The following is a 56,672-nucleotide window of genomic DNA, read 5'->3' on the forward strand; positions in this document are numbered from 1 at the left end:
AAATCGAAAGAGACTATGAGATCACAAATAACGAATCTAAAAAAATACTTCTACAGTTAGATAAATTAAACCTGCTTGAACTTCATCCCAGAGATAGAGTGAAGCTCAAAAATAAGACCGGCACACTTCGTTTTAGAAGAGACGGGGCGGTAGGGAAAATTCTTTTTGCTCAAACGAAGAGTAATTATTTAAATCATGATTTTGAATCCGAGCTGGATTACATCCGCTTCGTTACCAATGGCTTTCCTTTGGAGTCTATCGCGAAGTTTAAAAAGAAGCTTGATAAGATGGTGTCTGAGCTTCAAGAAGAGACTAGAATGGTTGCAGGTGGCGATAAAAAAGGATTGCACGATATGGGGGTACTACTTGCTTATCGTCCGTGGACGAATTCATCATTGGATGCGATCAAGAAAAAATAATGAAAAAAATGAAAGGTCGTCTCTACAAAATCGTTTTTGCAATTGCGCCAATTCTACTTACGATGGCCATATTCTTGGGTATAAGACAATATTTGGGACATCTCGAAAGTGATTATTCTTTTCTCATGAGCAAAGTCATAAAGAATAAAGAATATTTTCAACAAACAAGTTTTCATGGAGAAGCAGAGCCAGACACTCCTGATCAGAAGGTTAATGATCAGACAATCTTAGGCATAGACTCGCTCACAAATGGGATCAGAGACGACATCGATATATGGATAAATCGCTCGGCCTTAAATAAAGAAGAAACTTTATTAATGAGAAGTTATGCAAGAGAGCTTCAAGTTGTATTAAAAAATTGTGCTTTAAAGAAAACGACCTTACCAACTGAGCAGGTAGAATTAAAAAATGCAGAAAAAAAATTGTTAGAGATTGGATCAGTGGTGAGGGAGCCAACAGATTTTACGGTGACCCGACTTAAACTCTTAACTTGTAATACTGAAGCTAGAACGAAATGCTTCGACTCTTTGTAAGGATTATATATGGCGAATGTAAAAATTGTTGCGGGAACAGAAGCTGATATTCCTGAAATCTTAAAATTTATCAAAGCACTTGCTGTCTATGAAAAACTTGAGCATGAAGCAGTGGCCACGCATGACCTGTTAAAGAAAAATCTTTTTGGTGAAGAGCGCTTTGCTGAAGTCATTTTTATTCAAGAAGATGATGTGAAAGTTGGTTTTGCTTTATTCTTTAAAAACTTCTCAACCTTTTTAGGATTGCCTGGAATTTATCTTGAAGATCTTTTTGTCCTTCCTGAATGTCGTGGGAAAGGTTATGGAAAAAAACTTATTGTTCATATTGCAAAAATTGCAGTCGATAGAGGATACGGACGATTTGAATGGTCTGTGCTTGATTGGAACACGCCTGCGATTGAGTTCTATCACTCGATTGGTGCGATTCCTATGGATGAATGGACAGTTCAGAGAATGACAGGGGATACGTTAAAGAAGCTTGCAAGTCTTTAATTCCATTTGAATTTAACATTTTTGAAACTCTCTGTTTATCTAGAGGATTGATAAACATGCCATTAATTAGATTACAATCATCAGTATTTTAAAATATACACGCATTTAGCTTCAGGGTATTTTTTTGCTCATAAAAATACTTATTCATGGAGTTCATATGAAAAAAATTCTTTTTGCTGTTTTCTCTCTTGCAATTGCTACAAGCTCATTTGCTTCAGTTGAATGCAACAAAAAAGCTTTCGCAGCAGCTAAAGCAGTAGACGCTATTTCAAATAACTCTAAAAAAAGTACTTACACTTTAGTTTCAACTGAAACTATCAACAGTGTTGAAGCTGGTGGTGAAGCTCTAGATACCATTGAAGTTCGCATGACTGTTGGTGAAGACTCATCTGCTGTGTGGCATGTTGATCTATTCAACACTGCTTGTGTTATTAAAAATGTTAGATACGTAACTGGTGACTAATTAGGTTCTAATTAGGTTCCAGCAGACTTGTGGTAGAGCAACAGCATAACCATAAGTCTACTGGCACCGAATTTTTCTGGAACTAAAACTACAGTTAAATTACTCAATTACACAAGGCCAAATTTTCGTCTCATTATTCGAGAATGACTTAATAGACGCTGTGAAGTGAGGATTCTGATCAATAAAACTTAGTTCAATAAGTTGTGAAGAAATACCGTTCGCATACCCAGCACATTTCATTTTCATAAATAGCGTATTACCAGCACAAATAAAACCAGTTCTTGTAAAAGCACCAGTGATTTTAGCGTTTTTAAGTTGGAAGTAACCAGGAGTATCGTGATCTTCAATAAGACCTGCTGTAAATGCCTCCGGGCCTCCATCGCAATAGACATTTCGATTTGCTGCTTGAGAGACAGTTGCAGTGGTCAAGATAATTAGAAATACTAAAGTCTTCATCGTAAACTCCTTTCGAATATGTTTTTGTAGTCTGCTAAGGCAGAAAGAAAGCTAAGGTATGTCTCCATGGCAAGTAACAATTGTCGACCCTAGAGTGCCGCCTAAATTTAGTTCGTATCCGTGAGCGACTGTTAACCAATGTCCAGATGTACTATGGCAATAGCCAGTCTCTGGTTCTTGTGAGCAATCTAAAACAGAAATAGCATAATTATCTGGCTCTCCAACATAGTTAAAAAACTTTCCAGAGATCTCACCATTTTGAATATCTTTAGATCTCAAAAAAAAACGACCTGAGACAGTTCTCTTTTGAACATTTGTATAATTGTAGTTAACTGAGAATGTTGTCTGACCAGAATAGTCCGAGCATACAAAGTTTTCTGCAAAAGCTGAAGAGGTTAAGAACAAAATTGCCCATAACGTAAATCCAAAAGTTTTCATAATTATTTCCCTTGTTTTATATAAAAATAGCTTTGGTCTCTTACTTACATTTGAAAGTGTAGTTTCCATACGAAAAGCCAGTAACAACACCTTTCTTATCGCGAAATAATTTTGCTTCATCAGCTGGGATAATGTCTTTTTGATTATTAAGGCCCGTACAATTTCCTTGGTAACTGCAAAGAAGATCGACCCCGTCGTAAAACATTTGAGCAGAGATCGCAACGGAAGACCCAACAGCGTACATAGTTGCTCTGACTTCATCTGATGATGATCCTGGCGTTTCTATTGCAGAAGTACATTGCATTTGCCAGCGAGGTGCGGGCCCACTTGCAAAAGTGTTTACTGAAAATAAAGTGCAAAGAGTAATAAGTAATAACTTCATAAAAATATCCTTTTAAATTGTAAGCGATTTTGTTTTCACTGTGGAAGTTGTACTGAGTGACTTGTATTAAATCAATTTGGTTATACCTACTTTATGGTTAGGTATTAGCCTATGGAGCCTCGAGGTTGTCTGTAGTTTTCTATATATCAAGCTAGATAGAGACTGGAATGAGGCGAGGATCTTGTTGTAAAAACTGAATGCCCAACGGTAATTCGGTGCCAGCAGACTTGCGGTATAGCAGTGTAGCTACCACAAGTCTGCTGGCACCTTTTACAAGGGATTTATTCATATATTAAAGTCATTTTTTCAAGATTAGAGGGCTCGATTATTTAGGTTACACTTACTTATGGAAGAGCAGCAAAAGATAAGATTAAATTTTAGTTTATTTAGTCCGATACTGAACTCAAGTGACTTTAAACGGGGATCAGTTAATGAAGGTTTTTTTAATTATTGCAGGCACCATCTTTTTTGCAGGATGTTCAGCCTTACCAACTAGAGAGATTGCAAGTTGTGAAAAAAAGTCATGTCGAAAAATTCTAGACTCTTTGAAAGATACCGACCTTCCATTTAATAAGGCCATGCTGGATAAACTGGTTGCAATGATCAGAGATAAGAATAGTCCTTTAACAGATGAACAAATTGATAGTTATATTTTTTCTCTTTATTTTCCTAATGGAAAGGTTGAATGGAAGATAGCTGATACTTATGGAGTTGTTTACTCTAGAGCTCACTCAGGTGTTTTTAACCCGGCCACTGGAGAAGTTGAGTGGAAAGTAGCTGCCACTTACGGGACTGTTTATTCTAGACCATACGCTGGTGTTTTTAATCCGGCGACAGAAGAAGTCGAGTGGAAAGTCGCTGAGACTTATGGGGCCGCTTACTCAAGACCCTACGCTGGCGTTTTTAATCCAGTGACTGGGGAAGTTGAGTGGAAAGTTGCTGAGACTTATGGGACTGTTTACTCAAGACCCTACGCTGGCGTTTTTAATCCAGTGACAGGCGAAGTTGAGTGGAAAGTAGCTGCCACTTACGGGACTGTTTACTCAAGACCTTACGCTGGTGTTTTTAACCCTGTCACTGGTAAAGTTGAATGGAAAATAGCTGACACTTACGGGACTGTTTATTCTAGACCTTACGCTGGTGTTTTTAATCCAGTCAGTGGAAAAGTTGAATGGAAACTAGCTGATACTTATGGGACTGTTTACTCTAGACCTTACTCTGGTGTTTTCGTTCCTGTTACCAAATAAAGAATTTATGTTAAGGGTTCTAAGGGTTCCAGCAGACTTGTGGTAGCTACACCGCTATACCACAAGTCTGCTGGCACTTTTTGGTTAGTCTGCTGGCACTTTTTGGTTTTTTAGGCACTTAGGAGATGAGTGTTGTATTTATCAAATTATTAACAGATAAAATTTATTGCTTTGGAATTTAGAATAAAAATTTGTGTTATGAAAAGCTTCTGGCACCAGGCCAACCTTTATAGAGTGGAGCTTTATTATGAAACTTTTTTTATTATCGTTCACATTAATAACAAATCTTGCAAATGCCGGAACTATGACGAGTGGTCATTTTCACTGGCCAACAGATAACACAATTGAAGCGTCTGCTTATGGAATGGATAAGTCTGTTGCTATGGCAGAATTGGATGCGAGAGGAGCTATCTTTAGTGGATTTAAAGTTGCAAAAGATAAAGCTGTCGTGAGCTATTGTTTGGAAGTTCTAGAAGACGGTTCTTGCAGACCAAATAGTCCTGTCATTGTAGTACTTCCACTAGTAAAAAATTAAATAATAAAGGTATCTTTTAAAATTACATTACCAATCGATTGGTTTGTAATCTTTTAAGAATTGCCCACACCAGTGTTTCCCAGAATTAATCCCGTCGATAAACGGATCACAAATTCTCGCAGCACCATCGACGATGTCTAGTGGTGGTTGAAAGTCGTGAACAGCTTGTTTATTTTGTGAGATTTCTGCTGGATCTTCATCAGTCACCCAACCAGTATCAACGGCATTCATGAAAATTCCATCTTTAGCAAAGTCAGAAGCTGACGTGTGAGTCATCATGTTAAGAGCGGCCTTCGCCATGTTAGTGTGCGGGTGGCGGTCTTCTTTTTTGAAACGATAGAACTTTCCTTCCATCGCAGTCACGTTAACAATATGTTTTTTACCAGTGTAATCACGTCTCATCATGTGAACCAGACGGTTACATAGAATGAAAGGTGCTACAGCGTTTACTAACTGAACTTCTAACATTTCCGGAGTCTGAATTTCTCCAAGACGAAGTCTCCAGCTATTTGTCTTACGTAGATCTACTTGTTGAAGATCCACATCAAGTTGTCCTTCAGGGAATACTTCTTCTGCCACAAGAGAATTATCGTAGCTGTATGGGATTTGAGAAAGCTCTGCAGAAGCTCTAATACCAACTCCTGGACCTTCTCCGTGCCATGCTACTGGCAACGCAGTCTCAGTAGAAATATCTTTCCCGTGAGTAATCTGGTTCAGTTCAGTTTTAAAGTCCTGGTGGTTCTTTAAAATGATTTGCGCCTGAGGATCAATATCATGGAAGTTTAATAATTCATTTTCCATTAAATGCTTATAGAACCCTGGTGGGCGTCTAACAGTCTGAGCAGCGTTGTTGATTAAAATATCAAGACGGTCAAACTTGTGTTCAATGAAGCTTGCAAAAATTTCTACAGAAGGTGAGTGGCGAAGATCAAGACCATGGATGTGAAGACGAGAGCTCCACTCACTGAAATCTTTTTCTTTCGCAAAACGAATAGCAGAGTCTACTGGAAAGCGAGTTGTCGCAATAACAGTTGCACCTGATCTAAGCATTAATAGAGTGGCGTGGTATCCGATTTTTAAACGTGATCCTGTGATCAATGCAACCTGACCTGTTAGGTCTGTCAGTTGAAAACGTTTATGGTAGTTGAAGTCCCCACATTCCTTGCACATTGTATCGTAGAAGAAATGAAGTTTTGTGAACTCGGCCTTACACACGTAACAGTTACGTGCTTTATCTAATTCAGGAGCTTCAGCATAAGCTTTATCGCTGTCTAAAAGTAATTGTTCAGGAGCAATGAATACAGAACTCTCGCGTGCACTTCTGATTCCAGTGTAAGCGCGCTTAAGTCTGTTTTGTTCGACCATTTGTTTTTGACGAGTGATCTTTACATCTTTATCGCGTTTCTTAATTTCTTTTTTATCCGGACGCGAGATTGTTCCCGCAGCTTTAAAAAGTGCGATTCTTTGTTCGTGTGTTAACTCTGTTAGTAGCTCAGAGTTTGAGACGATGTGTTCTAGGATTGAAATGCTCTCAATGACGTCTTTTAAAGAAATGTTTTTCATAGGGGGGAGATATCACGAGGAGCGCAAATAATCAATCGGTGATCAGGAAATCTTCCCAATGAAATCGGCGACTTCACTAATGACTTTTTGATCCTTTAGGATGCGTCTGTGGCCCAAACCTTCGGTTTTGATAAGCCTTGTTCCAGGCCAGGCCGAGACAATGGCCTCTGCGGACATAAAGTTTACGGCATTATCATCAACGTCATGGACAACTAAAGCGGGGATTTTTAGGGTGGCGCCAATTTTTCCGATGTTTAATTCCTGCGGTTGCATGCCGGCAGCTTTAGTAATCAGCTCTTCAAAAGCGGCCTGCGAGTTTTTATTTAGACCAAAGTTTTTTCCAAAGAATCCTACAACTCTGTCGTAGAAAGCAGGACTCGCAACCAGAACCAGACCTTTAACCTGCAGACCACGAGTGGCCGCAAGAACAGTGCACCCACCACCAAAAGAGTGTGCAATAACGGCGTGAGCACCTTCAGGAGCTAATTCTTTTTGAGCGTCGATAATAAATTGAGCGTAGTGAGTTGGTGTTGTAATTTTCCCTGCAGAACTTCCGTGTCCTGGTCCATCAAGAGCGACCACTCGGAATTTTTTTTCAACTAATGATTTTGCAAAAGCACTAATCTGAGTTCCGCGACCATTCCATCCGTGAACAAGAAGAACAAGGGGAGAAGAAACTTCTCCCCATTCGAATGCGGCAATGCCGTTTTTTAAAAAGTATTGTTTTGAAAGATGAAACATCTGCATTTCCGATTCTGGACGAGGAATTCGTACCGGAGTCGCAAACATTTTAAACGCGATTCTTGCCGCAAGCTTCGGGGCAAACATTGAGAGAAACGCTAAAAAATTTGGCAGATATTTTTTCATAATTATGGTCTCTCAATAATCGCAGCTACACCCATACCACCAGCAGTACAGATAGAAATCAATCCACGTCCTGATCCTTTTTTAGCTAGCATCTTAGCAAGACTGGCAATAATTCTTCCACCAGTTGCAGCGAATGGATGTCCAAGAGCAAGTGAAGATCCATGAACGTTTAACTTCGCTCTATCAATTGATCCCATCGCTCCAGTTCTTCCTAGTTTTTCCACGCAGTATTTTTCTGACTCCCAAGCTTTAAGTGTACATAAAACTTGTCCAGCAAACGCTTCGTGAATTTCAATGAAGTCGAAATCCTGAAGTGTTAATCCATTTCTATCTAAGAGGCGAGACACTGCATATGTTGGCGCCATTAAAAGACCTTCACCTTTAACAAAGTCGACAGCTGAGTATTCAGCATCAACAAAGTAAGCCAGGATGGGAAGTTTATGTTTATCAGCGAAGTCTTCACTTCCTAATAGTACAGCAGAAGCACCATCTGTTAGTGCAGTTGAGTTCCCAGCTGTTAGTGTTCCTTTACCTGTGAAATCAAAAGCAGGTTTTAGTTTTGCTAGTTTTTCAATTGTTGTATCAGGTCTCAGGATTGTATCTTTTTTGACTCCTTTAAATTCGAAAACTAAATCATCAAAAAATCCATCAGCGTAAGCTTTCGCTGCTTTTTGGTGAGATTCAAAAGCAAGTTGATCCTGATCTTTTTGCGTGATTCCCCATTCCTGAACCATAAGCTCAGTATGTTGTCCCATTGATAAACCAGTTTGTGGCTCCATCACAGCAGGGAAGATTGGTTTTAAATATTGCGGTTTCATCTTCGTTAAAACTTTAAATTTATCACCTAATGTTTTTGCTTTTTGTAATTCCATCATCAACCATGAAAACTCATGGCTAAAAACTCCCGTTACATCTGAGTTTGTATCTGTTCCACCTGCGATACCACTTTCAATCTGGCCGCTAGCAATTTTTAAAGCAATGTGAGCTGCTGTTTCTAATCCTGTTCCACATGCACGTTGAACATCGTAACCAGGAGTGTGAGGATGAAGACCTGATTTTAAAACTGACTCTCTCGTCATGTTCCAGTCTTCAGCGTTTTTCATAACAGCACCGGTAGCAACGTCACCAAGGCGAACATTGTTAAGCTTCGTTTTGTTAACCAGGTTTTGAAGAGTCGCAATCATTAAATCTTTATTAGAAGTCTTTTGATAATTCGTGAAAGATCTCGTAAATGGAGTTCTTGATCCAGCGATGATCGCTACAGGTCTCATGGTCGTTGTTTTCATGGTTTCTTCCTTATTTGTTGAGCTATATGCTTAAAATTATGACTCGAATTGACTTCTTACCTACCAGTAGGTAGAATAGTCTATATGGCCACTAAAAGCAATACCGACACTAAAACAAAAGCACTCGATCTCGGTCGAGAATACCTCCAGACTCTGGGGTTTTCGGGCTTTAGTTTTCAGACGATCGCCGACACATTAGGCATTAAAAAAGCGAGTCTCCATTATTACTTTGCTTCTAAAGAAGAGATGGGATTAGCGCTCTTGAATGGCTACGAAGAAAGTCACAAGGCCTGGGCCTTAAAAGTCCAAGAGCTTCCTTCAAAGACTAAATTAGAAAAGATGGTAAAGGGATTCAAGGCCCTTAGTTCCAAAAATCATATGATCTGTCCGGTTGGATCGTTTACTTCTGATTTCCATTCCACAACACCTAAAATGAAAAAGAAAATACGACAGTTTCATTTCCTGGTGCGCGACTGGCTGATGGAAACTATTGATCAAGGGAAAAAAGAAGGGACAATTAGAGACAGTCTTGATACTGAAGTAGCAGCAGATTTATTCCTGGCAACACTTCAAGGTGGAGTGCAGCTGGCAAGAATCCGCGGTGAACAAAAGAGCTTGGAAAAAATGCTCGATACAATGATGGATAATCTTCATGGCAAATAATACGAATCCGTTACACGGAAAAACATTAGAAAACATTCTCACGGAACTGGTAGAGTTTTATGGTTTCCCAGAACTCTCACTAGCAATTGATATCAATTGTTTTAAAACTGATCCGAGTATTAAATCAAGCCTGACATTCCTTAGAAAAACACCTTGGGCCAGAACTAAGGTTGAAAATCTTTATATCGCTCACTTACGTGACAAGGCTTCGCAGCAGGATACTTAAGATTTTCTTAATTACACTCCGAAGACTATCCTTACTGTTCTAGATAATTGCATACTTAATTTCCTTAGATATAAATAAAGCGCTTAAGCTTTTTTAATGATCTTTAAAGGAAGTTTGAATGTTGCAGTTAACGAAGTTTTACGAAGAGTGCTATCAGGATTTCGAACAATCCAATTTATTATCTAATGTACCGGCTGAAATTCTTTCCAAGAATTTTTTAGCTTTCATTGATCAAAAAAAATCAATGATGTCTAAAAAAAATTTAGGCCACTATATCGATCAATTGATCTGGACTCAAAAGAGCGAGCATATTGATGACCCCTCATTTGATATTGAGTTAAAAAAAGAGATTGTATATGGGCTTCATCTAAAAAATAAAATCTTTGGCACATACTGTATTTCTATCAAGATTTTGAGACCTATCATTGAGCACATTAACCTGATAGAAAATCGTCCTGCACGCATTTTAGAGATTGGAAGCGGCTCTGGGCAATTGAGTATGGCAATGTATGAACAATTACAACATACTTCTTTAAAAGTTGAGATGACAGGATCAGATATTGTTCCAGAGTATGTTGAGGCCGCAAACCTTCTGGCCCGTGAAAAAAAATATGATATGAATTATAAAGTGATTGATGCTCTTCATTTGGATCAACTGCCTCCCAATTCATACGATATCGTCTTTACTCTTCATAGCATGCACCATTTTTTACCAGAGCAGTTAATTAAAATTATGGCCGGAGCACGAAGTGTTGCTTCTCAGGGATTTATTGGTGTGGATGCTTATCGAGGACTTTTTAATCTTTTCTTCATGGCGATGTTAGGTGGTGGGAAAAGTCTCGTGAGCTTAAATCCAGTTTTTTATCATGACTCTGTTATCTCAGGAAGACGAATGTACTCAGCTAAACAACTGGAGATCATGGCGAGAGTCGGTTGTCCTGGCTCAACCATTATCGCTGAAAATTTAAAACCAGGACTGACTGTCGTTAAGATTTTTTCATAACATTTTATTTGTGGGTGAAGAGTGCTTCAAATTCACCATAACCTGCTTTCTTCAAATCTTCTTTGGGAATAAACTTCATTGAAGCAGAGTTCATACAATAGCGAAGTCCTGTTGGTGCAGGACCATCATCAAAGACGTGGCCTAAGTGAGAGTTGGCATAACGGCTTCTTACTTCTGTACGCGAACCTAATAATAAATTCTTATCCACTTTTTCTACGATATTTGTTTTCACTAATGGGCGAGTGAAGCTTGGCCATCCTGTTCCAGAATCAAATTTATCAAGGGAGCTAAATAAAGGCTCACCTGAGACGATATCAACGTAGATACCTTCTTTTTTACTGTCGTGATAAGGATTTCTAAAAGGAGCTTCAGTTCCTTCTTCCTGAGTGACCTCATAAGAAAGTGGACTCAATGATTTTTTAAGTTCAGCAGAAGACGGCTTTTTAAACTTGGTAGCATCCCAAGAAAAAGCGGGGAGTGATGAAAAGAGAACTGCTAGAATAATTAGTGTTTTCATAACACTATCATCTGCCTTTGAAGCGGCTAAATCAAGTCTGTCTGAGTATTGTCTGAGTTAGAAATTAGTTTTCCAGTCATCAAAGCTTGAGAGTTTAATTTTTTCAACAGTAGTTTTGATAAGTTCGTTATCTGCAATAGTCTGTCCCATGAACACACACTGATGGTAGACATAACTATCGAGCTTTTTATTGATAAAACTTCTAAAGTATTGCATGCGATTCAAGCTCATATGAGTAAAGCCTTGAGAAGTGATTTCAAAGGCGCAGTAGGAAGTCATGGCAAACGGAAGTTGAATCCCGATACCAGTAATCGCAAGCTCAGTCATTTTACAATGAGAGTGTAAACTCATGCGGCTATAAGGAGAGTATTTGTTAAAATAAACTTTATGTTTACTGTCGTCTTGTTGGGTCGACATTAATTTAGCATCAAGCTTTTCAATCATTGATTCTAATAGTTCACTTTCAATCCCTGCTGGCATATGCATCGCAAAGTCGAAATTCTTTTTAAATTCTTCTAGGTTCGTTTTTCCGTCGTTATCGTAAGTCACGCAATAACAAAAATGAGACTGCATAAATTTCTTCAATGGCTCAAATTTAGTTTTATTATCCTGAATCAACTGACGGTCAATTAAAATTAAATGGGGGAGTTGGTAGTTGAGTTCATCAACAAAGTTATCCAGGTTGGCAAATCCACGGGCACAGTAGCGCTTATCAAGTTTGATCATGCTCTTGATATGCTCACGGTTTTTTACATCTTGTTCGTAGTAGAGAACCTTGATGGGCTTATACTTTGAAATGTCCTGGTTCGATTCAACCCAGGCAAGGATTTTTTTCTTATCCCTTTCACCATGTTTGGTTTCTATTCTACAAAGGTAGCCATTGCTGTATTGGTAGTAGCGGCCAATTTTATTTTTTTCAACGACGGTGAGTTTTGCTTCTTTAATATCGAGTTCATCAAATAAAGGGTTTTTCAGTTCAATTGACTGGCCTTCATTTAAATCTAAATTCACTTCGATGTAACATTGAGCACTCGACATCCATCCAATGCGTCCGAAGGTTGAAAAATCACCTTCTATTTCAAATTGAACAGGTTTGAATTCTATTAACTGAGGATCAGGATTTTTAAAGTTTAAAAACCATTTGACTAAATTTCTAAAAAATTTAGGAGAGGGGTTATATCCTTTACCGCGATAAAGAATTTGTCCGGCACCGGCAATGATTAGACTTTTTTTATATTCAGGGGAAGTGTCCGCAGTGACGACGATGAATAATGTATTTCTGGCAAAAACGTGATTTCTCACTTTCGCGATAAATTTTTCAGCGTTGAGTGAACTATCATCTCCACTTATCACAACAATTTTTGGTAGTTCTTGAAGAATGTAATTTTCACCGGCCACAATGGAGCTCAAGTGCTTGAGAGGAAGTTCGTCTTGCAATAAGGCATTACTTACAAACCAGAACAGCTCAGCACCTTGATCTATTACTGCTATAGACATGCCTAAATTTTAACAGTGAAGCAAATTTGAGTCAAACGACCCCAGATTACCCTGCTAAGACTGTTAATCTAGGTCATTCTCATCGCGGACAATGCTTAAGGTATTCGTGGCAAGTGCCATCTTTTTGTTCTTAATTGCCTGTAAAACATAGGCGATAACCATGTCCCCAACACGATACTTTCTCCCGTAATCAGCAATGGAGTAAAAGACTTTCATTGAGACCCATGACTCTGTCACTTCAAGCATAAGCACTCTTGGCTCAGGGTCTGTCATGATTTCCGGAATAGATTTCACTGCTTCTAGAATCGCTGATTTTGCTTTCAATACATCGACATCAAAAGAGAAACGAAACTGCTGAGAGAAACGTGCAGGCTTTGTTCTCTCTGAGAAAATAAGCAGCTGGCTTTGAGCAATAGTCTTATTGGGGATGACGATCAGTTCATCACTAAACCCAAGCAGCGAAGTCGCTCGCCACGTGATCTCTTGAATTTGTCCAACCCATTTATCATCAGAGTTCTGAACTTCAACCCAATCACCCAACTGAAATGGTCTTTCAATTTGTAGGGCCACGCCGGAGAAAAGATTTCCAAGCGTATCTTGTAAAGCAAGACCGAGAACGATCGTGAAGATGGCCGAAGTGGCAAGAACAGTGGCCAGGTTAAACCCAAAAACATCAGCGGCAATCCAGCTGATGATAAAAGTTGAAAAGATAAGAGTGAAAAGGTTAGCGATAAGGCGAGGGACACCCTGACTCATGTTCGCTAAAAATAAATACAGGTAAACATAAACCTGTGCCAGACGGACAAGAACTGTGACTAAAAATAAAAAAGAAATAAGGCCTATGTAGTTGGCGACCTTTAAAGAAAAATAATCGGTCCATGTGGCGCTGACAACTCCCCAGTGAAAAAGGGCAAGCACTCCGGCGACACAAAGATAAAAACTTGTTCTGATAAATCTATGGCGAAGAGACGCATGTCTTTTCTCCGTGATCTTTTTCAAAAAGAGTTTATAAAAAAGCCATCCGATTAAAAGAGTGACGATTAAGACAGCAAAAGATTCAAACTGAATGAAGTATTCAATTCTTTCGATAGGAAGCCTGGCCTCATTCATGAGATTATCCTTTAATTAGTTGGCAAAAATATTTAATTTACAATGTTCGACAAGTTCCTGGATGGCCATCACACTTCTGACTGAATGACCTTGTTGATCAATCAGCGGCGAGTAGGCCGCAATTCCCAATTTCCCCGGGACAACGGCCAGCAGGCATCCACTCACTCCACTTTTAGCAGGAAGCCCTACAGTGTAGGCCCATTCACCGGCAGAATCATACATTCCACAAGTAAACATCAGGCTTAACATATCAGGTACGAATTCTTTTTTGATCACTTGCTTTTGAGTTTTTGGTTGAACACCGCCATTAGCAAGTGTTGCCGCCATATAGGCCAGGTCAGTTGTATTAAAAAGAATTGAGCATTGTTTGAAATAAAGATCTAGCGACTCTTCAATATCATCACCGATAATTTCAAAGTGACGAAGCAGGTGAGCGATCGAGCGGTTTCTATGGGCCGTCTTTTTTTCAGAATCAAAAACAGCTTCATCAACAGTGACATCATGACCAGCATATTCAGAAAACATCTTTAAAACGCGGTCGAGTCTTTTTTGAGTATTTTTATCCTGAATAAAACTACTGACGGCAATGGCGCCAGAGTTAATCATCGGGTTATAAGGGCGGTGAGTGTTTTTTTCTAATTCAACAATAGAGTTGAAAGCTTCACCACTAGGCTCAACTCCGACACGGCTTCTCATAAACTCGCGACCGTGTTCTTCTAGCGCCATCCCATAAATGAAAGGTTTTGAAGCAGATTGCAGGGTAAACTTGTGATTGAAGTCTCCCGCCTGATAAATCTCACCTTTATTGGTCACAACCGCTAAGGCAAATAAATCATGGTTTACGTTTGAGAGTTCCGGAATGTAAGACGCAGTCGCACCAGAGGTTTCAGAACGGTATTTATTTATTAAATCAGAAAGAAAGCTGTTCAAATTTTCCATTTAATAAATATATAATGTCACAGAACAATAGTCACCGAGAGAATTAGGATAGAGCGATGGATGTACAATATTTTTTTGATAAAGAGACATCAACATTAACTTACATCGTTTACGATGCTAAAACCCGCGATGCCATTATTATTGATCCGGTGTTAAATTATTCGGCCGAAACGGATAAGACAACGACCGACAGTCTGAAGCTGGTGACAGATTTCATTAAACTTCATAATCTTCACCCGATTTACTCTTTAGAAACTCATGCTCATGCCGACCATCTAAGCAGCTCACACCATTTAAAAGACATTTATCCGGATATCAAAATTGCCATCAGTAAACATATTGTGACTGTTCAAAAAGCATTTAAAGATATCGTTCATATGCCGGTCGAATTTAAACCGGATGGATCGCAGTTTGATAAACTGATTGAAGACGATGAAGACTTCAGCGCAGGATCAATCAAGATCCATGCAATCCCAACTCCCGGCCATACTCCAGCTTGTATGAGTTTCCATATTAACAATATGGTTTTCACTGGAGACGCTCTGTTTATTGAAGATGGGGGAACTGGCAGATGTGACTTCCCCAATGGAAGTGCAGAAGATCTTTACCACTCAATCCATGAAAATCTTTATTCACTGCCAGAAAATACAATTGTTTTCGTAGGACATGACTATCAACCTAATGGAAGAGAGTTAAGATTTGAAACAACTATTGGCGCTTCAAAAAGAAGCAACTGCCATTTAAAGTCTGAAACAACCAAAGATGAGTACGTCAATTTTCGCGAGGCCCGCGATAAAACACTCAAGACTCCAAAACTTCTGGTGCCTAGTATTCGTGTAAACATCAATGCTGGAATTGTTCTAGAAGAAAAAAATTAAAAATCCAGTCCCATCGCCAGGCCTGCGCCTTTTTTAACCGGAACAAGTGAGATCCAATAAGGATTTCCTTTTTCCAGATTATAATAAACTCCCCAAGCAAATGAGGCCCCGATCGTAATTCCGGCCGTGATGTCGTGAAGATAATGAAAGTAAAAAGAGAAAGAAATACTTTATGACTACATCCTGATGTGCTGTGAAGACTAATTTTTCTTGGGCGGAATAAAACATTCGAAAACAACTTTATAGGCCTCTTGTCTTTCGCGACCAGTTAGATAAGGTCCGACTGTTTTCCAGATATTTAATTTATCTTTCATTGGCAATTTGCATACACCAACACCACTTTTGATGTAACAACCCGGGTGATAGGCAAGAGTGAATTCTGTAATGTGATTACATGTTTTTGTTTGCTCCGCTTTGTTAGTTGAAGTCGGGCAATTGCCTTTCACTTCACACTCATCAACTAAACCTTTTTGCAGACAGACCATCACTGTGTAAATCCACTCAACACCAACTTTAGAAAAAAGTCCGTCATTGATATTTTTTACATAAGCAGAACAAGTCGGGTGGGCAAGTTTCGTAAAATAATTTACACCGACACTTTCGCACTTATATTTTTCTTCCATGCAGTTATAAAAACCACAAGTGGTATAGGGAAAGCATGATTCTTTTTTCGGGAGAGTGAGGTATTGGTAATCATCTCTTTGACTGAGGCAAGATTCAGGACTGGCACCGCAATCGCCCCACTGCTTTTCTAGCGTTGAAAGGTAAGTCGTCTTCAAGTCTCTTTCTAAAATATATTTAATCTCTATTCCAGGAATAGCAGCAAACAAAAGTTGAGGAACTAAAAATAAAAAAAGAAATGATTTTTTCATACTACTCATGAGTCACTTGAATTTCTTTTTTCTTTTTATCCAGAGTCACTTCAAGCACCACATTTTTATATTTTGTCGGCGCTTCAAATTTATAAATTCCACGAGCAAGTTTTTTAAACTCTAAGTTTTTACCTTCAAGAGTTTTTATGCCTACTACCGAAGCTTTTTCCAGGTCTTTATAAGGCCCATTGTGCTCAAGCTTTTGGTCGTAAATGTAAACCATATTATCATCAAGCATTAAGCAGACTTTCTCTTCTTTAAAAGAAGAAGGGCAGTGAGCAAAAGCTATAGACGCAGTTGATAAGCAAATAATTGCAGTCAGGATGTTTTTTATTTTCATAGTAATAAGGCTACTTATGAAAAATCAGGATGTCATGGGTTGACTCACCAGGTCGTTGAACTTTTTTATCATTAGTCTTTCCCTTTTTGATTCAGTATATTCCGGTCCATGAAAAAAACTAAGTTCGCTCTGTGTTTATTTTTATTATCCCTTGCTTCAACAGCGTTTGGAGCAAAGATCATTCCTGAAAATGATCTAAATAATCCACCTCTTATCATCAAAGACTTTGATACCGTTTCTGAACATGACTTCAATGTCATCACCAGCACTCTTTATAAATTGTATGCACCGATCATCGAAGAAAAAAGCGGACTAAAGTTTGTTATGATGACCGACTGGCAAGACGGAGCAGTGAATGCTTATGCTACACGCACACCGGATGCATGGAATGTGCATATCAACGGTGGGATCGCTCGCGCAAAAGGCATGACGACTGATGGACTTGCTCTAATTATCTGCCATGAAATCGGCCACCACTTAGCTGGAGCACCGAGAACATTTCATTACGACGGCTGGCCTTCAGCAGAAGGGCAGGCCGATTATTTTGCTACATCAAAATGCTTAAAGAAGTATTACGCCCAACTTTCAGTTGAAGGATTTGCTATCGATAGCAGCATCCCGGAAAAAGTTCTGATGGATTGTAATGGTGTGTATAAAAATCTTGCTGATTTAAAAATTTGCGTGCGCTCACAAATGGCCGCACTAGACTTCGCTCATTTCTTAAACTCACTTCCAGATGTAAGAACCCCCGTCTTGCTTGAGGCCACTGATCCAAAAGTCGTGAAGGGGACAAACATGAATGATTATCCAAAACCTCAATGCCGTTTCGATACTCTTTATCAAGGTTCTTTGTGTTCATTAAATTCTGATGTTGCAACTTCAGAGACAGATGCTAAAATTGGTCACTGTAATGATGAATCAAAACCCGGCACACGACCTCGCTGCTGGTACAAACCCTAGGCCTTAAAAAATGGATTTTCTTCACCTTGTTATCGACTTCATTCTGCACATTGAAGTTCATCTTGATTATTTAATTCAAACTTACCATGCTTGGACTTATTTAATTTTGTTCATGATTATTTTCTGTGAAACAGGAGTCGTGGTTCTGCCATTTCTTCCAGGTGACTCACTACTCTTTGCTATCGGAGCTTTTGCAGCAAGGGGATCGTTTGATTTCTGGACCATCTCTTTAACTCTCCTGGTAGCAGCTATTCTTGGCGATAGTTTGAACTACACGATTGGAAAGTATGTCGGCCCTAAAGTTTTTTATAAAAATGATTCGAAGTTTTTTAATAAAGGGCATCTGCTAAAAGCTCAGGCCTTTTATGAAAAGTACGGCGCTAAAACGATTATCATCGCACGTTTTATTCCCATCGTTCGCACCTTCGCACCTTTCGTTGCGGGGATTGGTGAGATGACGTACAAAAAGTTTATGACTTACAATGTGGTGGGAGCGGTTAGCTGGATTTTTATTTTCATTCCGTTGGGATACTTTTTTGGGAATTTAGCTTTTGTTCAACAGAATTTTAAATTAGTTATGATTGCGATTATTGTGATTTCGGTTTTACCGCCGATTATTGAATATCTTCGAGAGAGATCTAAAAAATAGCTGCAGCTATTTTTTGCGGATTATGTAATTCAAGACAAGTTATTATACAAAAAAAGCCCTCTTTCGAGGGCTTTTTTTGTATTAATGTAGATTTCCTTCAATAGCAGTAAAGTCATCTTCTGCATGATCAAGATCGAAGTTCTTCACGTTCTCATCATTGTCATAAGCATGGAATCCTTCAACCTGGTAACCAAAAACTTTTGGTCCACCCATTTCAGTTAAAAGAACTTTTACCATTTCATTTTGAACAGCTTTTGCTCCGTTGATATCAGTTGTCTGGTTAAACACACCAAAGAAGCTGAATCCTTTTTGTGTACTCATCGCACCTGCAAGAGTTGATGTGTGCATAAGTGTTCCAGTCTTTGCTACGAATGTATTTTTTAAGTCAGCTGAGTTCAGACGGTTTCTAAAAGTCCCTTGATCGTTACCTGGAACTGCAACGACATCTTCAAGTTCTTTTTGTTGTCTTTCAGCAGAAGCTTTTAGTTCAGAAATAAGGTTGGCCATGATCGCGCAAGATGCATAGTTATCAACTCTTTTTCCATCAATTGTCGATGGAAGTCCTGAACCATTATAAAGTTTAATTTGATCAGCAGTTAAGCTGAATCTATCAGCTAAAAACTTCTCAAATCCTTCAGCTCCACCTAGGTCTCTAAAAATTGTGTGAGCAGAGTAGTTGTTCGACTTAACGTTTGTTTCTTTTAAGTACTTGTATAGTTCAGGTGAAGTTAAAGTTAAAACTTTAACATCGTCCCCAGCAAGAGGATTTGAATCAACATACTCAACAGTATCAACACTGAAGTTTACATCTTTAACAAAACGGTCTTTTTTAGCAAGACTTGCTAAACGATCGTACTCAGCTCTAAAAACTTTAGACCATGAAGCTGTATTGAAATAAGTTTTGATGTTCTTTCCGTTAGAGTCTCTTGTGATTAACGGGTATTCATCAGTGTGAACTTGAGCGTTTGGATTGATTTGAATATTTTTATCGTAAGTGATTTTATCAAAGTGCTTGTACCCAAGTGTGTTTAATTGAGACACAAGGAAAAGCATTTTTTCATTACTCATGAATGGATCGAAGCTTCCTTGAAGGTGAAGGTTGTTCCCTTTAATGAAAAGCTTAGTGTCGTATCTATAGTTCACACCTTTTTGTTCAACTGCCCAAAGAGATGTTAAAAGTTTCGATACTGATGCCAGACGAATTTGTAAATCAACGTTCTTACCTTGAAGAACACCTTTTTCATCTGTGTAGCAGTATGACTGCTCTGTAGTTGGAGCTACTTTATAAGTTTTTAAAAGTTTATCGAAACTTGCATCAGTCTTTACTGAAGCGAATGCCGAAGTCGTGCTCATTGCAAGCAATGCTGCCGTCGTAATTTTTTTTGTTAGTGTCATACAAGGCCCTCTAGGTAGTAATGTGTGGACTGGGTATAGCGCACGAGGACATTACGATCAATGGATCTTGTAAAATCTATAGGTTCGCTCATCTAATGATGTCTTAGACTTGTTTGGTGTCAAAGTGACCCCAGTTTGTAAGTGTATTTAGTAAGATATGAGGTTTTTCTCAAAACCTTACATTAACACTCGGGAATTGCCCGAACGGTTTGGGTGGGCTAAGTTTTATAGACAAATTTTATATTCCTTATAAGGAGCTATTATGAAAACTTTATTACCACTTATCGCTGCCGCTGCTCTATTTGCTGGTTGTGAGAGAATTGAAGGACAACTAAACGTAACGAAAGCTGTGAAGCTTGAGAACTCAAGAGGGAACTCTAGAACGATTGCAGTAGGGACTTACACTGCAGACATCAAAGCTAATACTAAGAAGAAAATCACTCTTCGTTTAAACAACGAAAGCGATGAAAAATATGAATTCAACATTCCAGATGGATCTATTCCAACTAACGGAACATTCTCTTATAAATCAGCCACAGTTGGTCAACCAGTAGATCTAAGCGGATCTGTGGCGACAAACGTAACTGAATCAGGAATCGGTCAAACGACTGAGTCTTGCCAGTACCAACAACCGGTTCAATCTTGCTGGCCTCTACCAAATGGTGGAATGAGCTGTTCAACTCATATGGAAACTAGATTTGGAACAAGATGGATCCAGTACTTTGATAGAACAACTTCTAGAGATGTAGGTCTATCAATCGCTGTAGCTAATACGAATGAAGAAGCTGCTCAGTTCTCTGGACACAATACAACTGTTGAAAGAGTTGTAATGAACGCTTCTCAGTGCCGTTAATTTTAAAATTAAAATAGAAATAAAAAGGCCTCCGAAATGGAGGCCTTTTTTATGATACTTTCCAAGCTGGACCTGGCGTAATTGAATATTTCTCACGAATCGCTACGATGTCATCCAGGATATTTTCCTGTTCAAGATAGTAACCCAACTCATCCAGCACTTCTTCTTCATCAGTCGTTAAAAGAATACCACTCATGTAATGTATGTATTCCTCACCATCTTTTTGAGATGAAGTGATGATCAGATTGTATGGCCCGAGAGTTCCTTTTTTAATTTCAATCATTGTTTGATTGGGAAGGCGATTAAATTTATCACCCATTAAAAGAGTGACGTCTTCGAAGATTTCCTTTTCTAGGGAAATCTTGAAATTGATGTTTTTATATTCGGTTTCAAAATTCATGATAAAATAATAATAACTGAATTTTTTAGAAATGTATAAGGGAGTCTTTTAGTGACAGAAGCAACTTATTGGCGAAAATGCGGTAGCTGTAAAAAAGAAATTGGGTTTAATACGATTTATCAGGTGTGTAACGTTAGTACATGCAGAAAGATGGTGTTTTGCTCAGTAGACTGCTGGAACCTTCACAATCCGGTTATGAATCACAAAAGCTCATGGGCCGAAGAAAACAGATCCCCTAAAAAAGAAAACTACCGGCCAGAAGAAGATGGAAACGCTCAGAGAAGAATCCTGGTGACCAATAGGACATCAGAATCGTCGAGTGCTGGCAGTGCCAATGAGGAAGAAGTTCTTATCGTGGCCTCAAAGTTAAAACAATACGTAAAAGATAAGTACGATATGAACACTTCGGCCAACGTGATGGAGGCCCTTTCTCGAATCGTGAGAAGGCAAACTGACCGTGCCATTGAGCGCGCGAAGAGTGAAGGAAGAAAAACATTAATGGACCGTGATTTCGAGTAAGGGACAAATAAAATGCAGTTGCTTTATCCGCTAGAATTTAGAAATTCACTCGAGGTAAGACTCGATAGTGCTCATTTGGGTGGCGATCACCATGATGAATGGTGTGATATTTATAAACTTGAAGACCTCTCACAACTTGATCAGCTCAATCTTTTAATTGGTCTGGGAGATTTTTTTAAATTCATGCCGGTGATGTCGTCGACTCCCAAGGGCCAGATTAAAAAAGACATTCTCAAGCACGAGATCACAGACTCGGTGACATTTTTTGGTGGAAGCTTTTTTCCATTTCACCTGGGGCACATGAGCTGTCTCGAGCTTTGCCCTGAGAAAAACATCGTTTTAGTTCTGGATTGCAATCCACACAAAGAGCAGATGGATAAAATGAATCCTTATGATGATTTTATGCATTTGTGCCAGACTTTAGCAGACACTCCATACTCAGTTTACCCGGGATTTTTTGGCCGAAATAAACCAAATCCTACAGCGAACTGGCTTCCACTGGTTAATATCCGTGAGAAAAATTTCCTGATGGGGGATGACTCTTTCATGAGTCTCTTGAAATGGAATGAACCAGAGAAACTTTTGAATGCTTTGACGAAACTTTACGTTGTTCCCAGAGAGTATGATGTCGAAGAATACAGTGATCAGATAAAAAAAATTAAAGAGATCAATCCAAAAATTGAAATTATCGTTCTTCCAGACCACCCGTACAAAAATTTAGCGTCTTCAAAAATCAGAAATCAAAAATAGAATTGAAATTTAGGCAAAAAAAAAGGCTCCCAGAGGGAGCCTTTTTTGAATTTCGTGAAAATTATGGTTTAACTTTCCAATAGAATTCCGTTACCAACTGACCAGCGTATTCGAAAGGAATATCACTTGGAAGTGGAAGGTCTACAGCTGTAGCAATTTTTCCATTGATTGTGTAACAAGCAGGAACCGAAGGAAGTCTTGGAGTTGCCTGAGCTTGTTGGTAGTTAAGAGAAGCGAATCCTCTTTCTGTAAGAGTGATTACGTCACCTTTTTGGATAGTGTAACCAGCTACGCTGATTTTCTTTCCGTTAACTAGTACGTGTTGGTGAGAAACCATTTGGTTTGCAGCCAGCATCGATGGAGCCCAGTTAAGTCTGAAGATTACGTTAGCAAGTCTTCTTTCAAGAGTAATTAAAAGAGAATCCATCCACGCTTGAGACTTGTCTTTTTTAGCTTTCTTTACGTAGTTAACTAATTGACCTTCTCTGATTCCGTAGTGGTATCTAAGTTTTTGTTTTTCTTTTTGACGAACAGCAAAGTCAGAGATTTTCTTTCTCTTGTTACCGTGTTGTCCTGGACCGTATGGTCTTCTTTCTAAAGCGCCTGCTTTTCCTAGACCTGGAATTTCAATTCCTAATGATCTTTGGATTTTAAAACGGCTTCTACCTGTAGTACTTCTTGCCATGAACTGACCCCTAAATATGATTAACTTTGTAACAACTTCAACTTTTTGGAGTTGTGATTTAATAAAAAATACGTCCGTTAGTAATACCGGCAAGCAATTGTCATGTCAAGATGAGAAAAACACGTTTACTTCACAAAATCTAAATATAGTTTAAGGAGTTCAAGCGTTTGGAGTCCCGGGCGGCCATTTTTGACTGCGTGGTTCTCGATTTTCGTGACTGGGACAATATTTCGCGTAGTGCTAGTTATAAAGCACTCGTCGGCATCTATAAAGTCTTTTTTCGTGAGACTTTTTTCAATTAGAGGCAACGGAAGCCTGCCATCTTTAGACATCTCGATCAAAGTTTTTCTGGTTAAGCCGTCCAGCACTCCGTCGGCCAGGGGCGGAGTATATAATGTTCCGTCCTTGATGATCCAGGCGTTGCTGGTTGTGCCCTCAGTGACGAATCCATGAGTATTGATGAGGAAAGCATCGTAGGCAGCACGCTCGTGCGCCTCGCGGTTAGCGAGGATGTTTTCCTGGTAGTTTCCGGTTTTCGGGAGCGATCCAGAGGCTTCGATTTGTTTTTGATAGAAGATCATCGAAACGCCGTCAGTGACCCACCATGCAGGGTTGGGCTTAATTTCTTTAGTAAAGATGACCAGATTATTAGGGCCGGATAATTCTGTATCAAGGCCTAGGTCACTGTTGGTTCCGCGAGTGAGAACAATTCTTATGGTGACGTTCTGGTAAGGAGACGCTTCAACTGTTTTTAACACTTCGCTGGTGATGACTTCTTTTGAGTAAGTAGGGATGAGGGAGATTTTTTCGGCCGAGAGAAAAAGGCGATCAATATGGCGCTCGAGACGAAAAGGCTTCTTGTCGAAGGTGCGAGTGGCCTCATAGACTGAATCGCCGTAGAGGAAGCCTCGGTCAAATACCGAGATCTGAGCTTCAGGGCCTTTCATCAGATTGCCGTTAATGTTGATTAAAAAATCTTCCATAGTAGAGAACCTATAGAATTTATTGGGATAAATCAATCCATAATTCATTGACGTTTAGATGATATAAAAGAGATAATTTTATGATGAAAAAATACTTACTTCTGTCATTCCTGACTCTATGGGCAGCTCAATCATTTGCAGCTGATAGCATCGCTTTAAATCCAGATATTGATTTTGCTATGAATGGAAAAACAAATATTACTTTTCCATTGAATGTTGTTTCGACAACGAAGACTCCGACAGAAGCTGCGCCTGCAAAAGTTTACGTGCCGATGGGTGGTCCTAATGGGCAGGCCAATTATATTATTGAGAAAGGCGTAACGACACTTTTTTCTAAAGCAGATGCTGGGACAAATATTCAGTTCCCTCTTTATGTTAACGTAGGTGCTGGTGATAGATGGTTGTATGTTGCAGTTAAGGCCACGTCGACAGCGTCGAATCCTTACAGGTTAACGAAGAAGATTTTTACGACACCTTATAATAGTGTGACGAACAGAAATGAAACTGTTCCACTGACAACTCCTGAGTTGTGTTCTCAGCAGGCCGATTGTGATAATTTTGCGGCGACTTCTAATACTGAAAAAAAATTGATGGTTTATTTCTTTCTTTCGGCAGACCAAGCTCTTACGATCCCGCAAGATATTGATCCAGTGACGGCCTATCCGGGTGGGATCTTTTTTGAAGTGAATATGAGTAATCGTATTTATGACAGCACTCAGGTTCTTCCTGTCATTACGGCCATTAGAAGTGGTGATAAACGAGTTATTATTTCTTATACATCAACGACAAATATTGCATCTCCAAAAGCGATGAGAGTTTTTATTCATGATGGTGCACCAGGAATTGTGAACCAGCCCATTCAGAATTATTACACAGCTCAGGCGGGATCACGTCTTTATACAACTGAGTTTGCTTACGCCTATTCGGGTGAGGTGACTGTTAATAATTTAGAGAATGATTCACAATATTTTCTCTCTGTTTTACTTGAAGACCAGTATAAATTCGGAACAGTTTTATCTGATGATGCGTTAGGTGAGGCAAAAGCAATCGAAGAGCTTTTAAAGAAAAATGCCTGCTTTTTACTAACAGCTGGCTTTGGTGAAGACCACTATGTAATCTCATATTTTAGACATTTCAGAGATACCGTTCTTTCTCAATCTTATCTTGGACGCGCTTTCATCAATATTTATTATGAGACGGCCCCTAAGTATGCCTTAATGATTTATCAGCACGAAGGGATCAGAGCAGTCATCAGAGGCTTCGCTTATACGCTTTATTTTATCTTCAATTTTTACTATGTTTTCATTGCTGGAGCAGTGTTTGCTGGGGCGGCCCTTGTTTATCGTAAACGCGATAAATTTAGGCCATCTCTATAGGAAATTTTGTTTGAGCCACTGCAATATTAAGATTTCATTACGCTCATAAATAAGTTTTCGCTAAGAGTCTTAAATTTATTTATAGCAAAACCAATAAAAAATTAAGATTTGATGCAGCGTTTTCGACTATAATAGTTTAATGGTTGAACGTAAAAATTTGATGGTTCTCATCGTTGATGATGAGCCAGACATTCTTGAATTAATGGAAGAGGAATTTCGTTACTGCGGTTATCAGACAATGACAGCTGTTTGTGGAAACGATGCAATTAAGCTTCTAGATTCTCAAGCTATTGATATAGTCGTATCTGACTATAAAATGCCCAATGGAAACGGTATGGCCGTTTTATCACACGTTAATAAAATGAATAAAAAACCAGTGTTCTTTTTCGTGTCAGGACAAGCTGATGTGAGTACAGAGGATGCAGTGAGAGCGGGAGCGAGAAAGTTCTTTTCGAAGCCGTTTGACCTGGATGAACTGATTAAAGAAATTGAACAGGATATGCTGACAGCATAGTGAGCGGATACTTTTAATACCCGCTCGCTAAAATCTAAAATTTACGCTTTTAATAATTCTTCTAATTCACCATTTTGCATTAACTCAGTAACGATATCGTTACCACCAACAAGTTGTCCCTTAACGTATAGTTGTGGGTATGTCGGCCAGTTAGAGAATTGCTTTACACCGTCTCTGATATCCATGTCAGACAGGATATTAAACGTCTTGTAGCTGACTCCGTGGTGGTCAAGGATTCTGATAACGTTTGCAGAGAATCCACACTGAGGCATATCAGGCACGCCTTTCATGAATAAGAAAATTGGAGAAGAATCGATTAGGTTTTTAATACGAGTATTAATATCTAAGTTTTTGTTTTCTTCTTCTACTGCTGTTCTTTGAACGACTGCGAATGGGTTAGTCATAATATATCTCCCTTTTGATTATTTAAGTTGAATTCCACGCTTTTCAGCTGTGGCAAAGTCCATAGTTTTTAATTGAACGGCATGGATTTCTGCTTTTAAACTTTCTTTTAATAGATCCATTACCATCTGGTGTTGAGCGATTAACATCTTTCCTTTGAACTGATCACTTACGATCATGATGTCTAAATGGTCAGCTGTGCCAGTCATATCGTTCACCTCGACGTGAGCGTCAGGTAATCCAGATTTGATAAGTGCTTTTACGTTTTCGAATGCCATATATGTAATTCCTATTTTGGTATAACTGCAAAAAAGCTTGTAATTAATGTAAGTGTTCTAAGAGCGAAGGCCGTCCAACCGAAAAGGCGGTGACGAGGTCTGATGGTGCGGTCACCCTTAAGCAGTTTTCTTCCTGTAACTACTAGTAAAACATAAAAAATAACTGAGAGCACAGCAAAAGTGACGTGCACGTTTAAGATCATAGGGTTTACTAATGCTTTAGAAGCTTTAGCGACAGCGTCTCTTCCCAACTCAATTTGTAGGATTAAAATAACATCCCAAATAAGTACAACGCTCATTGTGGGAACATGAATTTTTCTATTTTTCCTCTTAGTGATTCCGAAAACCATAAGTGAATAAATAAGAAATGATTGAATCTGAAATACAACTGCAGTTGTCATGGATTATCCTATAAAACTTGAGTTCCTCACCATAATAGATTTGGTGCGTTTATTCAATGTTTACGCGAAGTCTAAATCAATTGCTTTTTCATAGTGATAAAAACATATTAAAGTTTGGAAATCACCCACACACACAAAATCAGGAATTAAAATGGATCATAGGCTTTCAAAATGGGCCGTCATCGACGTTGAAACGACTGGAGCGGATGCTAGTTACGATCAAGTAATTGATTTAGGGTTTTTATTATTTGAAGGCACTAAGCTTGTTCAAAAATACTCAAGCCTGGTTCAGTACCCGGGCGAGCTTTCTTCATTCATTCAAAAGTTAACTGGGATTACACCCAAGATGCTGAGCCACGCTCCGACGTGGAGAGAAGTCGAAAAAGAACTACAAGAGCTTTACGGTGTAAAACTGATTGCTCACAACTCCGATTTTGAGCAGGGATTTTTAAAGAGATCATTTGATAAGATTGATGATGGGACGACTCGTGAAGAGTACTGCGATACTATGTTGCTTCTGGGCCTTTTGTTTCCAGAATACTCTTCGCTTAAACTTGAGCACTTTATCCAGGACTGGAAAATTGCTGAGACTGAAACTCACAGAGGGTATGAAGACTCACTCGATTTATTAAAAGTCGTCTTAGTCTCTGCTAAACTTACCAGATTAGATAAAGCTCTTTATCAGTTTTTAAAATTACAATTATTAGAAAAGAAAATTTTAGCTGATGAATTTTGGCTGATGAACTTTTTACACTTAAGTGATGACGAGCTTTATGAGATTGCCTCTCAGATTGATTTTGATCTGGACGCTCATACTGAAATCGCCAGAATTCAAATCTGGGGAAAGAGATTTCCTGAAATCGTAAAACCAAAACCTGTTAAGAAGAATTTTGATCTCGCTTTTAGCGGGCAAAATATCAAAGACATTTTCAATAACGAAGAAAAAATTAAAGAGATGTTTCCGCTTTATAGAAAACGTCAGGCACAGATCGATCTGGCCGTGAAAGCGGGGCAGTCGCTAAAAAATAGTATTCACAGTTTAATTCAAGCTCCTACCGGAACCGGGAAGACGTTTGGGTATTTGATTCCAGCGGTTTTATTTTCGATGGAAGAAAAAAAGCCGGTGCTGATTGCAACGGGGACAAAAACACTTCAGCATCAGGCCTTTGATAAAGACGTTCCTCAGGTGAGGGAGTTTTTAGGTTTAACTGAAGATGAAATGAAAATTAAACTTTTAGTAGGGTCTAATAACCATCTTTGTGAATCGTTATTTCGTCAGGAAGAAAGTGAGAATTCACTGCTTGGTTATTCTCAGGATTTTGATAGTGCATTTACCTCGCTTTATTTTGAAACAGTCTTTTTTCATAACAGTAGAGCAAAAAACAGCGATAAATTAATTCGTGATGATCTTCCTTATGTTTTAAAAAGAAAGAATGAAGCACTTTCGAAAAAAGAAAAAGAAATTGCGGTTGATTTCAGGTCTTGTTCTGGAAACAATTGTCCGTTTAAAAATAACTGTAGCTACATTGGTGGACTTCGTGATGCCCGTGAGGCCAATATTATTATTGGGAACCATTCTTTAATGTTCTCATGGCCAAAAGGGATGCCGAGACCACTTCATATCGTAGTGGATGAGGCACATAAAATTGAAGAAGAAGCGACGAAAGCGTACTCGCTGGAAATCGATCAAAAAAGTTTTGAAATTTATATTTCTAATCTTCAGCATCTTCAAGGTGTGGGGTCTTTATTTTATCTTCTTGCTCAAAACGAAACCACGCCAGGTGAGTCGAGTGAAGTGATTAAAACTCTCCGTGAAGAAACACTTAAAGCTTATACGATGCTGATGGATCACTTAACTCCGTTGGGTGAGAAAATGGGATTGTATTTCAAGCGTATGCCGAAATACACTGAACTATTCTGGAATGAGCTTCCGATGATTAATCGTGAGACTCATAAAGAGCAAATTGCCACTTCGATTCTCAATTCATTGGAGAGTGTGCACTTTATTCTTGAGACTTATATGAATCACTTCCTTCCGTACGCGGGACGATTTGATGTGAAGAATTTAAAAAGTGAAAATGAGATTATTGCCTTTACCAGATGGGAGTCTTTTTTCTCTCAGTTGTCGGACTATGTTTTAACATTTGAAAATTTATTAAAAGATGCTCCTAACTACTGCCGTTCGATGAAGTATTTGGACTCTGATGGGTACTTATTTTCTTCTTCACCTGTTGATGTGGGAAGAATTGTGAATGAGCAGTTACTTAAAACTTCTGCCTCAGTCATCTTTACATCTGCAACACTGGCAAACGGGACAGGAGACACTGGAGCTCGTGGGATTGAGTGGGCGACTGGGTATTCATATCTAGAGCCAGAGAGACGCTTTAAAACGGGAACGTACTTACCGTTTACGTTTGATTATAAGAAAAATACGAAAGTGTTCTTATGTGATGACGGGCCGTCTTTATATCAGCAGAATTTTGTTGAGCACAACTTGAAAACGATCAAGCCTTTGATTCAAAAGCTTGGCGGTAGAACGTTATTATTATTTTCGGCGAAGTCTCGCTTTGAAGTCGCTCGTGAACTATTACTGCGTGAATTCGAAGGGCAAATTCCACTATTCATTCAAGGTATGGGGACGAGTGTGGTTGAAGACTTTAAGCGCTCGGGATCGGGAATCTTACTTGGAATGGAGTCATTCGGGGAAGGGATCGACATTCCGGGAGACGCACTTCAATTTATTTTCGTTGATAAGGTTCCTGATTTAAGAATGGATTTAGTTATTAATGAGCGTCGTGATTTTTATGAGTCTCATTTAGGCAATGAATTCACAGATTATTATCTGGCCCATAGGACGAGATCTCTTCACCAGAAATTGGGAAGACTGCTTCGTACTGAAAGAGATTATGGTGGGGTTATTATCGTTGATAACCGCGTGAAGAGTTGGAAAGGCAAGACGATGGAGAAGTTGGTTAAACTAATGGAGCCGTACAATCTTGAGCGTGCGACATTAGCTGAAGCATGTGAGCAGATTGGGGATTTTATTTTGAATAAAGATACTAGTGAGTCAGAATCTACTCTTTCTCAGTCAGATCATTCAAATACTTAATTTGAATTTTCGTCCCATCGTCAGTACGGATCATGTAAGGAATACCGCCGTGCTGGCTGATGAAGATTTTTACGTGAGGTGGCTCTTTAATGTTCTTAAAGTCAGTTCCCTCGTCGTACATACGAAATTGAGTCGCTTGCACGTTTTGTCCGTCGATATTCATCTTCTCAGTTGTAAGACTGGCGCGTTCTAGGATGACGTTTTTGAAAAATGGCGTCTCTTTATATTCCCATTGATTGAATCCAACTAAAATATTGAAAGAGTTTTTCCCGCTGGCATCGAATTTCTTTGATCTCATGAAGAGCATTGAACTTGCTGCTATGGGAGTAGAGATATGGTATTTAGGAGCAGTCACGATTTCGGCCGTGAACTCTTCGTTTTTTGTACTAGTGAACTTGTAAACGAGGTGGTTTCTTTTTGAATTGTACTCGTAAGTTTCTTTAGTCGTCTCTTTTCCCATCACTTTTTCAACTAAGACAAAAGTGGGGATGTACTCTTTATTGACGCTATACTCGACGTGAATATTTAAGATTTCTCCAGTGGTAACTTTAACCACGGCTTCTGAGATATAGTGATAACTCTGGTCTTTTTTATCGCGATAAACATCGAAATTTTCTTCGGCGTAAATATTCTCGTTGCGGTAATAATTAAATGCGCCTCGATAAATTTTATCTTCTTTGCGGTAAGTTTTCGATGTCCAGTTTTGCATAGGTTTATTCTAATGAACAATTTGATAATCTCAAAGGCAAAAGATATAGTAGTGATACACTCAAGTTTTAATATAAGGAGATCAAAATCATGATCAGTTATGAAACCTATAAGATTCTGCACATCTTTACACTTTTTATGGTGGTATCTGCCATGGGGGGAGTTGTAGCGGAAGGAAGATGGATTCCAAACAAGACTTTTAAAATTGTTGTGGGTTTTTTAAGCTTTTTAGTTTTTGTTGGCGGGATGGGGCTAATTGCTCGTCTGGGCTTTAAGCATACTGAACCGTTCCCATTATGGGTTATTGTGAAGATTACTTGCTGGATTATTTTAAATTTAGCTTTAGTCACTCTGTTTAGAGTTGAGCAAAAAAAGTTCAAAGGGTTTTGCGTTTGGATTAGTGTTGTGGCGGTTTTCGTCGCAGTTTATTCGGCCGTAACAAAGCTAGCATAATGAAAAAAGAGACTAAATCAGAAGCTGAGAAATTAGGCGCGAAAGGATTCTCGAAAGAGTATTGGGACGTCAATTATGCCGATCCTGAAGAGATGGACAACATTGTTAATGCTAAAGAGCACGCCGAATATATGAAGGCGATTTTTGGTCTTGAGTATGTCGACATCAGCAGCGTGATCGATCTTGGTTTTGGTTTGGGAATTTTATTTAAAGAAGTGATGAAAACTTTTGTGCCGTATAGGGCCCATGGAATCGAGCCATCAAAACACGCTTTTGATATCGTCTCTAAAAAGAAGATTTCTCCAGCAGAAAGTACCAAACTCACGTTGGAGAATACCGATCTTTTAAGTTGGGCAAAAAAAGAAAATAAGCGCGAAAAAACTTATGATCTCGGCCTTTGCACATCGGTCTTTCAGTATTTATCAGATGAAGAGATTGAGTTTATTATGCCAGTGCTCTCCCAAAGAATTCGCTATCTTTATTTTTCAGTTCCTACTAATCTAGAACTTAAAAGACAAGTGAGTGACCTGGAGTTTAAGGACGAGTACGCGATTCATAGAACGCGCGAAAAGTACTTAAAACTTATCCGTCCGCACTTTACTTTTATTTCTAGCAGACTCTTGGAATCCAAAGTTCACTTTGATGAAGAGAGCACACATTTTACGGATTTATTATTTAGATTTTAATAGGGGTTATTATGAAAGCTTGTCCATGCGGATCGTCTCAAAATTTTTCAGATTGTTGTGAACCATTTCTTAAAGGCACAAAAAAGGCGCCTACAGCTGAAAAGCTTATGAGATCACGCTACTCAGCATTCGCGACAGGACAACTTGATTATGTCGAAAAAACTCATATTCCTTCAGGGCGTAAAGACCTGGACATGGAAGGGGTCACTTCGTGGGCGACAAACTCAGAGTGGTTAGGTTTAGAGATTCGCGAAACTGAGAAAGGCACAGAGAAAGATTCAACTGGAAAAGTTGAGTTTAAATGTAAGTTTATCTTCAATGGTGCTGAGCAAACTCACCATGAATTAAGCACTTTTGAAAAAGTCGATGGAGAGTGGTTTTTCGTTGATGGTGTTATGAGAAATAACACTGTGAGAAGAAGCGAACCTAAAATCGGCCGTAACGATCCATGCTCATGCGGATCTGGAAAAAAAGCTAAAAAATGCTGCTTGCAATAGGCATCATTTTATAACCTTTGAGCACACTAGACATTTCTTCCTAATAAGAAATAAAGCTTAAAATTTTGGTATCTTAGAGCTATATTATAGATACCAAAATTTTAACCGAGTAAAACACTCACGGTGTTTTTTTGTTTCAAGGTGTATATGTCTAAAATTTTCGATTTTTCAGCCCTATCAAGCTCCGACATTACTTTTATCGATTCACTTTACGACAACTTCAGATCTAATCCTGAATCAGTTGATGAATCATGGCAGAGATTTTTTCAAGGTTTCGAATTTCAAAGCGGAAGCTTTGGAACGGCCGGAACTTCTGGAGAAGGAATCACTGATGCGAAACTTCGCGCAGAAATTAATGTCTTCCGTATTATTCAATCATTCAGATCTCGTGGTCACTTATTAGCTGATACGAATCCAATTCGTCCAAGAAGAGATAGAAAAGCAAGAATCTCTCTTGAAGAGTACGGTCTATCAGATGCTGATAGAAAAACAGTTTTTCAATGTGGTGAGTTCTTAGGAATAGGTCCTGCGACTCTAGATCAAATCTTAGATCACATGAAAGAAATCTACTGTGCAAAAATTGGTTTCCAATACATGCACTCAAACAACACGGACATCCGTCGTTTTATGAGAGAGAAGATTGAATCAACTGCAAAGAAGATTGAAATCTCAATTGATAAGAAAAAAAGAATCCTACAAAAATTAAATGAAGCGAACGTTTTTGAAAACTTCCTTCAAACAAAGTACGTTGGACAAAAAAGATTCTCACTGGAAGGTGGGGAAGCAACAATTCCTGCTCTTGATGCTATCATCAACAAAGGGGCGGAGCTTGGAGCAAAAGAATTCGTTATTGGTATGGCCCACAGAGGTCGCTTAAACGTTCTTGCTAACACTGTAGGAAAAACTTACGAGTACATCTTCACAGAATTCGAAGGTGGATCACAAGAAGAGCTTTCAGGTCACACGGGAGATGTTAAGTACCACATGGGATTTACATCTGTTCAAAAGACCATGATGGACAAAGAAGTTTTCGTAAAACTTCTTCCAAACCCTTCGCATCTTGAAACGGTTGCTCCAGTGGCCATCGGTTACTGTCGTGCTCTTGAAGACAATCACTACAACAACGACTTCTCAAAAGTTATTCCTATTATTATCCATGGTGATGCAGCAGTGGCTGGCCAGGGTGTAGTTTATGAAACACTTCAAATGAGTAAGCTTAAAGCTTACAACGTTGGTGGATCAATCCATATGGTTATCAATAACCAAATCGGATTTACGACAGACATTGAAGATGCTCGTTCATCTCAATACTGTGTGTCTGTTGCTAAAGCGATTGAAGTGCCAATCATTCAGGTTAACGGAGATGATCCTGAAGCCGTTGTGTACGCTGTTGAGCTTGCAGTAGAATTCAGACAAAAATTCAACGAAGATATTTTTATCGATATCGTTTGTTACAGAAAGTATGGTCACAACGAAGGGGATGAACCTCGTTACACTCAACCACACCTTTACGGGCTTATCACAAAACATAAAAACCCAAGAGAGTTATACCTTGACCAGTTAATGGCATCAGGGAAAATCGAAGCAAAACTTGCAGCTGATATGATGGATGCTTACAAGCAACTTCTATCAGACAGATTTAATAACGTTCGTCAGAATGAAGTTCCAAAAAAATCTAAAGGCCCGCATAAAGACTGGGAAGGAATGGAATTTTCAAATGCTAATTCATTTGATGAATCTCCAGCAACTGGTGTTAAGCGCGAAGTTTTAGACCGTGTAGCAAAAGCTATCAACACTGTTCCTGCCGGAATGGAGTTGATGAAAAAAGCTCAAAAGGTTCTTGATGACAGACAAGCTTTCTATGATGGCGACAAACTTGACTGGGCACTGGGAGAGTTACTTGCTTACGGATCTCTTTTAGATGAAGGTCACCCTTTAAGATTCACAGGGCAAGATGTTGTTCGTGGAACGTTTTCTCACCGTCAGGCAAAAATGTTTGATGAAAGAACAAACGAAGCTTACTGTGGTCTGGAAAACATTTCTCCAAAACAAGGTCGCGTAGGATTATACAATTCACTTCTATCTGAGTACGCAGTACTTGGATTTGAATACGGATACGCTTGGGGATCTCCACAAGCTCTAACAATTTGGGAAGCACAGTTTGGGGATTTCTCAAACGGAGCTCAGATTATGATCGACCAGTACATCACATCTGCTGAAGTAAAATGGCAGAGAATGAACGGTCTGGTTATGTTACTTCCACACGGAAATGAAGGAGCTGGTCCTGAGCACTCGAGTGCAAGACCGGAAAGATACTTACAGATGGCCGCTGACAACAACGTGGTTGTCGCTAACTGTACGACTCCTGCCAACATGTTCCACTTACTTCGCCGTCAAATTGCTTGGAACTTCAGAAAGCCAGCAATCGTTATGACTCCGAAGTCACTTCTTCGTGACCCTCGTTGTACATCAACTCGTGAAGAACTTTCTAACGGAAGATTCCAGGAAGTATTAGACGATCCGAATACAGGGAAAAAAGTAACTCGCTTAATTCTTTGTACAGGAAAGATTTACTACGACATGTATGAGAAAAAAATTGCTGATAAACGCGATGACGTGGCGATTGTTCGTTTAGAACAAATCCACCCTTTACCAGAAAAACAATTAGCTAAAATTCTTGAGAAATATAAAGGCGCTGAAACAGTGTGGGTACAAGAAGAAGCTAAGAACCAGGGATACTGGACGTACCTTCTTCGTTTCGACATGTTCAGAGACTTTAAATTGATCAGCAGAAAATCGTCGGCATCTCCTGCGACAGGATTTTCTAACGTACACAAAAAAGAACAAGCAGAAATCGTAACGAAAGCATTTTCAAAAGAAGGATAATTTATGAGTGTTGAATTAAAAATTCCGGTTATCGGAGAATCAGTAACAGAAGTAACATTATCATCATGGCTTAAAAAAGATGGTGACTACGTAGCTGAAGGTGAAGCGGTTTGTGAAATTGAATCTGATAAAGCTTCAATGGAATTACCAGCACCAAGTGCCGGTGTTTTAAAAATCATGGCAGAAGCTGGAAGTGAATTAAAAATTGGAGCAAAGATCGGTGAGCTAGATACTGCAGCGGCAAAGCCAGCAGCAGCAGCAAAAACTGAAGCGCCAGCGGCAGCACCAAAAGCTGAAGCAGCAGCTCCAGCAGCAACTGCATCTTCAGGAAAAGAAGTGAACTATCCAAGCCCGGCAGCTAGAAAAATCCTTGATGAAAAAGGTGTTTCAGCTGACGACGTAAAAGGATCGGGAAAAGACGGAAGAATTACAAAAGACGATGCAGTAAACGCATCTGCTCCAGCTCCAGCAGCAAAAGCAGCGGCACCTGCGGCAGCACCAACTGCAACTCGTGCCCCAACAGTACCTGGCGCGCGCGCAACTCGCCCAGAGAAGATGACTCGTTTACGTAAGACGATCGCTTCAAAACTTGTTGAAGCAAAAAATACAACAGCAATGCTAACAACTTTTAACGAAGTTGATATGTTTGAGCTAATGGCACTTAGAAAAAGATACAAAGACGCTTTCACGAAAAAACACGGAGTAGGTCTTGGGTTTATGTCACTGTTTACAAAAGCAGTCACAGTTGCTCTAAAAGACTGGCCGGCAGTCAACGCACAAATCAATGGTGATGAAATTTTATACCATGACTACGCGGATATCGGGATCGCGGTTTCAACTCCAAGAGGACTAGTTGTTCCTGTGGTGAGAAACGCAGAGAGTTTATCTCTAGCTGAAATTGAAAAAGAAATTTTAGCTCTTGCGACTAAAGCGCGTGACGGAAAAATTACTATCGAAGAAATGCAAGGTGGAACATTCTCTATCACTAACGGTGGTGTGTTTGGTTCAATGCTTTCAACTCCGATTTTAAACCTTCCTCAATCAGCGATTTTAGGAATGCATAATATTATCGAGAGACCAGTAGCTATCAACGGACAAGTTGTTATTCGTCCAATGATGTACCTGGCACTTTCTTACGACCACAGAATTATCGATGGACGTGAGTCAGTGAGTTTCTTGAAGCAAGTAAAAGAGCTTCTTGAAGATCCTTCTAGATTATTACTTGATGTTTAATTAAAATTTGGCCTGGGAAACCAGGCCTTTTCATGTGAGGTTACTTATGGCCACGCCTAAAGATTCAAATGAAAAAAAAGACTTTCCGTATCTACATGGCTTTTCGCCGGTAGAGCAAGAACGCCTGCGTTCGCAAGCGCGCTTCGCTGAACACACTATTTATCAAAACGTAAATTTTTCTTCTGCTAAACGAGTATTGGAAGTTGGGTGTGGAGTTGGAGCTCAGTCAGAGATCCTGCTTCGTCGTTTTCCCAATATTCATTTAACAGGAATTGACCTGAGCGATAAGCAGCTTGCTGCCGCGAAAGGATCACTTTCAAAATTATCATACGCTGATAACCGTTACGATCTTCATCAGATGAATGCTGAGAATCTAACGTTTACCACTGAAAATTTTGATGGGGCCTTTTTATGTTTCGTTCTGGAGCACGTTCCAGATCCACGTAGAGTTTTATCTGAGGTAAGGCGAGTGCTTTCTCCAGGTGGAACGGTTTACGTGACAGAAGTTTTAAATTCGTCTTTCTTTTTGGATCCATACTCTCCCAATACATTAAAATACTGGATGGCCTTCAATGACTATCAGTACGACCAGAAAGGTGACCCATTTATGGGAGCTAAGCTGGGGAACCTTTTAATGCAAATTGGTTTTAGAAATATTGAAACAGAAGTAAAGACATGGTTCCTGGATAATCGTCATCCGCAAAAAAGAAAAGAGATGATTGAGTTTTGGAGCGAGCTACTTATGAGTGCCAGTGATCAGTTAGTACAGGCAAAATATGTAGATCAGGAAACAGTTGATGGAATGAAAAAGGAAATGAGTGTCGTGGCCAATGACCCGAACGCCGTGTTCTTTTTCTCGTTTATACAAGCAAAAGCAAAAAATATCTAAGTTATCTAAAAGGAGATACGAGTAAATGAAAGAGTTTGATGTTGTAGTTATTGGTTCAGGTCCGGGCGGTTATGTTTGTGCTATCAGATGCGCTCAGCTTGGAATGAAAGTTGCCATAGTTGAAAAATATAAAACTCTTGGTGGAACATGTTTAAACGTTGGGTGTATCCCTTCAAAAGCATGGTTAGATTCATCTGAAAAATATCATGAACTAATGCACTCATTTAAAGATCATGGAATTGCAGCGAGCGGTGTAAAGCTGGACTTCGGTGTGATGAGAGACAGAGTTAAAAAAGTTGTAACTGATGTTACAGGTGGAATTAACTTTCTAATGAAGAAAAATAAAATTGAAGTATTTTACGGTATGGGATCTTTTAAAGATGCCAACACTGTTATCGTTAAAGGTGACAAGGAAACTGTAGAAATTAAAGGATCAAAAATCGTAATCGCTACAGGATCAAAACCTTCAACACTTCCCGGTGTAACGATTGATAAAGATAGAGTGATCACTTCAACTGAAGCACTTGTCCTAAAAGAACTTCCAAAAAAACTTATCGTTATTGGTGGTGGAGTTATCGGTCTGGAGCTTTCTTCTGTTTATAGAAGATTGGGTTCAGAAGTTACAGTTGTTGAGTACGCTGATTCAATCATCGCGACAATGGATGCTGGTCTTGGAAAAGAACTTCATAAAGTCTTAAAGCGTGATGGAATTGAATTCCTTTTAGGTCACGGTGTAACTGAAGTTAAAGCGACCGGTAAAAAAGTAACTGTTAAAGCAAAAAATAAAGCTGACAATTCGGAAGTGACGTTAGAAGGGGATTACTGCCTTGTTGCAGTAGGAAGACGCCCATACACTGAAGGTCTTGGACTGGATAAAGCTGGGGTAAAAATGGACGACAGAGGAAGAGTTGACACAAACTCTCACCTGCAAACAAACGTTCCTCACATCTATGCTATCGGTGACGTTATTAAAGGTGCAATGCTTGCTCACAAAGCTGAAGAAGAAGGTGTGTTGGTTGCTGAGTATATGGCAGGACAAAAACCACATATCGATTATAACTTAATCCCAGGTGTTGTTTATACTTGGCCGGAAGTAGCTGCTGTTGGAAAAACAGAAGAGCAACTAAAAGCTGAAGGGCGTGAGTACAAAACAGGAAGTTTCAAAACAACGGCAAGTGGACGTGCTCGTGCGTCTAACGAGTCTGATGGATTTGTTAAAGTTCTTGCTGATAAAAAGACAGATGAAATTTTAGGCGTTCATATGATTGGCCCACGTTGTGCAGACATGATTGCTGAAGCGGTTCTAGCAATGGAATTTAGAGCTTCTGCTGAAGACGTTGGTCGTACGTCACATGCTCACCCGACTTACTCTGAGTCGATGAAAGAAGCGTGCCTTGCTGCGACTGATAAGCGTTCATTGAATTCTTAAAACCAACAAGGGGTTGAATATGATTAAAGTATTAATTCTCTCACTATTATTTACGGTAACGGCACAAGCGAAAGTGAAGACAGAAAAAGTAGAGTACAAATCAGGTGACTTAACTTTTGAAGGATTCTTGGCTTACGATACTTTGTCTCAAGGAAAAAAACCTGGAATTATGGTTGTTCATAATTGGATGGGGATCACGGCAGAAACAGAATCAAAAGTCATGGAAATGGCAAAACTTGGTTACGTTGTAATGGCCGGAGATATTTACGGTAAAGGTATTCGTCCAAAAGACGCTGCTGAAGCTGGAGCTCTTGCTGGAAAATATAAAGCAGATTTAAAAACACTACGCGAGAGAGCAAATCTTGCGATTGATGAATTAAAAAAGCAGAAGAAAGTTGATACCAGCAAAATTTTTGTTGTAGGCTACTGCTTCGGTGGAACAACGGCGATTGAAGTTGCTCGTTCTGGAACTGATCTTCGTGGAGTGATTACTTTCCACGGCGGATTAACTCCATCGAACGATGACAAAAATATCAAAGGGCCGCTTCTAGTTCTTCATGGTGCAGTCGATCCATTCGTTCCCAAAGCAGACTTCGATGGATTCGTTAAAGGAATGAACGACGCAAAGATAGACTACCAGTTAGTTTCTTATGCGAACGCTGTTCACAGCTTCACTGAAAAGGGAGCAGGTAACGATAATTCTAAAGGGGCCGCTTATAATGAACTGGCCGATAAACGTTCATGGATTGCCATGAAAGATTTCCTAGCTGAAAGATCTAAGTAAAATTTCAATAACCTGAGTGTGATGTTGAACATTACACTCAGGCATCTTTTTCCGCATATTCCTTATCCTGTGATTTTCTTCACCAACAAACCAATCTAAACGATAAGTCCTCCACTAGGAGACTTTTATGTTTAAGACGACTTTTTTGGTTTGTGCACTATCACTATACTCATTAGCATCCTTTGCAGCTGATCCCTTAGACCTTGATAGGTTTGAGCTTCCGGCACCTGCTCAAAGTGATTTAGGACAAACATACAAACTGTGGGCAACCTATTATTACCTTCCAGAATTAAATGAAGATTCAGGCACTTTCCCTCTAAGAGATATGAAAGGGCAGGAGCTTGGGCCACGACTTACTCTAAGACATTGGTGTGATACCGCAATGGAAGGGTCGGTTAAAATAAATTTCAAGAACGGCGATATAAAAACTTTCAACTATCACGGAGTCACGTCCGACAACTATGTAGACTGTAAGTCTGTTTTTCCTAAACACACAGGGATTGGAAAGACGAAATTTCGTGAAGCAAACGGAGTGTATGGAGATGGGTTAGATGACTACATCCTTTCTCCTTATAGAACACTTGCGACGGATACAACTTACATCAAACCAGGAACTGCTCTTTATATTCCTAAAGCACGTGGAGCTAAGATCACACTTCCTAGTGGGCGAGTGATTACTCACGATGGTTATTTCTTCGCTGGTGATAAAGGTGGAGCTATTAAAGGCGCGCACGTTGATGTTTACATCGGCGTATCGAAGTCAGCAACATTCTTCCCGTGGATTGGAAGTAGTGAATCTAAAACGTTTGAAGCGTACGTCGTAAAAGACGCAAAAGTTATTCAGGATCTATTGGATCTGCATACTGTAAGGTAGTTTATGAAAGGTATTTTAGTTTTTTTATTTTGTCTTAATGCTTACGCTGCTACACAACCTTCGGATTGTGGGAGCTATGATATTTATGGACGAATGGAGAAAAGTAAAACACCAGGTGAATTTCAATACGTTGTGAACGGTGGAACTGTTTCACAATACAAATTTAAGCTCCCTCCCGTTCAGGAAATGAAACTGGCCCCTTATCTTGAACAGTCTTCAAGAATCAGAGCGACCATTTCTAAAATAATTACAGATTTTAATGGGGAGTTTTCAAAGATTGAAAAAGTTGAAGACGTTGTGCCAGATCCAGCAAAGCTAACCAAACAACATGGTTTTTTTCTGGTCAAGAAGGAGAAGTGTAAATGAAGACAACATTATTACTGGTGCTGATTATTTTAAGTGCCAACGTGGTTGCTAAAGATACAATTCTATTTATTGGTGGAGGTGGTGAACCTCTGAGTGCAGATGAAACTCAATTTGATGGAAGTCTTGAAGGGATAGGCGCTTTCCATTCCAAGAATAAAAATTCTTACGATGCCGTTGTCAACTTCAATGGGGGACATTCTAAGACTGAAAAAAAGATCAGCAAATATTTTTCAGGACAGGAAGTTGTACCAGATTTTACGACGACAAATTATAATAAAGTGGTCGATGATTTGATTAAAAAATTGTCTGCCAACCCGCCACAGATTCGTGCAGGTGAAAAACTTTTAGTTTTTATCAATAGTCATGGAAGTGAAAAACAAGCTGAGAAAACTCATAGTATCTCAACTTCACGATCGGCAATGACCAGTATGAATGCCGGTGGAGCAGGGATGGTGAGTCTTGATAAGCTTAAAGAACTGGCAGATCTTGCAGAAAAAAAGAATGTAAGGCTGGGAATCATCGATGGTAGTTGTCATGCAGGTAATAGTCTTGCGTTGGCAAATTCTAAAACGTGTGTGGTTGCAGGCTCAGGGCCAAATCATTATTCATATTCAGACTTTGCAGAAGTTTATGCAAAAAAAATGACGAAAGGAAGAAATCTGGAAGATATTTTTCTTGAGACAAATGATGAAGTGCTTGGAAAAGGTTTTCCGATGATTTCAAGTCCAGCAGGAGTCGCTGCTCAAGATGAACTTTATCCTTACCTTACTCCTTATATGTACTACCACGATGAGTACCGTGGAATGGCATTAGATAAAATTGATAACTACATGAAAGCAACTTCTTCTCCCGAATTAGTGTGTGTGAGAGAGAATGAGTATGTGAAGCTCGAATCACTGGTAAAATTAATTGAGAGTATGAGTAAAGTCGCAAAGGCCGAAGGAGCATTGTCTAGGTCTGTTGATTTATCAGGTCTGGAAAAAGAGCTTGCTGATTATAAAAAAACTCAGGATAAATACTTTCAAAAATTAAGTCAGCTTGATTTATCTGGTCTGAATAAAATAGAAAAAGTTAGGGTTGGCAATTTAGTAAGCCCGACTGGTTTCACTCATAAAGAATTATTGAAAACTAATTTTGAATTTTTTATTCAAAATAAAGTTGATCTGTTAAAAGACCCAAAGCTTGATGCGAAAAAGGAAAAGCAGGCCTTAGAATTAATTGCTTATTATAAAGCTGCAATGCTCGTTAAAGAGAGAGTTATAAGAGAGAACCCTCAGTATGCCCAACAACAAGTTATCATTGAAGGTCTTAAAACAGATAACGATGTTGGTTTTCAAGTGGCCGCTAAAATTATGAAAGAGGCACATGAAGCCTATAATGCGCTTTATAAGATAAGAGAAAGCGAAATGGTCAAGCAAGCAAAGAGAGCTCCAAACCCTTGTAAGGATTTTGTTCTTTAAGATCTTGGTGCTAAATGTAAGAAAATCTCGCTCACATTCCCCTTAGATAGTGATTTATTCTCAATTTTAGGTTAAAATTTTTAGATCATACCGCTAGTTGATAGTAAGTTATTATCATATGCGTCTAGAGTGGATGACAGATTCAAGAACTCTTCAGTACAAAAATAAGAGTGAGAGTTGTCCAAAAGACGTAGACTCGAAGGAGGAGATAATAGTGATTAATAAAAAAATCCTGTTAGTAGAAGACGATCAAGACATTCGCGAAACTTTAATTGAATTACTAGAAGGCGAAGGCTACGAAGTAATCTTTGCAGAAAACGGCCAGGTCGGCCTTGATAAACTTTCACAAATCAAAATGCTTCCCAATCTTATTTTGCTCGACCTTATGATGCCTATTAAAGATGGGTTTCAATTCTGTGCAGAAAAAGACGCCAATCCTAAAATTGCTCATCTACCAGTCGTTGTTATGTCAGCTGATGGCCATATTCGTGAAAATCAACAACGCGTAAATGCTCGCGCTTATCTTAAAAAGCCGCTTGATATTTATGAGATCATCGATATTGTTGAAAAATACTGCGTTTAAAAGCAGAGAGTATCAAGTCTCAAGAGGTCATCACTTCTGTGGCCATAATCCATTCCATGCCAGCTAAACAGCGATTCTGTTAAAGCTTCTGCTTGTGAGGCCGTATCTAATTCATAAAAGCGCTTCACTTTCTCGCATCTATTTTTCACCGCAACTTTCACAACTTTTCTCTGAAGTAATTCATAATGAGAAGGGTTCAATGCTTCGTTTAGATGGTTTGAAAAAAAGAGAGCGATAAGCTCTTTTTCATCAATGGCATTTTCTGCATTAAATTCCACAGTGTGGTCTTCTTTAATAATCAGAACTGGTGGATAAGTTTTTTCATCAAGCGTGATAGGGTGAAGAAGATTTTCATAAAAATGAAATCCTGCAAAGTTCGCAGCTAAGTCACCATTAGAGTAAACTCCATCAACTATGGCACCATACATTCCATTTTCAGTGCTTTTTCCCCAGTCAATAACAGTGCTCATGGCCTTGGTCTTGTCCTGAGTTTTATTTAATTCTTTATGGTAGCGCTCAAAATATTCATAACCTTGATTGAACATATGCCCCAGTTTATCAACGCCCATATAGACGCCGAACATTTTCACACTCGAGCAAAAAACAAAATATGAACTGGAAATGATTCGATGGAATCCGGCATAAGCATAAATGTTTTTAAACTTAGAAGGAACGTATGTGATTTGTTTGTTGTCTTTAACATTTTTAGGATAAGGAATCATTGAGAGTGGCAATCCAAAAACACCATCTCTTTGATCTTCCCAGCTAAAGCGCCCGCCAATTTCGTTATAGATTGAAAGCGTGATGCCCATCTTGCTTTTAATAAGATTTAATCTTGCTTTATTTCCAGCGATTTCATCTTTTAAGAATTCTAGTTTTTTAGTATTCTCTTCTCTGATGATTTGTTTTTCAAGAGACTCGATTTTAAGAGGAAGCTCTTTTATATCAGTATTGATTTTGGCAATGGCCACATTGACTTGTTTGTAAATAAAAGCAGACATGTCAGTCCCTACATCGGCCAGTTCCTGATCAGGCACGGTATGCTGATCAGACTCATAGGCAAAGATGCCTTGAGAAAGACTGAGTAATAAGACCAACACTAACTTCTTCATAAGCATTATAAGAGCAAGTGTGGGGCCATAATAAAAGACTGATTTTAATAGGAGAATTGGAGAAAATTTAAAACAGGTGACCAAATTTTAGACGATCTGGTCACCTGGGGAGATGCTTATCTTTTTGAAGAATTAATAGCGATTAGGGCCTCTTCATAGTTTGGCTCATGAGTGATTTCTGAAACCTGCTCAGTATATAAGATTTCATTTTTTTCATTGATGATAATGATTACTCTTGAAGTTAAACCTTTTAGAGGTCCATCAACGAAATCTACCGGAAAGAATTTTAAGAAATCAGATCTAAAAAGTGAAGCCACAGTCACTTTATCAATTCCTTCAGCTCCACAAAATCTTTTTTGAGCAAATGGAAGATCAAGTGAAAGATTGATCACGGCAACGTTGCCAAGTTCAGCTGCATTTTTATTGAATGTGCGTACACTTGTTGCACATGTCCCAGTGTCGATACTTGGGAAGATATTAAGCAGTTTGTATTTTTCGCTGAAAGAAGAAAGTTTTACTTCGCTCAGGTCAGTTTTTACCATTGTAAAATCGTGAGCAAGATCCCCTAAATCAGGAAGAGTCCCTCGTGTGTTAACTGGATTACCTTGTAGTGTGATTTTTGTCATTTTCTTCTCCTCAAAATTGATAGACCAAAGCGATTACATGAGTAGCATACGCTCTGGAGCTTTACTTGGAAAGATCAATGTTTTGAGTCTGATCGAGAAATGAAGAAAGTAAGATAGCAGATAGCAAAAAGAGGAGCGCAAACCAAAAACCATTGCAGTTCATTTGAGAAGAACTTTTTTGCAGCATAACAAATGGCCGAGAGAAAAATACACATCTCAGCATAATGAAGCAGTTTTTTCGCAGGTATTAATTCCGCGGCCTTTTTATGAATGATACCAGCAGAGATATTTAAACAGTAAATTTTCGGAATAAGTTTGGTGATAATTCCTATAATTAATGCCCATCTTAAATCTAAAAATTTTACAGAGAGAAAAATGATTAAAAAAGAAACTGGCGTAATGTAAGAATAGATTTTTAAAACAGCGTCAGTCTTCGCAGTCGCTCGTAAAATAGAGTCGTGAGGAATTAAAAGAAGTAGATACCCTAAGGCAAAAATTTGCAGGAAGATGGCCGATTTTTCATATTGAGTTGTATAAAGCAGGTTAATGATAGGTGTAGCAAAAACGATAAGTCCTGCAACGGCCGGGATCACCAGGTAAGCGATGTCGCTAATTGCCTTACGATAAGCAAAGGCCATCTGATCAAATTCAAGCTTTGACATAGCAATAGATAATTTAGGGATCAGGTTTTTTTGAACCGAGTTTTCTAATAAATAAAGGGGAGGAATAATTAAACATCCTAGCGAGTAAAAGGCGAATAGGTCAGCAGAAACAACTGCTGAGATAATCAGTAAATCGGCCTTTTCGGTAATAAAAAGCAAACAAGAAGAAAGTGAAACAGGCATAGAGTATTTTAAAATTTCTCTGATTTTACCTTGATCCCATTTTAATGAAACGGCATTGGATCTCCATCCAAGATAAGTCATCAGGATAAAGCTCAAACACATAATGCAAAAGAAATAATAAAAAAGATAATTGATGTCACGATACTTCCAGGCGATAAAAATAAACCCGATGGTTTTCACCACTTCAAAACAAACAGACAATCCTGCACCTAGAAAAGTTTTTCCACGGGCGATACAAACTTCGTTGTAGTGGCCAGAAGGGCAGACGAGAAATCCTGAGATCAACAAGATAAATAAGATCGGCGTAGAAAGCGCCAGATGCTCTTTAAAGAGCATGATGATGAATGCTCCCGGAATAAGTATCAAAGAAGATAAAATAAAAGTTAAAAGCCATGTGGCCTTTATGTAATCGTCGCGCTCATGAGTTTTTCCCATCCAGTAGTAAACTGAGTTGAGCGGACCTCCGGCCATGACAATAAACGGTATTAAGGAAAGGTAAAGAAAGAAGGTTTTATAGAGCCCCATTTCAATAGGTGCATAGAGTCTTACAAGTACTATTGGCAGTAGCATATTGACTACTGAACTGATATTGCTCAATAAAAATATAGGCCAGTGGTTTTGGGTCAGTCTTTTTGCTAATGAAAACATACTCACTACTATCGTCAAAATTAAGAAAAAGTAAAGTTATCAACTATCACTTAATGTATTATAAATTATTCCGATATAATTAACTAATTGAGTAATTACTGGAATAATTTTGATAAAACAAGAATCTCATCACATCCAAGAAAGGCTAGCTTCTATATGGAAAAGATTGCTCGGCCTTGAGAGACTTACTCACGATCAAAACTTCTTTGCCATGGGTGGGCATTCACTTCTGGCCATTGATCTTTTAAGCGAAATTGAAGAGGTCTTTGCTGTTAAGTTGAACATGAAAGACATTGCAGAAGCTCCCAGCGTTCAAGACTTATCGCAAATTATTTTAACCTACAAAAAAAATGTTGCACTGGCCTCTGAGAATCTTGATTTTAGCAACGGGTATTACCCTCTTACTACAAATCAAAAACAGGTGTGGGGACTTAATGTTCTTTACCCTGAATCCATCACACATAATATTTCAACGGCCATTAAGATCAATCGCAAACTTGATATCAATCTTCTTACGAAAACAATTAATACCATCGTAGAAAGACATGAATCACTAAGAACCAGATTCAGGGTTCATCATGGTGTTCCTCATCAGGAGATTATTCCTGAATATAAATATCATTTTGAATTTATCGATATTAAAGAAGAACAATTAAAAGAAGTTTTACAAGAAGAGATGAAGCACCTCTTTAACCTGGAAGAAGCTCCTCTCATGAGAATCCGCTTCTACCGTTTAAGCGAAGAAGAAATTGTTTTCTTCTTTCTAGTTCATCACATTATTTGGGATGGTCTAAGTAATACTTTTTTCTTCCATGAGTTTATTTCAATTTACCGCTCTCTGGAAAGTGGTGAAGAAGTCAGCGTTCCCGAGGTCCGTTTAAACTACAAGGACCATGCAATTAAAGAAATCGAGTATCTTAAGTCAGAAGATTTTTTTGAACAAAAAAGATCATGGGACAATATATTCACAGGGAAACTTCCTGTTTTAAATCTTCCTACTGATTATCCTCGAACGCCTAAAATCAATAATCAGTCTGAGACAATCTATTTTGAAATCAGCGCAGAGATGCTAGAGAAGCTTGAAGTTTATGCCCAAACAAAATATCTTTCACTCTATAATATTTTCTTTGCTGTTTATTATGTCCTGCTTGCTAGAATTAGTGGCGAAAACGATTTTATTGTAGGAACACCTGTTCACGGAAGAAATAATAGAGATGTCAGAAAAATTCTTGGCTATTTTATCAATACTCTCCCTGTAAGAACAACTCTTGATCCTATGAAGTCTTTTAAGGACAACTTGGGAATTTTCTTAGAGTCCCTTAAGCATGCTTTCTATAATCAGAATGTTCCTTTGGATGTATTGCTTAAAAATTCAACCATTGAGAATGACCCTTCCAGGACCCCCTTATTTCAAACGCTATTTATCTATCTTGATGTAACAAAAGAGCTGGATGTATTTAAGAGTGAGTCACTGGAACAAATCAAACTAGAGCGCTATTCGGTTCACACCGAAATCGATTTTTATCTCTACAAGTCCCGCGATAAAGTAGAAGGCGTGATTGAATTTAGAAAAGATCTTTATACTCCGCAAACCATGAAGAAAATGGGAGAGGATTTTATCGATATTCTAGATAAGATTCTTCAGGATGAACTTCAAAGTCTGCATGAGATGGGCGTTAAGGCCATTGTAACTCAAAATGAAATGATCGAAATGGATATGAGGGCGTACGATGATTTTAGCAATGAGCGACCTTTTTATAAATCATTTGAAAAGATGGCCGTCCTATATCCTGATAAAGAAGCGATAAAAACTTCGAAAGGGAGTTTAAGTTATGACGAGCTTGATAAAAAGTCTGACCTTATTGCGGTCAAACTCTTAAAGCAAGGAATCAAAATCGGTGATTTGGTCGGTGTAAGTGCTAATCGTAATGAAAAGCTTGTTATTGCCCTTCTTGGTGTTTTAAAAGCTGGTGCGACTTATGTTCCCTTAGATCCGAAATTCCCCGATGAGAGACTTCATTACATGATGGAGCGCTCAGGAGCTAAGATTTTACTTTCAGAAAAAGGTTTGATCTCTCGTTTCCCACAATACTCTAATCACCTTCTCATCGAAGACATATTAAATGCTAAAATATATAGACCATTTACTTCTGTTGATGTTGGTCTTCATAGTAGCTGCTATGTTCTTTTTACGTCGGGAAGCACGGGAAGACCAAAAGGCGTCGAAGTCAGTCATGAAAATGTATTAAATTTTTTAAAATCAATGTCCAAAAAACCAGGTCTCGCGAATTCTGATTGTCTGTTGTCTGTGACCACTTTCAGTTTTGATATCTCGGTGCTGGAGCTATTTTTACCTTTAATGACAGGAGCGACTGTTTATCTTGCCAATGAAGAGCAAGTTCTTGATGGAGATGAACTGGCCCGAATTATTAAACAGGAAAAAATAACATGTATGCAGGCCACGCCTTCATCATGGCGTTTACTTCTGGCCACTGGATGGAAGGGGAGTTCGGAGTTAAAAATTCTTTGTGGTGGCGAGCCCATGCCAAAAGATCTGGCCCATAAACTTTTAACTCTTTCAAAAGAAGTCTGGAATATGTACGGGCCGACAGAAACAACCGTATGGTCAACCGTCAAGAAACTATCTTTCGATGATAAAAAAATTCTGATTGGATCTGCTATTGATAATACCTGTCTCTACATTCTCAATGAGAAAGGAGAGTCTTGTCCGGTCGGAGTTGAAGGCCATCTTTTTATTGGTGGATTAGGTGTGGCAAAAGGCTACATCCAGGATTTAGAACAAACCCATAAGCGTTTTGTGAAAAATCCTTTCCGCCTTAATGAATTGATGTATGACACTGGAGATATGGCAAGGTTTGAAAGTTCGGGCGAGATTGAATGCCTGGGACGCAGTGATGACCAGGTAAAGATCAGAGGTTTTAGAATTGAATTAGGTGAAATTGAAGAAGTGGCCCTTCGTCAGGATTTTGTTCACGAGTGTGCGGCCAAAGTTCATGGCAATAATATTTTTGTCTATCTGACATTAAAACCAGAAACGACTTATAACGAAGAGGTCCTTAAAAAAGTTTTTAGAGAAAAGCTTCCTGGTTACATGATCCCTCAGAAAATTTTAATGTTGAATCATTTACCAAAAACACTAAATGGTAAAATTGACAAAAAGGCCTTAACTGAAAAGGCATGCTTAAATGCGACCTCTGTAAAAGAACCAACCTCACTTGAGCATACTGCAACTATGAGTGAGATCATGGCAATCTGGAAAACAATTCTGCAGGTAGAAAGTGTGGATGTTGATGAAAATTTTTTTAATCTTGGCGGACACTCCATTTCCGCTGTCGAGATATTTGGAATCGTAAACGATAAGTTTAATCTTAATTTGCCTCTTTCTGTTATTTTTGAGGCCGCGACCATTCGTTCTTTAAGTGATGTGATCGATAGTACCGTTAAAAAGAATTCTTACGAATTATCCCAACTAAAATGTGTTGTTGCGATTAAGCCCGGCAAGAAAAATCTGGAACCTGTTTTTTGTTTTCATGGAGTAGGTGGAAACGTACTCAACTATTATCCCCTGGGAACTCATGCGGGAGAGCGTGCTTTTTACGGAGTTCAGTCGGTGGGAGTGAATGGTGAAGACCAGATCGTCGAAACAATTCCTTCCATGGCGAAAATTTATATCCAGGAGATCAAAAAGGTTCAACCTAAGGGCCCTTACATCCTTTCTGGCGGTTCAATGGGCGGAATGGTTGCCCTGGAAGTGGCCGCACAGTTAAAAAGTGAAGGTGAGGAAATTAAGTCGCTGGTGATGTTTGATACTGTCGGGCCGAATTTAGATTTCAAGACCTACGGAAATGTTAAAGTCGGTTTTTTTACCAGAACAAAAAGCTCACTCTCTTTAAGATATTTTAAAGCAATAAATTTTGTGAAGACTCAGTTTTATACACTCAGAAAAGTTTCAATTCCTCATTCTCTAAGATACTTCAGCATTGAAGATAAAAACTTTGCGGCCCTAAGAAGTTACACTCCAGCTCTTTATGAAGGAAATATTATTTTAATCCGCGCTCCGAGGACTGCAAAAGGCTGGTACGCTGATCCTTATCTAGGATGGCGAAAAGTGATCAATGGAAAAATTGAAACCATCGAGATCAAAGGTGATCACCACAATTTCATTGAAGGCCCCGAAATGTCTGAGGCCTTCAAAAAAATTATCAAAAGACTATAATTCACTCTCTCGTATTTCTCGAGGCGACTCTTTGACTGGAATACTTTTAACATCAGTTGCAGGTTTTAAATCGCTAATCGCCGGCCCTTCAATGACTTTGCCGTGACAATCAAAGCGCGAGCCATGACAAGGACAGTCCCAGGATTTTTCGGCCTTATTCCAGGAAACAATCCCGGCAAGGTGAGGGCAGACAGCACTCATGTATTCTATTTCTCCCGTTTCATTTTTATAAGCGGCCACCATCTTGCCACTTTTTCTAAAAACAATTCCTTCATCTGGAGTCAGTTTAGCAATATTATTTTTAAATTTAGGATCCAGCCAGTCTATATACTGAGCGGCCACATTTAAATTCTCTCTGATATACTCTTTGGCCGCCATTAAAGAAACTCTCGATGGCGAGTACAGTTTTTCCCATGGATTTTCTCGTCCCATAATCTGGTCAGTGATTAACATGGCACCAATCGTACAATGGGTCATCCCGTTTCCAGAGTCACCGGTAATGACATAGACGTTGTCTTCATCCATTGGATTTCTTCCTAAGTAGGCAAGACCATCGACTGGTTCCATCACTTGGCCGGACCATTGATAGGCCACTTCACCTAAAAATGAAATGTGCTTGCGTGCCCATGCTTCCAGTTTTTTATAGCATCGTTCTGGATGTTCTTCCTGCCCCGTTTTATGATCTTCACCGCCAACAATTAAAATATCAGTATCCTCTTTATGTTCAACACGAATGTAATGATAAGGATCAAGCGTATCCCATACCAGTGCATCGGGAAAACTTCCTTTTAAAATTTTAAACCCGAGAACATAAGTTCTATAAGGGGCCTGTTTTGTATGAATGGCAAACATATCATTGATAGGCGTATTGGTTGCGACAACAATTGAGCTGCAATAAACGATACGATTATTTGCTGTCTTTACAAAAGCATTTTCTCCACCTTTAACTTCAGTGACGTGAGAGTGAGTGTAGATTTGTCCGCCACCTTCTATAATGATATTGGTAAGTGCGGAAAGATATTTCACAGGGTGAAGTTGCATTTGTCTTGGAAAGTGTAGCGACGGCCCGATGTCGACATTATTGAATGGAGAGAAGGCGAGACGTTGGACATCGACCAGTCCTGCTTTATGAGCGGCTTCATACTCTCTTTCTAAAATATCTTCATTTTCATCAGTCAAAGAAAATAAATACCCGCTGACTTTTTTTAAGTCGCAGTCAATTTTTTCACGTCTGACTATCTCTTCAACTTTTCTGATGGCCTCACTATGACTATTGATCGCAAGCTTTAATCCATCTTCACCATGAAATCTCTCCAGGTTAAAAAAGCGGTCATCAAGAGCGTTTACAAAATGAGCTGTGGTTCTTCCTGTTTGTCCTGAGAGAAGTTCATCGGACTCAAGAACACAAACTTTTTTTCCTTCCTTCATTAATAAGTACGCCGTCGTGAGACCTGCGATTCCTCCGCCGATTATGCAAACGTCTGTTCTAAAATCTTCATTAAGGGGGATGCGGGTAGGCATTGTATTTTGATCAAACCATACTGAAACACTTTCACCGTGGCGTGCAGACATAGGAGCTCCTTGGTTTTTATAATCTTAAAGATCCATAAAAATAATGTGCAAGTGGCAGACCTTGATTCTGTGAATTGTAAGGGGGGGAAAGAACAATAAGGAGGGAATAGTTCCCCAAGAGGCCGGGGCAAAAAAAAGGGCCCGCTTAAAGCAGGCCCAATTTTTTAACAATTTTTCTAGAGACTAGTTGGCCGGGTTTGCCCCACCTAAGATCCCACCACCAAAGTATGAGTAGAAGATCTTGCTTGCATCTTTTGGATCAAGCGCCACACTTCTAGCATTTCTTTGAAGTGGAGGAACTTCGTTTTTACCCCAAGTCGCTCCACCATCTTTCGTGTAAAGCATACCACCGTTACCCCATGTACCATCTAGCTGGTAGTATCCAGCAACGTGAACCTGGTTGCTATTTCTTGGGTCGATCTTGATATCAACTGCGTGAGTAACCTGTTTCATTCTGTTCCAAGTGTTACCACCATCAGTTGTTTTCCAAGCACCAGTCATTAACCAGTTGCTCTTGTTTTCATAGTCCACCATCCAGATCGTCGAAGGATTCTTGAAATCGATCGCGAAAGCTGTAGGGTAGTACCATAACTTGTATCCAGCACTAGCGTCTTTTGGATAGTTAACTGTGCCTCTTAAAAGTCTCCACGAAGTCGCTCCATTTGCTACATCAAGAAGATAAACTCCTGTGCTTGCTTGGTTAGAGAACGTTGGAGCATCACCTGTTAGAAGAGCGTAAACGTTACCAGTGTTCGGGTCTACTTCGATCTGAGGAATAATTTTATTTCCAGCAGGAAGACCTGTGTTCATGTAAGTCCAAGTCGCACCATCATTTTTAGAAACTGCGATACCAACTTCTTGTGTACCACCGTAGATGATGTCGTTTTTAGCATCGTAACCAACAGACAAGAACTGACGGTTGTAGTTCGTGTCCACTGGAGTTAAGCGCTTCCAGCTTCTTCCTCTATCTAATGTCTTATAAATACCACCGTTACCAGTAACTGCGTTTGCATGCCACTCGTTCGGGAAGTCGTGAAGTGATCCACTCGCAGCGTAAGCTACCATGTCGTCACTTGGGTCAAAAGCATAGTCATAGTAACTGTTGTACTGAGTTTTCGGAATTCTGAAGCTTACACCATGATCTTCTGATACAAGGCCTCCGATGTCAGCAGATGCGCCATACATGATGTCAGTGTTCGTCGGGTGAAATTTCATTTTGTAAATCGAGATAACTTCAAGTCCTCTCGTCTTCCATTTTTTACCAGCAGTCGGTGTTCCTGTATCAGCGTATTCTGTGAATGGCGCTTTCCAGTTTTCTCCAGCGTTAAGTGTAGAGTGTAGGAAGAAGTATCCTGATCCAGCTACAACGTTCGCGTTTCTTTGGTTGATTGCGAAACTTTCGTAACCTGAATCCCACCATCCAACATCAAGAGCAACGGCAGACCATTCTAACTTTTCTTTCGGCCATGGAGCGTATGGAACCACATCGTAGTTGATTTGATTTAATTTTAATCCCCAAGTCTGACCTTTATCTGTAGATACGTGAACTTTTGTACCGTACTGACGGATCCATTTTGTTGAACCAGTCGTGTAGATCATAGCTGAATTGTTTTCTGCCATTTTTAAATGGTCACCAACGGCCTGAGCATTCTTAACGAATCCACCACCATTTTTATTAATCCAAACATATCCACAGTGAGCAACAGTATCGTTGATTGAAGTTTGTCCCCAGTCATTTAAGTACTGATATACCCATCCACAAGCATTTGCTCCATCGTTATCAGAGTAAGCAAGTGTTACACCACTCACATCCGATCCACCAGTGAACAGACGAACTCCTCCCGCTGGAGCAGAGTAAGTTGTGAACGATAAACCATCATCACTTGAAACTAAAATTTTAGTTTTTGTCGCCTGATAAACTTTACCATTCGTATTGTGGTCAAGGAATGTTCCGATAGCTTCTTCAGCAACAGAAGAAATTCTTGTCCAAGAAGTCCCGTTGTTTGCCGTACGTAATAATCCTTTTGTCGTACCTGCATACATGATGTTCGCGTTTGAACTATCAGAGTACCAGTATTTAATGATCTCACCTGAAATAAGTCCCATTGAGATCGCAGAGAATGTAGTTCCTGAATCAGTACTTCTTCTTGGATTGATACCAGCCGCTGCGTGGAAAACAGTTCTTCCGTCAGCAGAGAATCCAACACTCACAGATCTTGTCAGGTCGGAATCAAACACAGCTTGATTGTGGTTAACTGCATTCCAGCTTTGACCTAAGTCAGTCGATTTGAATAATGTCCCCATGTCAGTACCGATAAACCAAAGGTTGTTGTACGGGCTGATTGAAACACCACTCATTGCACCACCACCACCAACACCAAGAGGCTTATAGGCAGCAGAAGGAGAAGTAGGAGGTTCAACTGGTGGCGGTTCAACTGGAGGTGGCTCAACCGGTGGAGTTACCGGACCTGATCCAACAGTAATAGAAACTGTTGCTAGGTTTGAATCAACTTTTCCGTCATTCACTTTATATGTAAATGAAGTTGTTCCGCTGAAAGTAGAAGTCGGAGTGAAAGTACAAGTACGTCCTGAGCAAGTTAATCCACCATTAGCTGGCGTTGTTACTGGAATATATGTAAGAGCGTCGCCATCTACATCAGTACCTGCATTCAGAGTGATATTAACTGCTGTATTGAACGCAGTTGAAACCGACTGAGTGGCAGGAACTACCGGAGCATCGTTAACCGAAGCTACGTTAATAGTTGCCGTTGCGATATTTGAATCAAGTTTTCCATCATTAACTTTATATGTGAAAGACACTTTCCCATTAAAGTTAGCAGCGGGGGTATAAGTACACGCGCGAGACGCTCCACCATCACACTTAAGAGCACCAGAAACCGGGTCGCTCACTTTAATGTAGGCAAGAATATCGTTGTTTGCATCGGTCCCTGCGTTCAGATTAAATGTTACAGGTGTATCCTCAGTGGCCTCAATCGTTTGCGTGCTTAAAACAGCAGGTGCAACGTTTACAGGAGCTGTTGTACCACCGACCTCAACGAGTGAAAGAGTGTCCAGGTAGACGTAAGATTTTGCATAAGCATCTTTTTGGGCATAAATTTCTATATAGCCCGTGTTCGCTGGTACAGTAAATGTAGACGTGTAAAGCTTATAAGAAGTTGAGTTAATCACCATCTTGGCTTCATCAATCCATCCACCACTAGCTGTTTTAAATCTAACAGCGATCATCGATGACACTGACATCGAATCAATTTTTCCATAGGCCGATAGGGTGTACTTTTTACCGGCAGTTACACTCACGATCTTTTGAGTGATTGTTCCTACTCCTGTACCAGCTCTGGCCGCATAAATTCCACTGTGTGCAGATTTAACTGCAGTGAAACTTCCTGTCGCTGTCCATCCACTTAAAGATGACTCGAATCCAGGATTGGCGATGAGATTTGTCTCAGCACCGAAGGCCGTGAAGGTTGAGAGAAGGCAAAGCGAAGTGAGAATTGTCTTGTTCATGCTTAGTCCTTGTTCAAATTGATAATAAAAATGAGAAACGAGAAACGTTAAAAATATAAAAATCAGAAATTCAATTTCGTATTCAAAATGTTATCGAACTAAGGAGGGAAATCTTGATGCGGCAATTTTTGTAAGAGTAAAAAAATCAGAAAGTTAAATTCAAGTAGTTAAGAGAAATACCGATAGATAAAATTATTTAGAACCTAATTCCATCGGTTGCATGAATCGTATGAATCATATTTAAAAAAATTGTTCTACTAATTAGAACGGTGACACTCTGGCACTTACACTATGGAAAAAAATCGCCCATCCAAATTGATTTTACGAGAGCGACGATCATATCTTTTTGCGTCGATGAGTAGTGCTATGGCCGCCCTTCTTCTTTTCTATAAACTGTTTCAAAATAATCTCTATCTGAAGATCATTGACTACACCTGGATAGCGCTGGTTTTAGGCTGGCTTATATTGGGGAATATCGTTCATGGGTACTTTGCCTTCAGGAGCTTTAACTCGCTTGAAGACAATGCTGAAATAGATGAGATCAAAGGTATTAAAGTGACGTTCTATAAATCGCTATTGATAAATTTTTTTCTTCCCTACATCATGCTGATCATTTTGTTTTTAGTGATGAAAGAGTTCTTGGTTGCGACGATTGCATCGGTTTTATTATTTATGATGAGTGCAGGATGCTACTACCTGGACCTTCGACCGATCATGATGTTGAAAAACAAAAAATAAATCTCAAAAAATATAATATTTTATTTTTCTTTTAAGCAGCTTGATCAGTACTCTTGCTAGTTCGGTGACCAAAAAAATACATTTCATTTCCACTCCCGATAACAGGCATCAGGGAATCTTTTGAAAATTAAATAATTTTCTACGATTTTTTTAAATTTATAATACAATGAGAATAATCATTAATAGGTTTTCAAGGATTGAAACATGGCGGTTGAGTTAAAAGAACCCAAAGACTTTCTCTATGAACGTAAAGGGCCATGGCCTCAGCCATGTCCAGAGCATCCTTTTGGAGAATCGGCAGGAGTCATCCACGTTCCCTTTAGTGAAATGATCGACTGGTGGCTACATGTTGGTTCACGTTACATGACAACTTTGCTTTATACGCCTGTGGCCTACATCAGAGGGCTCCTGAATCCAGGGCTCGCAGAGGTGAGTGACCATGAGTTTACTGAAATGCTTACTAACTCTATGCTGGCAAAATTTGTAAAGAATGTTTTTGATAGTAAAGACCGTGAAATCTT

At 39.2% G+C, this 56,672-nt stretch carries 58 protein-coding genes (2 of these 58 running past the window's edge); 33 read left to right on the plus strand and 25 right to left on the minus strand.

Annotated features, from left to right (window positions below; genetic code table 11):
- From SHI21_RS07905 to SHI21_RS07920, 4 genes are all read left to right on the plus strand, one after another.
- A protein-coding gene (locus SHI21_RS07905) for a helix-turn-helix domain-containing protein (RefSeq protein WP_323575795.1) crosses the window boundary here: on the plus strand, positions 1-419 show its 3' portion. 322 nt of this gene lie to the left of the window's left edge; only the last 419 of its 741 coding nucleotides appear in the window; its start codon lies off the left edge, out of view; its stop codon occupies positions 417-419.
- Between the two features lie 125 nt (positions 420-544).
- Positions 545-952: a hypothetical protein gene (locus SHI21_RS07910; protein ID WP_323575796.1), complete on the plus strand. Its 408-nt coding sequence runs from the start codon at positions 545-547 to the stop codon at positions 950-952.
- A 9-nt stretch (positions 953-961) separates the two neighbouring features.
- A complete protein-coding gene (locus SHI21_RS07915; protein ID WP_323575797.1) occupies positions 962-1,444 on the plus strand; it encodes a GNAT family N-acetyltransferase in 483 nt (160 codons plus the stop codon).
- A gap of 157 nt (positions 1,445-1,601) precedes the next feature.
- Positions 1,602-1,907: a hypothetical protein gene (locus tag SHI21_RS07920; RefSeq protein WP_323575798.1), complete on the plus strand. Its 306-nt coding sequence runs from the start codon at positions 1,602-1,604 to the stop codon at positions 1,905-1,907.
- Between the two features lie 99 nt (positions 1,908-2,006).
- Here the strand turns inward: SHI21_RS07920 and SHI21_RS07925 are convergent, their stop codons facing one another.
- From SHI21_RS07925 to SHI21_RS07935, 3 genes are read right to left on the minus strand one after another with little or no spacing between them, the layout of a single operon-like run.
- Complete coding sequence (locus tag SHI21_RS07925; protein ID WP_323575799.1) at positions 2,007-2,363, minus strand: hypothetical protein; 357 nt, start codon at positions 2,361-2,363, stop codon at positions 2,007-2,009.
- A 51-nt stretch (positions 2,364-2,414) separates the two neighbouring features.
- Positions 2,415-2,801 carry a hypothetical protein gene (locus SHI21_RS07930; protein WP_323575800.1) on the minus strand — a complete coding sequence of 129 codons (387 nt, stop codon included), beginning with the start codon at positions 2,799-2,801 and terminating at the stop codon, positions 2,415-2,417.
- Between the two features lie 40 nt (positions 2,802-2,841).
- The gene (locus tag SHI21_RS07935; RefSeq protein ID WP_323575801.1) at positions 2,842-3,183 is read right to left on the minus strand and encodes a hypothetical protein; all 342 of its coding nucleotides are present in this window, start codon (positions 3,181-3,183) and stop codon (positions 2,842-2,844) included.
- 431 nt (positions 3,184-3,614) lie between these two features.
- Between SHI21_RS07935 and SHI21_RS07940 the strand changes: the two genes are divergently transcribed.
- Both SHI21_RS07940 and SHI21_RS07945 read left to right on the plus strand, forming a co-directional pair.
- On the plus strand, positions 3,615-4,430 hold the full coding sequence (locus SHI21_RS07940; protein ID WP_323575802.1) for a hypothetical protein: 816 nt from the start codon (positions 3,615-3,617) through the stop codon (positions 4,428-4,430).
- A 247-nt stretch (positions 4,431-4,677) separates the two neighbouring features.
- Positions 4,678-4,965, plus strand: coding sequence for a hypothetical protein (locus tag SHI21_RS07945; RefSeq protein WP_323575803.1), 288 nt, complete (start codon positions 4,678-4,680; stop codon positions 4,963-4,965).
- A gap of 27 nt (positions 4,966-4,992) precedes the next feature.
- Here the strand turns inward: SHI21_RS07945 and SHI21_RS07950 are convergent, their stop codons facing one another.
- From SHI21_RS07950 to SHI21_RS07960, 3 genes are read right to left on the minus strand one after another with little or no spacing between them, the layout of a single operon-like run.
- Entirely contained in the window at positions 4,993-6,528 is a 1,536-nt protein-coding gene (locus SHI21_RS07950; RefSeq protein WP_323575804.1) for an SDR family oxidoreductase, read from the minus strand.
- A 42-nt stretch (positions 6,529-6,570) separates the two neighbouring features.
- Positions 6,571-7,395, minus strand: coding sequence for an alpha/beta fold hydrolase (locus tag SHI21_RS07955; protein WP_323575805.1), 825 nt, complete (start codon positions 7,393-7,395; stop codon positions 6,571-6,573).
- 2 nt (positions 7,396-7,397) lie between these two features.
- Positions 7,398-8,681: an acetyl-CoA C-acetyltransferase gene (locus tag SHI21_RS07960; RefSeq protein WP_323575806.1), complete on the minus strand. Its 1,284-nt coding sequence runs from the start codon at positions 8,679-8,681 to the stop codon at positions 7,398-7,400.
- An 84-nt stretch (positions 8,682-8,765) separates the two neighbouring features.
- Between SHI21_RS07960 and SHI21_RS07965 the strand changes: the two genes are divergently transcribed.
- The 3 genes from SHI21_RS07965 to SHI21_RS07975 all read left to right on the plus strand — a co-directional run bounded on the left by SHI21_RS07965 (position 8,766) and on the right by SHI21_RS07975 (position 10,573).
- Positions 8,766-9,344, plus strand: coding sequence for a TetR/AcrR family transcriptional regulator (locus SHI21_RS07965; protein WP_323575807.1), 579 nt, complete (start codon positions 8,766-8,768; stop codon positions 9,342-9,344).
- Positions 9,334-9,570, plus strand: a complete 237-nt coding sequence (locus SHI21_RS07970; RefSeq protein ID WP_323575808.1) for a VF530 family protein — start codon at positions 9,334-9,336, stop codon at positions 9,568-9,570. The genes SHI21_RS07965 and SHI21_RS07970 overlap by 11 nt, the downstream gene beginning before the upstream one ends.
- Positions 9,571-9,688: 118 nt before the next feature.
- Entirely contained in the window at positions 9,689-10,573 is an 885-nt protein-coding gene (locus SHI21_RS07975) for a class I SAM-dependent methyltransferase (RefSeq protein ID WP_323575809.1), read from the plus strand.
- 4 nt (positions 10,574-10,577) lie between these two features.
- Here SHI21_RS07975 and msrB read toward each other — a convergent pair whose 3' ends face one another.
- From msrB to glsA, 4 genes are all read right to left on the minus strand, one after another.
- The gene (gene msrB / locus SHI21_RS07980; protein ID WP_323575810.1) at positions 10,578-11,090 is read right to left on the minus strand and encodes a peptide-methionine (R)-S-oxide reductase MsrB; all 513 of its coding nucleotides are present in this window, start codon (positions 11,088-11,090) and stop codon (positions 10,578-10,580) included.
- Between the two features lie 57 nt (positions 11,091-11,147).
- The gene (locus tag SHI21_RS07985) at positions 11,148-12,587 is read right to left on the minus strand and encodes a hypothetical protein (protein WP_323575811.1); all 1,440 of its coding nucleotides are present in this window, start codon (positions 12,585-12,587) and stop codon (positions 11,148-11,150) included.
- A gap of 63 nt (positions 12,588-12,650) precedes the next feature.
- The gene (locus tag SHI21_RS07990) at positions 12,651-13,697 is read right to left on the minus strand and encodes a mechanosensitive ion channel family protein (protein WP_323575812.1); all 1,047 of its coding nucleotides are present in this window, start codon (positions 13,695-13,697) and stop codon (positions 12,651-12,653) included.
- A gap of 15 nt (positions 13,698-13,712) precedes the next feature.
- Positions 13,713-14,636 (minus strand): glutaminase A, encoded by a 924-nt coding sequence (gene glsA, locus SHI21_RS07995; protein WP_323575813.1) that lies wholly within the window; start codon positions 14,634-14,636, stop codon positions 13,713-13,715.
- A gap of 56 nt (positions 14,637-14,692) precedes the next feature.
- Between glsA and SHI21_RS08000 the strand changes: the two genes are divergently transcribed.
- The gene (locus SHI21_RS08000) at positions 14,693-15,514 is read left to right on the plus strand and encodes an MBL fold metallo-hydrolase (RefSeq protein ID WP_323575814.1); all 822 of its coding nucleotides are present in this window, start codon (positions 14,693-14,695) and stop codon (positions 15,512-15,514) included.
- Between the two features lie 200 nt (positions 15,515-15,714).
- On the opposite strand, the gene SHI21_RS08005 is transcribed toward SHI21_RS08000, so the two are convergent.
- Both SHI21_RS08005 and SHI21_RS08010 read right to left on the minus strand, forming a co-directional pair.
- Complete coding sequence (locus tag SHI21_RS08005; RefSeq protein WP_323575815.1) at positions 15,715-16,386, minus strand: hypothetical protein; 672 nt, start codon at positions 16,384-16,386, stop codon at positions 15,715-15,717.
- Between the two features lies 1 nt (position 16,387).
- Positions 16,388-16,726: a hypothetical protein gene (locus tag SHI21_RS08010; protein WP_323575816.1), complete on the minus strand. Its 339-nt coding sequence runs from the start codon at positions 16,724-16,726 to the stop codon at positions 16,388-16,390.
- A gap of 108 nt (positions 16,727-16,834) precedes the next feature.
- Between SHI21_RS08010 and SHI21_RS08015 the strand changes: the two genes are divergently transcribed.
- Together SHI21_RS08015 and SHI21_RS08020 are read left to right on the plus strand one after the other, a co-directional pair.
- The gene (locus SHI21_RS08015) at positions 16,835-17,686 is read left to right on the plus strand and encodes a hypothetical protein (RefSeq protein WP_323575817.1); all 852 of its coding nucleotides are present in this window, start codon (positions 16,835-16,837) and stop codon (positions 17,684-17,686) included.
- Between the two features lie 10 nt (positions 17,687-17,696).
- Complete coding sequence (locus SHI21_RS08020) at positions 17,697-18,335, plus strand: DedA family protein (protein WP_323575818.1); 639 nt, start codon at positions 17,697-17,699, stop codon at positions 18,333-18,335.
- Positions 18,336-18,416: 81 nt separating this feature from the next.
- Here SHI21_RS08020 and SHI21_RS08025 read toward each other — a convergent pair whose 3' ends face one another.
- Complete coding sequence (locus SHI21_RS08025) at positions 18,417-19,730, minus strand: D-alanyl-D-alanine carboxypeptidase (protein ID WP_323575819.1); 1,314 nt, start codon at positions 19,728-19,730, stop codon at positions 18,417-18,419.
- 262 nt (positions 19,731-19,992) lie between these two features.
- Between SHI21_RS08025 and SHI21_RS08030 the strand changes: the two genes are divergently transcribed.
- Positions 19,993-20,583, plus strand: a complete 591-nt coding sequence (locus SHI21_RS08030) for a hypothetical protein (protein ID WP_323575820.1) — start codon at positions 19,993-19,995, stop codon at positions 20,581-20,583.
- Positions 20,584-20,632: 49 nt separating this feature from the next.
- Here SHI21_RS08030 and SHI21_RS08035 read toward each other — a convergent pair whose 3' ends face one another.
- On the minus strand, positions 20,633-20,983 hold the full coding sequence (locus SHI21_RS08035) for a hypothetical protein (protein ID WP_323575821.1): 351 nt from the start codon (positions 20,981-20,983) through the stop codon (positions 20,633-20,635).
- 51 nt (positions 20,984-21,034) lie between these two features.
- On the opposite strand from SHI21_RS08035, the gene SHI21_RS08040 reads away from it, so the two are divergent.
- Positions 21,035-21,502 (plus strand): hypothetical protein, encoded by a 468-nt coding sequence (locus SHI21_RS08040; RefSeq protein WP_323575822.1) that lies wholly within the window; start codon positions 21,035-21,037, stop codon positions 21,500-21,502.
- A 12-nt stretch (positions 21,503-21,514) separates the two neighbouring features.
- Positions 21,515-22,252, plus strand: a complete 738-nt coding sequence (locus tag SHI21_RS08045) for a nucleotidyl transferase family protein (RefSeq protein WP_323575823.1) — start codon at positions 21,515-21,517, stop codon at positions 22,250-22,252.
- 61 nt (positions 22,253-22,313) lie between these two features.
- On the opposite strand, the gene rpsD is transcribed toward SHI21_RS08045, so the two are convergent.
- Together rpsD and SHI21_RS08055 are read right to left on the minus strand one after the other, a co-directional pair.
- A complete protein-coding gene (rpsD, locus tag SHI21_RS08050) occupies positions 22,314-22,937 on the minus strand; it encodes a 30S ribosomal protein S4 (protein WP_323575824.1) in 624 nt (207 codons plus the stop codon).
- Positions 22,938-23,062: 125 nt separating this feature from the next.
- Positions 23,063-23,920: an aminotransferase class IV gene (locus SHI21_RS08055; RefSeq protein ID WP_323575825.1), complete on the minus strand. Its 858-nt coding sequence runs from the start codon at positions 23,918-23,920 to the stop codon at positions 23,063-23,065.
- Between the two features lie 80 nt (positions 23,921-24,000).
- On the opposite strand from SHI21_RS08055, the gene SHI21_RS08060 reads away from it, so the two are divergent.
- Positions 24,001-25,296, plus strand: coding sequence for a CFI-box-CTERM domain-containing protein (locus tag SHI21_RS08060; RefSeq protein WP_323575826.1), 1,296 nt, complete (start codon positions 24,001-24,003; stop codon positions 25,294-25,296).
- Between the two features lie 139 nt (positions 25,297-25,435).
- Positions 25,436-25,810 carry a response regulator gene (locus SHI21_RS08065; protein WP_323575827.1) on the plus strand — a complete coding sequence of 125 codons (375 nt, stop codon included), beginning with the start codon at positions 25,436-25,438 and terminating at the stop codon, positions 25,808-25,810.
- Positions 25,811-25,851: 41 nt separating this feature from the next.
- On the opposite strand, the gene grxD is transcribed toward SHI21_RS08065, so the two are convergent.
- From grxD to SHI21_RS08080, 3 genes are read right to left on the minus strand one after another with little or no spacing between them, the layout of a single operon-like run.
- Complete coding sequence (gene grxD, locus SHI21_RS08070; RefSeq protein WP_323575828.1) at positions 25,852-26,214, minus strand: Grx4 family monothiol glutaredoxin; 363 nt, start codon at positions 26,212-26,214, stop codon at positions 25,852-25,854.
- A gap of 18 nt (positions 26,215-26,232) precedes the next feature.
- Positions 26,233-26,490 (minus strand): BolA family protein, encoded by a 258-nt coding sequence (locus SHI21_RS08075; protein ID WP_323575830.1) that lies wholly within the window; start codon positions 26,488-26,490, stop codon positions 26,233-26,235.
- Between the two features lie 11 nt (positions 26,491-26,501).
- Positions 26,502-26,891 (minus strand): hypothetical protein, encoded by a 390-nt coding sequence (locus SHI21_RS08080; RefSeq protein ID WP_323575831.1) that lies wholly within the window; start codon positions 26,889-26,891, stop codon positions 26,502-26,504.
- A 151-nt stretch (positions 26,892-27,042) separates the two neighbouring features.
- Between SHI21_RS08080 and SHI21_RS08085 the strand changes: the two genes are divergently transcribed.
- On the plus strand, positions 27,043-30,000 hold the full coding sequence (locus SHI21_RS08085; RefSeq protein WP_323575832.1) for a helicase C-terminal domain-containing protein: 2,958 nt from the start codon (positions 27,043-27,045) through the stop codon (positions 29,998-30,000).
- Here SHI21_RS08085 and SHI21_RS08090 read toward each other — a convergent pair.
- Positions 29,966-30,709, minus strand: a complete 744-nt coding sequence (locus tag SHI21_RS08090; protein ID WP_323575833.1) for a hypothetical protein — start codon at positions 30,707-30,709, stop codon at positions 29,966-29,968. The two genes, SHI21_RS08085 and SHI21_RS08090, sit on opposite strands and share 35 nt — an antisense overlap.
- An 89-nt stretch (positions 30,710-30,798) precedes the next feature.
- Between SHI21_RS08090 and SHI21_RS08095 the strand changes: the two genes are divergently transcribed.
- The 12 genes from SHI21_RS08095 to SHI21_RS08150 all read left to right on the plus strand — a co-directional run bounded on the left by SHI21_RS08095 (position 30,799) and on the right by SHI21_RS08150 (position 42,848).
- Positions 30,799-31,161 (plus strand): SirB2 family protein, encoded by a 363-nt coding sequence (locus SHI21_RS08095; protein WP_323575834.1) that lies wholly within the window; start codon positions 30,799-30,801, stop codon positions 31,159-31,161.
- Positions 31,161-31,847: a class I SAM-dependent methyltransferase gene (locus SHI21_RS08100; protein WP_323575835.1), complete on the plus strand. Its 687-nt coding sequence runs from the start codon at positions 31,161-31,163 to the stop codon at positions 31,845-31,847. Before SHI21_RS08095 ends, SHI21_RS08100 begins: the two co-directional genes overlap by 1 nt.
- Positions 31,848-31,858: 11 nt before the next feature.
- Positions 31,859-32,344 (plus strand): YchJ family protein, encoded by a 486-nt coding sequence (locus tag SHI21_RS08105; RefSeq protein ID WP_323575836.1) that lies wholly within the window; start codon positions 31,859-31,861, stop codon positions 32,342-32,344.
- 147 nt (positions 32,345-32,491) lie between these two features.
- Positions 32,492-35,230 carry a 2-oxoglutarate dehydrogenase E1 component gene (locus tag SHI21_RS08110; protein WP_323575837.1) on the plus strand — a complete coding sequence of 913 codons (2,739 nt, stop codon included), beginning with the start codon at positions 32,492-32,494 and terminating at the stop codon, positions 35,228-35,230.
- A gap of 3 nt (positions 35,231-35,233) precedes the next feature.
- Complete coding sequence (gene odhB, locus SHI21_RS08115; protein WP_323575838.1) at positions 35,234-36,463, plus strand: 2-oxoglutarate dehydrogenase complex dihydrolipoyllysine-residue succinyltransferase; 1,230 nt, start codon at positions 35,234-35,236, stop codon at positions 36,461-36,463.
- 46 nt (positions 36,464-36,509) lie between these two features.
- Complete coding sequence (locus tag SHI21_RS08120) at positions 36,510-37,352, plus strand: methyltransferase domain-containing protein (RefSeq protein ID WP_323575839.1); 843 nt, start codon at positions 36,510-36,512, stop codon at positions 37,350-37,352.
- 25 nt (positions 37,353-37,377) lie between these two features.
- Positions 37,378-38,781, plus strand: a complete 1,404-nt coding sequence (lpdA, locus tag SHI21_RS08125; RefSeq protein WP_323575840.1) for a dihydrolipoyl dehydrogenase — start codon at positions 37,378-37,380, stop codon at positions 38,779-38,781.
- A gap of 19 nt (positions 38,782-38,800) precedes the next feature.
- Positions 38,801-39,565 carry a dienelactone hydrolase family protein gene (locus SHI21_RS08130; RefSeq protein ID WP_323575841.1) on the plus strand — a complete coding sequence of 255 codons (765 nt, stop codon included), beginning with the start codon at positions 38,801-38,803 and terminating at the stop codon, positions 39,563-39,565.
- 127 nt (positions 39,566-39,692) lie between these two features.
- Positions 39,693-40,439 carry a 3D domain-containing protein gene (locus tag SHI21_RS08135; protein WP_323575842.1) on the plus strand — a complete coding sequence of 249 codons (747 nt, stop codon included), beginning with the start codon at positions 39,693-39,695 and terminating at the stop codon, positions 40,437-40,439.
- 3 nt (positions 40,440-40,442) lie between these two features.
- Positions 40,443-40,805: a hypothetical protein gene (locus tag SHI21_RS08140; RefSeq protein WP_323575844.1), complete on the plus strand. Its 363-nt coding sequence runs from the start codon at positions 40,443-40,445 to the stop codon at positions 40,803-40,805.
- Entirely contained in the window at positions 40,802-42,265 is a 1,464-nt protein-coding gene (locus tag SHI21_RS08145) for a hypothetical protein (RefSeq protein WP_323575845.1), read from the plus strand. The genes SHI21_RS08140 and SHI21_RS08145 overlap by 4 nt, the downstream gene beginning before the upstream one ends.
- 214 nt (positions 42,266-42,479) lie before the next feature.
- Positions 42,480-42,848, plus strand: coding sequence for a response regulator (locus SHI21_RS08150; RefSeq protein WP_323575846.1), 369 nt, complete (start codon positions 42,480-42,482; stop codon positions 42,846-42,848).
- On the opposite strand, the gene SHI21_RS08155 is transcribed toward SHI21_RS08150, so the two are convergent.
- The 3 genes from SHI21_RS08155 to SHI21_RS08165 form a co-directional block, all read right to left on the minus strand.
- On the minus strand, positions 42,845-43,960 hold the full coding sequence (locus SHI21_RS08155) for a hypothetical protein (RefSeq protein WP_323575847.1): 1,116 nt from the start codon (positions 43,958-43,960) through the stop codon (positions 42,845-42,847). The two genes, SHI21_RS08150 and SHI21_RS08155, sit on opposite strands and share 4 nt — an antisense overlap.
- A gap of 116 nt (positions 43,961-44,076) precedes the next feature.
- The gene (tpx, locus tag SHI21_RS08160) at positions 44,077-44,586 is read right to left on the minus strand and encodes a thiol peroxidase (RefSeq protein ID WP_323575848.1); all 510 of its coding nucleotides are present in this window, start codon (positions 44,584-44,586) and stop codon (positions 44,077-44,079) included.
- 74 nt (positions 44,587-44,660) lie between these two features.
- Positions 44,661-46,079, minus strand: coding sequence for a lipopolysaccharide biosynthesis protein (locus tag SHI21_RS08165; RefSeq protein WP_323575849.1), 1,419 nt, complete (start codon positions 46,077-46,079; stop codon positions 44,661-44,663).
- Between the two features lie 109 nt (positions 46,080-46,188).
- On the opposite strand from SHI21_RS08165, the gene SHI21_RS08170 reads away from it, so the two are divergent.
- The gene (locus SHI21_RS08170; protein ID WP_323575850.1) at positions 46,189-50,316 is read left to right on the plus strand and encodes an amino acid adenylation domain-containing protein; all 4,128 of its coding nucleotides are present in this window, start codon (positions 46,189-46,191) and stop codon (positions 50,314-50,316) included.
- Here SHI21_RS08170 and SHI21_RS08175 read toward each other — a convergent pair.
- Together SHI21_RS08175 and SHI21_RS08180 are read right to left on the minus strand one after the other, a co-directional pair.
- Positions 50,311-51,888 carry an FAD-dependent oxidoreductase gene (locus SHI21_RS08175; protein ID WP_323575851.1) on the minus strand — a complete coding sequence of 526 codons (1,578 nt, stop codon included), beginning with the start codon at positions 51,886-51,888 and terminating at the stop codon, positions 50,311-50,313. The two genes, SHI21_RS08170 and SHI21_RS08175, sit on opposite strands and share 6 nt — an antisense overlap.
- Positions 51,889-52,071: 183 nt before the next feature.
- On the minus strand, positions 52,072-55,413 hold the full coding sequence (locus SHI21_RS08180) for an Ig-like domain-containing protein (RefSeq protein WP_323575852.1): 3,342 nt from the start codon (positions 55,411-55,413) through the stop codon (positions 52,072-52,074).
- 366 nt (positions 55,414-55,779) lie between these two features.
- Between SHI21_RS08180 and SHI21_RS08185 the strand changes: the two genes are divergently transcribed.
- Together SHI21_RS08185 and SHI21_RS08190 are read left to right on the plus strand one after the other, a co-directional pair.
- Positions 55,780-56,151 carry a hypothetical protein gene (locus SHI21_RS08185; protein WP_323575853.1) on the plus strand — a complete coding sequence of 124 codons (372 nt, stop codon included), beginning with the start codon at positions 55,780-55,782 and terminating at the stop codon, positions 56,149-56,151.
- A gap of 204 nt (positions 56,152-56,355) precedes the next feature.
- Positions 56,356-56,672, plus strand: the 5' portion of a protein-coding gene (locus SHI21_RS08190) for a hypothetical protein (RefSeq protein ID WP_323575854.1). It continues 1,114 nt past the right edge of the window; only the first 317 of its 1,431 coding nucleotides appear in the window; the start codon lies at positions 56,356-56,358; the stop codon falls past the right edge of the window.

Source organism: Bacteriovorax sp. PP10 (assembly GCF_035013165.1).
GTDB lineage: Bacteria > Bdellovibrionota > Bacteriovoracia > Bacteriovoracales > Bacteriovoracaceae > Bacteriovorax > Bacteriovorax antarcticus.

Excerpts from the sequence above, each read along its gene's own strand:
- SHI21_RS07910 (WP_323575796.1), top strand. The coding sequence starts at position 545 with ATGAGCAAAGTCATAAAGAATAAAGAATATTTTCAACAAACAAGTTTT.
- SHI21_RS07915 (WP_323575797.1), top strand. The coding sequence starts at position 962 with ATGGCGAATGTAAAAATTGTTGCGGGAACAGAAGCTGATATTCCTGAA.
- SHI21_RS07920 (WP_323575798.1), top strand. The coding sequence starts at position 1,602 with ATGAAAAAAATTCTTTTTGCTGTTTTCTCTCTTGCAATTGCTACAAGC.
- SHI21_RS07925 (WP_323575799.1), bottom strand. The coding sequence starts at position 2,363 with ATGAAGACTTTAGTATTTCTAATTATCTTGACCACTGCAACTGTCTCT.
- SHI21_RS07930 (WP_323575800.1), bottom strand. The coding sequence starts at position 2,801 with ATGAAAACTTTTGGATTTACGTTATGGGCAATTTTGTTCTTAACCTCT.
- SHI21_RS07935 (WP_323575801.1), bottom strand. The coding sequence starts at position 3,183 with ATGAAGTTATTACTTATTACTCTTTGCACTTTATTTTCAGTAAACACT.
- SHI21_RS07940 (WP_323575802.1), top strand. The coding sequence starts at position 3,615 with ATGAAGGTTTTTTTAATTATTGCAGGCACCATCTTTTTTGCAGGATGT.
- SHI21_RS07945 (WP_323575803.1), top strand. The coding sequence starts at position 4,678 with ATGAAACTTTTTTTATTATCGTTCACATTAATAACAAATCTTGCAAAT.
- SHI21_RS07950 (WP_323575804.1), bottom strand. The coding sequence starts at position 6,528 with ATGAAAAACATTTCTTTAAAAGACGTCATTGAGAGCATTTCAATCCTA.
- SHI21_RS07955 (WP_323575805.1), bottom strand. The coding sequence starts at position 7,395 with ATGAAAAAATATCTGCCAAATTTTTTAGCGTTTCTCTCAATGTTTGCC.
- SHI21_RS07960 (WP_323575806.1), bottom strand. The coding sequence starts at position 8,681 with ATGAAAACAACGACCATGAGACCTGTAGCGATCATCGCTGGATCAAGA.
- SHI21_RS07965 (WP_323575807.1), top strand. The coding sequence starts at position 8,766 with ATGGCCACTAAAAGCAATACCGACACTAAAACAAAAGCACTCGATCTC.
- SHI21_RS07970 (WP_323575808.1), top strand. The coding sequence starts at position 9,334 with ATGGCAAATAATACGAATCCGTTACACGGAAAAACATTAGAAAACATT.
- SHI21_RS07975 (WP_323575809.1), top strand. The coding sequence starts at position 9,689 with ATGTTGCAGTTAACGAAGTTTTACGAAGAGTGCTATCAGGATTTCGAA.
- msrB (WP_323575810.1), bottom strand. The coding sequence starts at position 11,090 with ATGAAAACACTAATTATTCTAGCAGTTCTCTTTTCATCACTCCCCGCT.
- SHI21_RS07985 (WP_323575811.1), bottom strand. The coding sequence starts at position 12,587 with ATGTCTATAGCAGTAATAGATCAAGGTGCTGAGCTGTTCTGGTTTGTA.
- SHI21_RS07990 (WP_323575812.1), bottom strand. The coding sequence starts at position 13,697 with ATGAATGAGGCCAGGCTTCCTATCGAAAGAATTGAATACTTCATTCAG.
- glsA (WP_323575813.1), bottom strand. The coding sequence starts at position 14,636 with ATGGAAAATTTGAACAGCTTTCTTTCTGATTTAATAAATAAATACCGT.
- SHI21_RS08000 (WP_323575814.1), top strand. The coding sequence starts at position 14,693 with ATGGATGTACAATATTTTTTTGATAAAGAGACATCAACATTAACTTAC.
- SHI21_RS08005 (WP_323575815.1), bottom strand. The coding sequence starts at position 16,386 with ATGAAAAAATCATTTCTTTTTTTATTTTTAGTTCCTCAACTTTTGTTT.
- SHI21_RS08010 (WP_323575816.1), bottom strand. The coding sequence starts at position 16,726 with ATGAAAATAAAAAACATCCTGACTGCAATTATTTGCTTATCAACTGCG.
- SHI21_RS08015 (WP_323575817.1), top strand. The coding sequence starts at position 16,835 with ATGAAAAAAACTAAGTTCGCTCTGTGTTTATTTTTATTATCCCTTGCT.
- SHI21_RS08020 (WP_323575818.1), top strand. The coding sequence starts at position 17,697 with ATGGATTTTCTTCACCTTGTTATCGACTTCATTCTGCACATTGAAGTT.
- SHI21_RS08025 (WP_323575819.1), bottom strand. The coding sequence starts at position 19,730 with ATGACACTAACAAAAAAAATTACGACGGCAGCATTGCTTGCAATGAGC.
- SHI21_RS08030 (WP_323575820.1), top strand. The coding sequence starts at position 19,993 with ATGAAAACTTTATTACCACTTATCGCTGCCGCTGCTCTATTTGCTGGT.
- SHI21_RS08035 (WP_323575821.1), bottom strand. The coding sequence starts at position 20,983 with ATGAATTTTGAAACCGAATATAAAAACATCAATTTCAAGATTTCCCTA.
- SHI21_RS08045 (WP_323575823.1), top strand. The coding sequence starts at position 21,515 with ATGCAGTTGCTTTATCCGCTAGAATTTAGAAATTCACTCGAGGTAAGA.
- rpsD (WP_323575824.1), bottom strand. The coding sequence starts at position 22,937 with ATGGCAAGAAGTACTACAGGTAGAAGCCGTTTTAAAATCCAAAGATCA.
- SHI21_RS08055 (WP_323575825.1), bottom strand. The coding sequence starts at position 23,920 with ATGGAAGATTTTTTAATCAACATTAACGGCAATCTGATGAAAGGCCCT.
- SHI21_RS08060 (WP_323575826.1), top strand. The coding sequence starts at position 24,001 with ATGATGAAAAAATACTTACTTCTGTCATTCCTGACTCTATGGGCAGCT.
- SHI21_RS08065 (WP_323575827.1), top strand. The coding sequence starts at position 25,436 with ATGGTTGAACGTAAAAATTTGATGGTTCTCATCGTTGATGATGAGCCA.
- grxD (WP_323575828.1), bottom strand. The coding sequence starts at position 26,214 with ATGACTAACCCATTCGCAGTCGTTCAAAGAACAGCAGTAGAAGAAGAA.
- SHI21_RS08075 (WP_323575830.1), bottom strand. The coding sequence starts at position 26,490 with ATGGCATTCGAAAACGTAAAAGCACTTATCAAATCTGGATTACCTGAC.
- SHI21_RS08080 (WP_323575831.1), bottom strand. The coding sequence starts at position 26,891 with ATGACAACTGCAGTTGTATTTCAGATTCAATCATTTCTTATTTATTCA.
- SHI21_RS08085 (WP_323575832.1), top strand. The coding sequence starts at position 27,043 with ATGGATCATAGGCTTTCAAAATGGGCCGTCATCGACGTTGAAACGACT.
- SHI21_RS08090 (WP_323575833.1), bottom strand. The coding sequence starts at position 30,709 with ATGCAAAACTGGACATCGAAAACTTACCGCAAAGAAGATAAAATTTAT.
- SHI21_RS08095 (WP_323575834.1), top strand. The coding sequence starts at position 30,799 with ATGATCAGTTATGAAACCTATAAGATTCTGCACATCTTTACACTTTTT.
- SHI21_RS08100 (WP_323575835.1), top strand. The coding sequence starts at position 31,161 with ATGAAAAAAGAGACTAAATCAGAAGCTGAGAAATTAGGCGCGAAAGGA.
- SHI21_RS08105 (WP_323575836.1), top strand. The coding sequence starts at position 31,859 with ATGAAAGCTTGTCCATGCGGATCGTCTCAAAATTTTTCAGATTGTTGT.
- SHI21_RS08110 (WP_323575837.1), top strand. The coding sequence starts at position 32,492 with ATGTCTAAAATTTTCGATTTTTCAGCCCTATCAAGCTCCGACATTACT.
- odhB (WP_323575838.1), top strand. The coding sequence starts at position 35,234 with ATGAGTGTTGAATTAAAAATTCCGGTTATCGGAGAATCAGTAACAGAA.
- SHI21_RS08120 (WP_323575839.1), top strand. The coding sequence starts at position 36,510 with ATGGCCACGCCTAAAGATTCAAATGAAAAAAAAGACTTTCCGTATCTA.
- lpdA (WP_323575840.1), top strand. The coding sequence starts at position 37,378 with ATGAAAGAGTTTGATGTTGTAGTTATTGGTTCAGGTCCGGGCGGTTAT.
- SHI21_RS08130 (WP_323575841.1), top strand. The coding sequence starts at position 38,801 with ATGATTAAAGTATTAATTCTCTCACTATTATTTACGGTAACGGCACAA.
- SHI21_RS08135 (WP_323575842.1), top strand. The coding sequence starts at position 39,693 with ATGTTTAAGACGACTTTTTTGGTTTGTGCACTATCACTATACTCATTA.
- SHI21_RS08140 (WP_323575844.1), top strand. The coding sequence starts at position 40,443 with ATGAAAGGTATTTTAGTTTTTTTATTTTGTCTTAATGCTTACGCTGCT.
- SHI21_RS08145 (WP_323575845.1), top strand. The coding sequence starts at position 40,802 with ATGAAGACAACATTATTACTGGTGCTGATTATTTTAAGTGCCAACGTG.
- SHI21_RS08155 (WP_323575847.1), bottom strand. The coding sequence starts at position 43,960 with ATGAAGAAGTTAGTGTTGGTCTTATTACTCAGTCTTTCTCAAGGCATC.
- tpx (WP_323575848.1), bottom strand. The coding sequence starts at position 44,586 with ATGACAAAAATCACACTACAAGGTAATCCAGTTAACACACGAGGGACT.
- SHI21_RS08165 (WP_323575849.1), bottom strand. The coding sequence starts at position 46,079 with ATGTTTTCATTAGCAAAAAGACTGACCCAAAACCACTGGCCTATATTT.
- SHI21_RS08175 (WP_323575851.1), bottom strand. The coding sequence starts at position 51,888 with ATGTCTGCACGCCACGGTGAAAGTGTTTCAGTATGGTTTGATCAAAAT.
- SHI21_RS08180 (WP_323575852.1), bottom strand. The coding sequence starts at position 55,413 with ATGAACAAGACAATTCTCACTTCGCTTTGCCTTCTCTCAACCTTCACG.
- SHI21_RS08185 (WP_323575853.1), top strand. The coding sequence starts at position 55,780 with ATGGCCGCCCTTCTTCTTTTCTATAAACTGTTTCAAAATAATCTCTAT.